Raw genomic sequence first — 57671 nt, forward strand, 5'->3', positions numbered from 1 at the left:
ACAGCTCGTTGCATTGCAACCAAAGAGGCTTGATGGATATTCAAAAATTCAATTTCCCGTGCAACGACCTTACCTACACCAATGACAGCAGTAGTTGCCTGCAGGGAAAAAAACAATTCTTCTCTTTGCGCAGAAGAGAGCATTTTCGAATCTTTATAAAAGGCAGATGGTCTTTCAGCGGGTAAGACAACGCACGAAGCAACCACTGGTCCGGCAAGAGGACCTCTGCCGGCCTCATCTACGCCGCCAATCGCAGACAATCCATGTGCATAAAGGGTAGTCTCGTAATGCCAGGGATCAATATCTTGAGGAGAACAACAAGAAGAGAGTGAAGGATATGAAGAGGGTACCATTTTTCCACTCCATGCGATTCACTGTTGAAAGGGACTATCAGGCTGACAACTGTACACTGTCAATTACACGCAAATAGTGTAAGCACGGTATACAAGCTGCCAGCCAAACAGGATAGTGCAAGAGGCTTCCAATTTTATGATCTTTCCGCAAGAAAGCGGGAAAAGAAAAGACCATACAGGCTGTGCCAAATAGCCACGCCTTTAGATAAGACCTCTTTCCCGAATACGAGCAGCTTTACCGCGGCGAGAGCGCAGGTAATACAGCCTGGAGCGACGAACACGTCCTAGTGTTACGACCTCAATTTTTTCAAGGCGTGGAGAATGTAGAGCAAATGTTTTTTCAACGCCAACACCATGGGATATTTTCCGCACCGTGAAACTGGCATTCATTTTCCCACGTTTGCGCTTGAGCACTACGCCCTGGAAAACCTGTACACGCTCTTTACTCCCTTCAACGATTCGAATGTGAACTTTCACAGTATCTCCTGGACGAAAATCCGGGATATCAAATCGCATCTGTTCCATATCAATTTTGTCTAATATATTCATTGCCATCTTTAACTATTTACGGGCACTTCTTGCAGCCTGCGGTGCTCTCCGACCCGAGGGATGCCTCCAAATCATCCTTTATAACACTGTCAATAGGCAACATACTCATTTGTATGATGCTTCCAGTTTCTAACTCCATAAAATACTATGTTTTCTCTACCCTTTGCTCAGCAATCGATCAAGAATAATCGAGACTGCAGAACGTACGGATAGATGGTTAAAGCTACTCTCACCCTTGATAGGGGGCAATGTTGCGTCTGCAATCTCCATAGCACTGGGTGCTAACCCCCATGCTGTGCCGAAAAGCAGCATTACCGGGACACCATTATAAATTTTATCCCTTACCGCCTTATAGTGCAATTGATTGCTTACGTCCTTGGCACAGGTGGTAAGAATAAAGGGTTTTTGTCCATTCTTTTGTGTAGAACCGGCAATTACCGAATCCAGATCTTCACTGACCTTAATAATTGATAATGCCTCGGCTCTGTCGCTGGCAACTTTACCACCATGTCCTGCCGTCCAATGGGAGGTGATTTGATTGACCAAATTTTGCTGCTCCTGATAAGGTGTGACTACCCAAAAGGTATCCACCCCAAACGTCTTCCCTGCCCGTGCAATGTCATGTAGGTCCAGATTGGTAACAGCCGACCCAATGGTTTCGCCTTTTTTATTGACAACCGGAGCATGGACAAGAACAACTTCGACGTGTATTGGTGTTGGCACAATCATGGTGCTTGGTTTATATCCTGAATAGCATCAAGCAAGCCTTCCTGCCTAAGCATTTTTTTTTCCGCTGAGGAAAATTGTGCCTCGGCAAGGAGGTCTGGACGATGTTTCAAGGTCAACCTCACCGACTCTGTCAATCTGAATTGCTCAATCGCAGCATGATTTCCAGAGAGCAGAGCTTGAGGAACTGTTTGCCCCTGGAACTCCCTTGGCCGGGTATATTGTGAGTGCTTCAGCAAGCCTCTACTAAAAGTATCATTGGTAGCTGAATCACAACATCCTAAAACCCCCGGCAATAACCTGGTAATCGAATCAACCATTATCATTGCTGCTAATTCTCCACCTGTAAGAACATAATCCCCGATGGAGATTTCTTGATCAACATATCTGTCGGTGAAACGTTGATCTATCCCTTCGTAGCGCCCGCAGACCAAAATCAATCGCGGTTCAGCAGCTAATTGTTGTGCTACTTGCTGCGTATACTGTTTGCCTCTTGGGGATAGAGCTATAACTTTATATGCCCTACCATCACTGACTATATCATCTATACACGCTGCAAGCGGCTCAGGTTTCATAACCATTCCTTCACCACCGCCAAATGGTCTGTCATCGGTCATTTTATGCCGATCAAGAGCATACTCACGTATATTACGTATGTTCACATCTATTTTTCCTGCGCCTAATGCTCTGCGGATAATACCCTCTTGCAAGGGAGACTCAAAAAAGTCGGGAAAAATAGTTAATATGTCGAAAATCATATACTACGAGTCTAACCGTTGATTTCCAACAGCCCTGGTGGTAGAGAAAAGATGATTTCATCGTCTTTATTTTCAACAACAAAATCAGCGACAAAGGGAATGAGATATTCCTTCCCGTCATCCTGAATACTGAGCAAATCTTGCCCTCTCCCTGTTATAACAGCAACAATCTTGCCAATATTTTGTCCTTCAACAGTCATAGCCTGCTTCCCTTGCAGAGAATGCAGATAGAATTCACCGTCATCGAGTTCCGGCAAATCATCCGCATCAACCCACACCCCCTGCCCTACCAGGATCTCGGCTTGATTGCGATTAACACACCCTTCAAACGCAGTAATAGCTACTCCACCCTGAGCACGCATTTTTTTAGCAGTGTATACAGTGTGAGTTTTACCATCATCAGCCGACAGATAAAATCTCGTGTAGTCGTAGAGGTTAGCTGCAGTTTCAGTGAAGGCATAAATCTTCACCTCACCACGAATTCCATGTGCTTTGACAATCTTGCCCAGCAGAACAAAGCTACCGGTCTGCCCTCCGGTATTATTCATAGCTACTCTAGTATCTCGAGTCGAGAACGCTTATTTTCTTTAGCAAGTGAGGCAGAAAGTACGGTGCGCATTGCCCGTACTGTTCTGCCTTGTTTGCCGATAACTTTGCCTAAGTCTTCTTGCGCTACCCGCAGTTCGACAACGACACTGTCATCTTCTTCCCGCAAAGAAACATTTACTTCATCAGGCTTATCAACAAGCCTTTGAGCAATAAATTCGATTATTTCTTTCATTTATGCAGCAGCAACAGGTTCAGCAGCATGCTTTTTGATAAGGCTTTTCACAGTGACTGTCGGCTTTGCACCCTTTTTAATCCATCCATCAAGCTTTTCACTGTCAATGGAGACAGCAGCCGGTTCCTGCATCGGATCATACGTTCCAACAATGTCTAAAAACTTACCATCACGGGGTGCCTGACTATCAGCCACGATTATTCTGTAAAATGGGCTCTTTTTGCGGCCTTTTCTTGTCAATCGAATATGTACTGCCATTGCTAGTTATCCTCCTGTGGATATAAAACGATCTCAACAGTTGTTCAGCAACGACTGTTGAAAAAAATATAAAAGTTGGTACCTACCGGGTTAACCCCTTCGGCATTTTGCGACGTTTTCCACCCCGCACTACCGATTTACCTTTGAGTTTTTTCATCATTTTCAACATCATGGTATAGCTCTTCAGCACCCTGTTCACCTCCGCAACGGAGGTGCCGGAACCCTTGGCTATTCTTTGCCTCCTGGAGGCATTGATGATCCGATGATTACGCCTTTCCTTCAATGTCATTGACCGAATAATGGCTTCGGTCTTACCGAGTTCCTTCTCATCAGGCTTAGGTGCGTCTTTCACCTGCTTTAACTTATTAATTCCTGGAATCATTCCCATAAGCTGTTCAAGATTACCCATTTTCTTGATCTGCTGAATTTGCTCTAGGAAATCTTCAAGGGTAAATTCGTTTTTCTGTATTTTCCTTGCCAGTTTCTGCGCTTTCTTTTGATCAACAACGGCCTCGGCCTTCTCAATAAGAGATAGAACATCTCCCATTCCAAGAATTCTTGAGGCAGTCCGATCTGGATGAAAAACTTCGAGCGCATCGACACCTTCGCCCACACCCACAAATTTAATGGGTTTACCTGTTACCTTTTTAACAGATAATGCAGCACCGCCGCGGGCGTCACCTTCCATTTTGGTGAGTATAACACCAGTGATTTCAAGATCACTGTTAAACTTAGCGGCAACGGTTACGGCATCCTGCCCTGTCATCGAATCAGCGACGAAAAGGGTCTCTGTAACATCTACAGCGTTACAGATGTCACGCAACTCGTTCATCAACGCTTCGTCGACATGGAGTCGACCGGCAGTATCGATAATAACGGTATCGCACTTGCTCTCCCGAGCACTGGCCAGGGCGGCTTCTGCTATATCCACCGGTTTTTGATCGGTAGATGAGTCAAACACAGGTACTTCCACCTGCTTACCAAGAACCTGTAACTGATCGATAGCTGCAGGACGGTAGACATCGGCAGGAACAAGCAGTGGTTTACGCCCGCCGGCCTTAAGTTGCTTAGCCAACTTGGCTGCAGTGGTGGTCTTACCCGACCCTTGCAGCCCAGCCATCATGATAACCACAGGTTGTCGGCCATCAAGCTGAAGAGGTTCTGCCTGACTGCCAAGCAACTCAACGAGTTCGTCATGGACTATTTTAACAACCTGTTGCCCAGGAGAAAGGCTAGTAAGGACCTCGTGCCCCACAGCCTTCTTGGTAACAGATGCAACAAACTCCTTAACAACCTTAAAGTTGACATCAGCCTCAAGAAGTGCTTTACGCACCTCTCCCATAGCTTCCTGAATATTTTCTTCAGTCAGCTTACCGTGGCCACGGAGTTTCTTAAATACACCTTCAAGTCGGTCTGTTAAATTTTCAAACATATCCTGTCTATAGAAAAACGGCTCTTTCGGCTTACAGCCGGAAAGAAGCCATTAAAATTTTGAAAACGGAAATTTTACACTATTACTCCATAGATCAACTCTTGTCAAGCAGGAAGAAAACCATGACGATCCAGGCTTTTATCACCCGGCAATAGTATCAACTACCTTTTGTAAACGTTCCGGGGTGTCGGCCTGCAGGCAAGTTACTCCTGACTTTCTCGGTAAAATTTTTCGCATCATACCTGTAAGTACATTTTTCGGACCTAGCTCAACAAAAACCTCAACCCCGTCGGCAACCATCTTGTCAACTATTTCAACCCAGCGTACAGGTGAAGCGATTTGCCGTGCCATTACAGATCGAATATCCTCAGGTTGCTCAATCGACTCTGCAGTCACGTTGAAAAAGACGGGTATAGAGGGGGACTGAAAAGAGACGGTCTCCATGAAATCAGCAAAATCAGCTACAGCACCGGCAACAAGCGGGCTGTGATTGGCAACACTCACCTGCAATGGAATAACTTTACCGCCCTCTTCCTGACAGAGAGCACTCACAGTATCCAATCCCTGCGCATCCCCGGAAATCACCACCTGTGCCGGCGTGTTATGATTGGCAATAACAGCAACACCCGGCCCTGTGGAATTGGTGAGCAATGCCTCAACTGTATCACGGGAAAGGCCTAAAACAGCGCGCATTCCACCTGGATTTGCAGCGCCTTCTCGCTCCATCAGCTCTCCACGTTTGGTCACCAGAGATAACGTGTCAGCTGCGGAAAGTACTCCTGCAGCATGCAAAGCGGAATACTCACCCAAACTATGACCAGCAAGGTAGTCAGGTTTAAAACCAGGCAGCATCTTAAGCAGTTGTTGCCAGCAAATAAGGTTAATAACCGTCAGTGCCGGCTGAAGGTGTAGGACTCTGGTTAACTCCTCAAGCGGTCCATCAAGACAGAGCTCTTTGAGCGGAAATCCTGATATTTCACCTCCCAACCGGAAGAGGTCAGCAGCGTCCTGATCCTGTTCGAGAAACTGCTGCCCCATGCCAATATATTGCGATCCCTGTCCTGGGAAAAAAATAGCTGTTTTTTTCATTACTACTTCTAATACTCACTACTTGGTGTGTTTCTTTGCCCGCTCAAGAATAACATTGGTAACAATAAACAGGATCACCCCTACTGTAATTGCAGAATCAGCAATATTAAATGCGGGCCAGTGTGAGGTTCCAACATACACATCGAGAAAATCAATCACATAACTCAACCGAACTCGATCAATGAGATTTCCAATCGCACCACCGGCAATAAGAGAGAGTGCAACACTATACCAGTTGCTTTCCCTTGAATAACTGCGATGAGCAATCACAATAATGACCATGGCGATGATAGTGGCACAGATAAAAAACAACTGCCTCCATAATGCCGGCTGACCAGCCAGCATACTAAAAGCAGCCCCATTGTTGGTGAGATAGGTCAGGTTAAAAAAACCCGGAACAATCTCCCGGGTTTCATACAAGTCAAAATGCTGCACTATCCAGATCTTGGTTGCCTGATCAAGGACGGCAACCAGCAGCACCACGATGAATGAACGCATGGCGTTTACGATCTTTCTAGGCAAGCGAACGCACAACAGCGGAACAGCGGGCACATATCGTTGGGTGTTCCGCATCTAAACCGACAGAGGGTGACACTATCCAACAACGCTCACATTTTTTTCCGGATGCAGGCTGTACGGCTATTTGCAGACCATTTAAATTTTCGGCGGCTACGAACTGCACTCCCACTTCTTGGTTATCCTCTTTCACCAGTCGCAGCGAAGAAACAATACAGAGTTCTTGTAACTGTTCTTGATGCTCTTCCAGAAAGGGGATCAGAGCATCATTCGCCTGCAGCACAACTTCTGCATCAAGAGAGAGTCCTATGATTTTTTCCCGACGGGCATTTTCAAGCACTCTGGTCACTGCGCTACGTAATTCCAACAAAGTATCCCACCGGGTGAGCAACTCCTTATCAGATTTAATATCCTGCACATCAGGAAATGCAGCAAAACTAATTGTCTCTTCAAGAGCACCGTTTTGAGGCAACGAATGGAACGAAGCCCATGCTTCATCTGCAGTGAAGCAGAGAATTGGTGCCATCAACCGGAGCAACCCATCCAGGATTCGTGATATCACAGCCTGCGCTGCACGACGTTCAGCAGCATCAGGAGTTGAACAATACAGCCTGTCTTTGAGAACATCCATGTAGATGCTGGAAATAACAGTACCACAAAAATTAAAAATGGAATGGTACACGGTGTGGAATTCATACCGCTCATAGGCAAGGGTGACCCGATCGGTCAAAGCTGCAAATTTTGCAAGGGCCCACCTATCAAGTTCTGTGTAGTGCTCAGGCGCTACTTGATGAATATCAGGGTTATAATCATATATATTGCTTAATAAAAAACGAATGGTATTGCGTATTTTCCGGTAAGCGTCAGACACCTGTTTCAAGATTTCATCGGAAACCTTAACATCATCCTGATAGTTTTCACTAGATACCCACAACCGTAAAACTTCTGCACCATATTTATCTATCACTTCTTGTGGAGCAACGACGTTACCCACTGACTTGGACATCTTTTTCCCTTGTCCATCTACTACGTAGCCGTGGGTTAACACCCCGTGATAAGGAGCTCGATTGCGGGTTCCAATAGAAGTGAGCAGAGAGGACTGAAACCAGCCCCGATGCTGATCACTGCCTTCCAAATAAAGATCGGCCGGCGAATGCAGCTCTTCACGCGTTTCCAACACAGCGGCATGACTGGTACCGGAATCAAACCAGACATCCAAGATATCTGATTCCTTGACAAAAATATTGCTACCACAGCTACAAGACGTTCCTTCAGGTACAAAATCTGCAGCCTCGTGCTTAAACCAGGCGTCTGCTCCTTCCTGGAAAAAAGCCTGTTCAATTTTTTCACATACACCGGGATCTTTTAATATTTCACCGCAGGCCTCACAGGTAAGCACGGTTACCGGCACTCCCCATGAGCGTTGACGAGACAGGCACCAGTCAGGCCGAGATTCAACCATACCGTAAATACGCTGCTCTCCCCAGCTAGGTGTCCACTTTACTTGCTGGATAGCTTTCAGTGCCTTTTCGCGCAATTCAAGTTTTTCCATGGAGATGAACCACTGTGCAGTGGCCCGGTACATGACGGGCTTTTTGCATCGCCAGCAATGGGGATAACTGTGATGAATAGATTTTTCATGGACCATAGAACCGTCTGCAAGCATATCATCAGCTATCTGCCTGTTGACATCCGGCACTAGCTGCCCGGCATATTTTCCTGCTTCTTCTGTAAAATGTCCATCATCAGTGACCGGAGACAAGATATCCAGTCCATAACGCAATCCGGTCAAATAGTCATCGGCACCATGGCCGGGAGCAGTATGCACGCAACCAGTTCCCGACTCGGTGGTGACATAATTTGCCAACACCATTAATGAATCACGCTCCAAAAACGGGTGACGACATCTTTTCCCCTCAAGCTCTTTGGCTGAAAATGTTGCAACCACTGCATAGTCATCGCGCCCAAACGATTCAAAACAAGGCTCGACCAATTCTTTGGCCATTATCCAAATCTCACCGTCAACAGCGACGGCCGCATAAACGAAATCAGGATGAAAGGCAACGGCCAGATTTGCAGGCAAGGTCCAGGGAGTGGTTGTCCAGATAAGGACATTCACCTTTTTGTTGCTTAACTCAGGTATAATTTCGCTCAAATCGTCAATAACTGGAAATTTAACGTAGACAGACGGAGATGTATGATCAGCGTAGTCTACCTCTGCTTCGGCGAGCGCTGTGCCGCACGAAGAACACCAGTACACAGGCTTTTTAGAACGAACCACAGCACCGGAAAGAAGAAATTTATTAAACTCGGCTGCTATCGCTGCCTCATAAGAATAATTCATGGTGAGGTAAGGCTCGTCCCAGTCGCCAAGAACCCCAAGACGTTTGAATTGTGCTTTCTGGGTCTTAATCCATTTCCCGGCATACTTGCGGCAGGCCCCCCTTTTACCGAGGGTGGATATTTCCTGTTTTTTTGCTCCCAATTCAAGATCCACATTATGCTCAATGGGCAGTCCATGACAGTCCCACCCTGGAATATAGGGAGCATTGAAGCCAGCCATTCTTTTGGAGCGAAGAATTATATCTTTTAGGACCTTGTTGAATGCGGTCCCTAGATGGATATTTCCATTAGCATAAGGAGGGCCGTCGTGCAGAATAAAAGATGGCTTTCCTTCGGCGTGCTGCTGCAATTTTTTATAAAGCTCTCCCTTTTCCCAACGCTTAAGCGCTATCGGTTCTTTCTGGGTAAGGTTGGCCTTCATCTTGAAGCTTGTTTTCGGCAGGTTAAGTGTGTCCCTGTATTCCATTTTTACTCTCAAAATAGGTAAATATTCGATACTCTATATGCTAAAACCAAAGGTGTAAATTCTACCAACAACGTTGCAAGATGCAAGAGAAAAACATCAGCACCCAGCAAAATAACCATCAACAGAAGAAAAAACGGATGGATAAACAAAAAAAATCAGGCTAAAATTCAATTAGATAAAAAGCCAACAAAATGCGCACCCCGGTCACTGGGCATTAACCGTTGTCATCATAAAAAGTTATCACTCCCTATCCTTTTCCTGCAATTCCTTGCACGTACCATGCTGACGGACATATTCATACATTGCCACGGAAGCGGCAACACTCGCATTGAGACTTTGGACATGCCCCCATTGTGGTATTGCCAGTGAACGAATGGCAGGGTACTGAGAAATATCAAAACTCACCCCGAACTCTTCATGCCCGACTATAAATGCTGTTTTCTCAGGAAATTGTTCACTCCCAAGCAAACGATCTGTTGCCGGCTCCAGGCAATAAAAGATAAACCCTTTATCGGAAATCGCCTCATAACAGGATTGAAAATCGGGATGCTGATGGAGCACCACCCAACGCATGGAACCTTTAGCCGGTTCAGGATCAAAAAAATCAACCCCGACAAGATGCACCTCTTGAAGACTAAAGGCATCTGCAGAACGAATGATCTTACCTATATTGAAATCCGGCTTCAGCCCGTCAATAATAATAATACAATTATGAACACCAGGTTTGGCATAGGCAAGGCCACGGCGTCTTGCCTTAATATACCTTGTTTGCATATCCTGGCGGCGATTAAATCGACTGCGCATGATTTCTTTCCTGTGACAATGTTATTTTTTCTTTTCTGATCGAAACAGGCAGGGTATAGAATCCATGAATACGTTGATCCAACCAAAAACAGGAGTGCAAACTTGAAGGATACCAACACCAAGATAATCTGTGACATCTGCGGTCTCGCTGAAAAAAAGCTCCAGCACGTTGAAGGACAAATGGCCTGCTCCAGATGCACCTTACTACTTGAAACCGTGCAGAACAATCCTGGGCTCATTAAAAATCTCTGGCGAAAATATCAGGACGAGCCTATCCTTCTAAAGCCACACCCACATACCATTGATTCAGAAGGCGAGCTTCCAGAAGTACTGGATGGTAAACGATACCGCACCGTTGATCGAGAGTTCAACAAATGGTATCTCTCGGTAAGCGAGATAAATGGAAACCCTGTGGAAATATTTGCATCCACAGCCTTTGAACGAGACCATCAGCTTCAATCAAGAATCTCGAACCTCACAACGATAACTCGCCTTATATCCCTGATTCTAAGACATGTTGTCCTAGGAGAGCGTATCACTCTTGAAAAATGTTTAGTGCAGATCAAGCGTAGTTCAAGACAGCAAGACGACTTGCCGGACATGCTGTATGGCGTATTAAATAAGTACAACACACCGGATAAAAAGCAATAAAGCAACTTTCTCCCTGCCTAGCCATAGAAGAAGGCAGGGAGAAAACTCCTTTCGCATATCCTCTGCGGCAAGCAATCAGCTGCAGGCACCCCCAAAAAAACACACGGGACAAAATTACAACTTCGCCATAAATTTTTCCGTATCAATAACAAAACGCTCGTGGAGCCCTCTACCTATTTCGCCGACCTCATCTCTGGCAACAACTTTAAATACGAGCCGCCGCCGGTCCACCTCAATTAACTCGGACTCACACACTACCTGCATTCCTACCGGCGTTGCTTTGCTGTGGGAGACATTGACTTTCACGCCAACCGTTCCATGCCCTGCCGGCAGAAACGGCAACACCGACTGAAGACATGTTTTCTCCATCAGGGCGACCATTGCCGGGGTAGCATACACCTCTACAAGACCACTCCCGTAACGTGCTGCGGTATCCTTTTGCTCAACAATCAGTTCTTCCCGCCCCTGAACGCCGGGCTCCAATTGCATATCCATAACCCCTCCATCAAATTTCACCCCGACTTTTGTGACGGGTACAACATAAGCTTTACAAAAAAAGCGGATATGCCGTTTCGGCATATCCGCTTTGTAAGACAGTTCTTACAGAACCGACTCCTTACATTTTCTTTTCCGTAAAGGACCTTTTACTGCTCTGCCGGGATATGGGAATCATCCGGACGCTTGAGCATAAGTGCAATTACAACTGACAGTACCAGCAGACTCGCTGACAGATAGAAGGCAGTAGTAAGACTACCTGTCTTATCTTCGATCATTCCTGCAAGCCTAGGCATAAATGCACCCAGTCCCCAACCGAAGAAGACCACTCCAAAGTTCATAGCAAGATTCTTTGGGCCATAAAAGTCTGCAATAAAAGACGGCATCAGTGACAGCAGACCACCGTATTGCCAGTATCCGACACCCGCTGCGACAAAGAGCAGGAGTACATTTCCAGAACCGATGATAAAAGGCATACTGGCAAGAGCGATACAAGCCATGAAGTTATTCAAGGCATAAGCTTTCATCCTGCTCCATTTATCAGCATAAATCCCTGTAAATGGTCGACCGGCAGCATTCATAATACCACCGAAAGATGCTAAAATCCAACCGTTGGCTGCCAAGAAAGGAATACTGGCACCTACTTTTTTCAGAACGCCTGCAGCGTTACCAATGATAAGAAGTCCGGACTGGGTAGCGCAGATAAACATAATAAGCAGCATCCAGTACTGAGGAGTCTTGACCATCTGTTGCCACTTCCAGTTTTTGGTGGTTGCAACAGCCCTTTTGGGTGCCGTTGCCCCTTCTTTTAAACGTTGTACCGGTGCAACATAGCCTTGTGGTGGAGTCAGAAGAAGTTGTCCCGCGATGATAACAATTACGGCAAAGAAAATACCAAGAGCAACAAAACTACCGGTAATACCATATTTACCGAGTAAAAATTTTGCCAGAGGCGAGATGTACAGCGCCGCGCCACCATAGCCCATTACAACAAGACCAGCGATCAAGCCGCGCATATGAGCTCCAAACCATACTAATGCAGCAGGAGTTGGAGAAGCATAACCGATACCCATTGCAGTACCGCCAAGCACACCAAAACCGATCATCAATCCCATGTAGCTTTTCATCATTCCTGCTACGATACAACCAACAGCAAGTAGAAGACCACCAAGAGTGGCGCCAAATTTAGGACCAAATGCATCTCGGATCTTTCCACCAGGAATCATTGTCAGTGCAAAGAAAATAATTGCAAGCGAGAAAGGAGTAGAAAGCTGAGCCGCAGATAAATAACTCCAACCTTCATTTAGGCCACCCATTGGCTGCCCAACCATGTCGACGGACGGGGCAATCATCGCCCCTTTCCAGACACTCCAAGCATAAAGAATACCCAGACAGGCGTTAATCGCCGTACCCGCGAATGTGGTAATCCAAGCTTGTACAGGCACTTTGTCTTGACTCATGAAACTTACCTCCCCCTTGTATGATTTACTATTGTAATAGATACGGAGTTGACTCCCCGTATCTATTGGTGGACAACGCAATCAATACAACCACTTCAGCAAGAAATATGAAAATGAAGCTAAGCTCTTATAACAATCCGCATTCTACGAGTCAAGAGATAAAAAACGTGAAAACAGGCCAAGATGTGGTGCTGGGGCGGAAACAGGATTACGGCACGAAAAGTGCAAGAAATTCAACGAGATGCAGTCATTAATTTTTCATATTAACAGATAATAATTATACTGGCAAGCTCCTGTTTATGTTTTTTGGCATCCCCTTTGCGCAATACTATTCACAATGAATGAACATTCAGCGATAATTCCCTTAAAAACAATTATTCTTTCATGCTTGCCCTTTCATTATTTTTTTACATTTTTTCCTAGGTCACCCCCCTTCTAATCCACATTTCATGCAGAAAAAAATTTTGCCAACCACGGGTCTCCACGCCAATTGTTGCAGTTTAAAACACGATTTTTTTTTCTATTTACCATTGTCGTGTCTAAGTGATTCTTCCTACTCACCATCTGCAATAAAAAAAGCAAAGGATGCATTCCTCAGCAAAACGCACTCAACCGATCATCATTACTGAGTAAATACTGATCAAGTCATTTTCCAGGAACATACATAATATGTATCCTCTTGCCTGTTATACAGACGGTCAATTGAACAAGAGACGGTTATTGTATAATAATGGATTATGTGCTACGTTGTGTGAACATGATCATTTTTACGATGTCATTCATATTACCTATACAGCAGCTATGATACGCTTTCTCACTCAGCCAAGGGCCTTGATACCTGGTCACAGAATGTTCACGTTAGTTTCTCTGTAATCTTCTTTCCTGTTAACTCCCACGATTATACTCCCACGCCATGCACAGCACCGAATCACAAGCTCCCAAACTGGAAACTGAACTTTCGACCGAGGCAAGTCTGCTCAGTGAAATTTATGGTTTTCTCGCTTTGGCTATGCGCTACCCAGACTCATCCTTTCTTGACGGGCAGTTTCTTGATGCATACGAAGCCTTATTACAATCTCTTGAGTGGAAAGAAGAATATGCGGATATGCAAAAGTGGCGGTCGCAAACAGGTGACTTCCTCAATGATCTCCAAATAGAATATACCCAGCTTTTTATAAATGCTTCACCAGGAACGACCATACCGCCCTACGCCTCTGTGTATATGGATGGTGACAGATCCATCCAGGGAAAAACTACAGAAAAAATCAAAGATTTTTATCGCAGTTGCGGGTATGAAGTCACATCATCCACCGAACCACCAGACCATATCCAGCATGAGCTCGAATTTTTAGCAGCACTTGCCGGCGAAAACAGACGGGAAGAGGAAACGCTTTTTTTGCACTCACTCTTTCGGCCATGGTTTATACGATTTTTAAAGCACAGTATACAGGAAGCTCGTCATCCATTTTACAGGGTGTCGATACAGTTAATTGATTTTTTCACCAAGGAGGAACAGTAAATGGCAATACATCTTTCCAGGCGGAATTTTTTAAAAACCGCCTCCATTGCCGCTGCGTCCGTGCCGCTATCAAAAGTAGTGGCAAAAGCAGAGACTGGAGTTGCAAAAGCACCACTGGTACCACCAGGAAGCTTTAAAGATACAGACACGGTTGTTGGCGGTGTCTGTGAAATGTGTTTCTGGAGATGCCAGCTGGTTGGAAAAGTTCGTGATGGCCGCCTGGTAAAGATTGAAGGCAACCCCAAATCCATCGACAATGGCGCCTCCATCTGTGCCCGCGGGAATGCCGGCGTAAAGCTGCTATACGATCCAGACCGCCTGAAGTACCCCATGAAAAATGTTGGCAAAAGGGGAGCTCCAAAATGGCAACGCATCACCTGGGATGAAGCGCTTGACACCTGTGCCACCAAGCTGAAAAACGTGATCGACGAACACGGGCCGGAAAGTCTTGCAATATTCCCCCATGGAGCATCTGCCAGTTATCCCTTCCATTTCTTTGAGCACACGGTAGGCACACCTAACGTGTCTGAAGCATCCTTCTTCCAGTGCCGCGGCATCAGGGATATGGCCTATATGGCCACCATCGAACAACCGCCTGGCGAAAACGTAGACATGCCTAATACCAAGGTGATCTTCCTTTTAGGCGGCCACTTTGGAGAGAATGTTCATGTCTCCCACCTTAAGCGTTATCTTAAGGGACTGGAAAATGGAGCCAAACTGGTTGTCGTTGACCCACGTTTTTCTGCATCAGCAGCAAAGGCTGACATTTGGGTACCCATCCGTCCGGGAACTGACACGGCCATGCTGCTGGCTATTATGAACTACCTCATCCAAAATGATAAATATGCAGCAGACTTTGTCGATGAATACGGTGAAGGATTTGAGGAATTTGCAGAAGGCATCAAAGAATGGACACTTGAAAAAGCTGCTGCTGAATGCGATATACCTGTTGCCCAGATAAAAGAGGTCGCCGACCTGTTGGCTGCCAACATGCCGAACGTGGCTATCCACCCTGGTCGCCATGTGTCCTGGTATGGAAACGACTTTCAGCGACAGCGTGCCCTTGCCTGCCTGACAGGCGTACTTGGTGCCTTTGGCGTTAAAGGCGCATTTGTTCCTCCCAAAGGACCAAAGGGGTTAAAAAAAGTGAGCTGGCCCCATGGTGACCATGACCCTGATCTGCTCAGTGACTATGCTGATAACTCGCATGATTTTTCCCCTCCGGGAACTCCGACGGATTTGATTCGCGATGCTGCCATCACCGGCAAGCCTTACCCCATTAAAGGATGTGTGATCTGGGGACAAAATCCGATTCAAACTATTCCCAATCAGGAAAAAACCATTAAAATGCTCGAACAGATGGATTTTGTCATGTGTACCGATGTCATGCCTACAGACATCACCATGTATGCTGACATACTCCTGCCCGAATGCTCCTACCTCGAGCGATACGACTACATAAAAACCGGCACCCAGTGGAACTTTGCGGACGAACACCAGCAGTATATCGCCCCTCGCATGCCGCTTGTGGATCCTGAATTTGAACGTAAAGACGGTATCTGGATTACCAATGAACTGGCTAAACGGATGGGATACGGCGAATTCATTCCCACCAAAGATCAGGTTGAGATGGTCAATACCCGTCTAGCCGGCGTCGGTCTCAGTATAGATAAAATTCGTGCTGAAGATGGAATCCATATCCAACCTGGTAAAGATCCATATGGTATTTCCGAGGACATGACTGTTATTTTCTACAATGAAGATCTGGAAGATGCGGGTTACCCACCGATCCCTACCTATATTCCAGTGGAAAGGGCTCCTCAAGGATACATGCGCCTTTTATACGGTCGCTCGCCGGTACACACCTTCAACCGTACCCAAAACAATGCATGGTTGATGGCTGCCATGGACAGCACCCCTGTATGGCTCAACGACAAAGTTGCTTCCAAGCTGGGCTTTAAAGAAGGCGATACAGTCTCCTTGGAAAACCAAGACGGGGTCAAGTCACGTACGACGGCAACCGTCAAGGTAACACCGGGTATCCGTGAAGATGCGGTTTACATCTACCACGGCTTCGGCTCCATAAACCCGGAACTGACAATAGGGCATAACAAAGGCATCGATGACACGAGCCTTATTACCAAACTGGCTGTTGATCCTGAAACAGGTTGCCATGGTATGCGCAATAACTTTGTCAAACTTGTAAAAGTCAGTTGATGGCTGCATATAATCACACGCTCGCAACCATCAAGTAAGATATTCTCTGGAGGAATGAGAAATGCAATATGGCATGATTATCGATATCGACAAATGTGTTGGCTGTCACGCCTGCACAATTGCCTGTAAAGCTGAGTGGGAGGTACCCGCCGAGTTTGGGCGCAATTGGGTATATCGACTAGGACCGGCAAATACATCAGCCGGCATGTCCTACACGTATTATCCGGGACTTTGCAACCACTGCGATGAGCCCCCATGTGTAGACGTCTGCCCTGCTGATACAGTCAATATGACCATGAAGGATGCAAAGACTGGCAAAACCGTCACCATGGAAGTTGCTGCTACCTGGAAAGACCCATTCAACGGTACCGTCCAGATTGACAAGGAACGTTGTATAGGCTGTGGCGCCTGCCGTGATGCCTGCCCTTATGGTGCCAGATACATCAATGAAGATCTCGCCGACGACGAAAGTGACGGTAAAGCGGACAAATGCACCTACTGTATGCCAAGAGTCGCCGAAGGACTTGCTCCATCTTGTGTACAGACCTGCCTTGCAGGGGCCAGAATTTTCGGCGACCTTGATGACCCTGAATCAGAGGTTTCGCAATATGTCAAAAAAGGAGCTGTAGCCCTCACGTCACCAGCCGTGCAGATTGGCTCCAACGGCCGCTATTACAGTAGCAAAAAGGCTGACATGGAACTGCTGATGCAGAGCGCACCTCAGGAGATGCCTGAAGCTTCACTCAGGCGCATTATGCTTGCGAAAATGTCACAACCCGCACTGAAGCAGATAAAGGAATTGGGACTCATAGGGTTGGCCGGCGGTCTTTTTGTCAAGTCGCTCAAACAGGATAAAGAGTAACGCTTCCTTTCGTTCTATTGATTATAACCCGCCACTTCAGTGTGGCGGGTTCTTCCTTTTATGACGCCATTACCAGATCTCAAAAAATACAAGCATCTCACCCGTGCCTGCTTTATAAACGCACCATTTGATCGTCTTTGTCCCGACGACCTGCTTCCTTTTTTTTTAGACAACAAGCTTCAACCCGAAATAGGCCTTGAGGGGAATTTTCTATGGACCGAACCAGATAAAAACTTCCAGGAAATGGCTGACAAGCTCAGGGACCACGGACTCTCCTGTACTCTACACGCCCCTTTTCACGACCTCGTCCCAGGTGGATTTGATTCTCAAATCATATCTTTATCACGGCAAAAACTTCATCGGGCCTTTTCGCTGCTCCCTGTTTTCAAACCCAAAAGCATTGTCTGTCACCTTGGTTTCGAATCGCATAAACATGCTCATAATCTCGACCGTTGGTTGGATGTAAGCACAGAAACATGGAGCCGGTTGCTGCCACTTGCAGCAAGGGAAAACATACCGGTTATGTTTGAAAACACCTATGAGCTTGATCCATCTGTTCACCTGGCTCTTTTTTCCAGGCTCAAATCGTTTCCATTTGGATTCTGTCTCGATACAGGTCATGTACTGGCTTTTTCCAACACCACGTGGCAAGATTGGGTCAAAGCTCTTCGTCCTTGGCTGGGGCAGGTGCATTTACACGACAACGACGGCACCAGAGATGCTCATCTCGCAATTGGTGCTGGTTGTTTTGATTTTGCCGGCTTTTTCAAAAGCATACATAACAAGCCTTTACTTTGCACCCTTGAGCAACGCTCGGCAAAAGATGTTGCTGCAAGTTTAGAAAAACTCGAGTGGTTGAAAGCCTCCTTCCTCACGTCTGACCTTTGCCCACAAAAATAACCACCAGGAAGATCTCCCCCCCTTGGCCCGCACTCTTCCCGCCGGCACTAAAAAAAAAGCTGGAGTAAATGCTCGTCTATGATGGTAACATGGTACTATCTGATCGATATTCTTGTGACTAATGAAAATTCTACTTTTGTTTAATAACAAAGTTGTCGATAAAAAGGCATGGAAGATAACAAAGTTCCCCCTCCGTCAAAACATTTGCCACCAGTGGATGAAACAAAAAAAGCAGACAGCGTCGAAGGTATATCCAGGCCACCTGTTGATTGGCACAAGGCGACAACGCAGCCTACTTTTGTTGTAGAGGATTCTTTTTTTCGTTCCCGTACTCCGCGACCTGTTCACTGGTCTATCGCATGGGCGGACCTGATGATGACGATGTTTATCCTCTTTCTCACCCTTTTTATCTATCAACTTGCCAACCGTGAGTTTCTTAACCAAGAAAGCGTTGAAGTAGTAGCAGGCGAGATCATTTCCCGACCGCCGTTGTCGCCCGAGACAACTCTTCCGTTTCATCCGATCTCTCCCCAAATCTCAAAACATCGCGCCGATAAGCTCAAATCAGTAGAGCGCGTATCTGAAGATGAAATCATAGTAGACGACACATTGGCAGAAAAAGAAATTCCAATAAATGCTATCGAATTGGATTTATCCGAACCAGTCCCCATAGAGCCTGTTTCGCCGCCCCTCTCGACTGCGCCTACCGACACAGTGATCCCCCGTGAACTGATAGTGAAAGAGAGCTTGCAGATTGAACAAGGGATAATCAAAGAGCAAACTGAACAAACAACTGTCGATGACAATATTTTCACTGAAATTTACGACCTTTCTCAGACTACCCTTACCGATGAAAAAATGGCCGATTTTGCTTCGGTGGAATTAGTTCCAGATAAAACGGTACGTATCATCATTGCCGGCGACCTTCTTTTTGCGTCAGGCAAAGCAGAACTCTCGCCTCAGTCTTTAGAATCTCTGCGCAGCCTATCTGTCATCATCGCACAGACACCCTATATGATAAACATAGTAGGCCATACCGATTCCGTACCCATGCATTCGCAGCTTTTCCCCAGCAACTGGGAGTTATCAGTTGCACGGGCAAGCCGGGTTGCACGTTTCCTTATAGAGGATATAGGGGTCCCCGGTAAACAGATAGTGGTATCAGGATTTAGTTATTTTCGACCAGTTCGACCAAACACCAATGAAAAAAATAGAAGTAAAAATAGAAGAGTAGAAATCATCCTCTCCAAAGAACCACCACCTGCAATCGACAGGACCAAGCCCGCTCAATAAAAGAATAGGACTATCATGAGAAGAAAAAACCTGATCGGATTTATTCTGTGTGTTGTTATTTTTGTTACCGGTTTTTTGATCAAAGGCAACCTCGCACTCTATTTTAATATTGCCGGGCTCTCAATCGTTCTTGGCGGAAGTGCTGCTGCAGCTCTGTTAAGTTTCCAGGTCAGCAGGCTAAGAATCGTGTATATGGTTGTCCGCGCTTCGTACACCCAAAGAAACATCTCTGAAGACGATATTGTCAATATCCTGATTAACCTCGCCATAAAATCCCGCATGGAAGGTGTTTTGTCGCTGCAGGAGGAAGAAAACGAAACATCTATCTTGTTTCTCCGCCGGGGGCTTGGATGCCTGGTTGATAACTACGAACCGCATCAAATTCGTGATATTTTAAACACAGAAATGTATTTTTTTAAGCTACGCAGAGAAGACAGTGAAAGAATCCTCCGTACCATAGGCGACTTTTTCCCTGCGTTTGGCATCATAGGCTCTGTTGTCGGCCTGATCTCCATGCTCGCAGGAATCGGCGACACTTCTGTGATTCTTAAAACAGTACCGGTTGCCCTTACCTCAACCCTCTATGGGCTCATTTTTGCTAATTTCTTTTTTGTACCCTTTGCTGCCAATCTCCGGGAAAGGACCAATCATGAGCTGCTGCTCCAAAAAATTATAATGGAAGGTATCATTGCTATTCAAAGCGAACTCAATCCCACCATTTTAAAAACAAAATTACTTTCATTCCTTACTCCCTCCGCCCGAAAAGCAGACTTGGTACCGCTGGCAAAAATCAGAAAAAGATTTAATATCGACGATTCCCTTATGCCTGCAGCAGATCCTGACCGGGAGTAGTTCAACCAAGAAGAGGATGGCAAAATTTTACAGGTATGTGTATTATATCACCTGCCAGATACGACTCCCTGTAAATGCGTGCTTGCTGCTTACGCGAAACCTGCCTGCCGGAACCATGTACCAGTTCATCTTCTTTGCCTGCTCTCTTTTATTGCTGTTAGGCTGTTCCCCTGCAACGGTCAGCACCATTACCGACCAGCCCGGAACCAAAGAATTACCACCTGCAGAAATACTGGAACTGGTAGAAGGGAACACCCTCTACATTCAGTCTTCAGAAGAGGATAGCTATCTTTTTTTCGATCCTTCAAGCCGTTTATTCGGCAAAGATCTCTACGCTAACCAGGACACAGGGAGATGGGACGTTAGTGAAGACGGACAGGTGTGCTTGAAAATGAAAAGTTGGTGGTATGGCGACTTGAAATGTTATCGGATTTTCATGAGGGGCGACCGTGAGAAAATTTTTCTGGCCAACAGTGCCGATGTGGTCGAATATTCTGCAGTATATTTTGCAGGGGACAGCAAGCACCTTTTCGTTGCTCCTGCTGCCAAGAAAAAAAGCTTCCGTAAATCTGCTCGACAACGACAGCAACAACCCACGACCTCTTCTTCTGAGGAGCAGAACAATAGTCGTCAACAACAAAAAACTGAGCAATACGCGGTTACGGAGCCGACAACTACCGATCATGCATCAAAAGATACGCAAGCCACTGTCAAATGGGTGGCAAAGAACTGCCCAGGATGCAATATGGACGGCGCTGATCTGAATAAAGCCAACCTGGTTGAGGCTAATTTGGCTGGTACCAACCTGGCGAATGCTGACTTACAGATGGCAAACCTGCGTCGGGCGAACCTCCGGGGGGCGAACCTCAGAAATGCTGTCCTTAAGTATGCCAATCTCCCTGGGGCGAACCTCCAAAACGCCGACCTTAGAGGTGCCGATCTCCAAGGTGCTAATCTTATTCGCGCCAACCTCACAGGAGCAAAACTAGATGGAGCCAACTTGCAGGAAGCACATATAGACGGCACCATAGGCCTTAACTGACCTGTTCCTTATAGAAACAAAAAGTATACCCACCCTTTCAATCACCCAATCTTTACACTTTCTTTGCCGCCTATGTCTGCACCATTTGTTCACCTTCACGTCCATACACAATACTCCATGCTCGACGGAGCTATCCGCCTCAAAGACCTTATTGACCGGACCCGCGAGCTCGACATGTCCGCGGTAGCGGTTACAGACCACGGCGCCATGTACGGGGCTCTTGAATTTCACGAAAAAGCAACCAAAGCCGGAGTAAAACCGATTGTGGGTTGCGAGTTTTACATGGCTGAAAACGGGATGCATATCCATGACCGTTCTGCTGGTCACAACTTTCATCTGGTCGCTCTTGCAACCAATGCCGTTGGCTATGCCAACCTAATGAAATTGGCGTCCATAGCTCAACGGCATGGATTTTACTATAAGCCCCGTATCGATTTTCCGACCCTGTACAAACACCAGGAAGGCCTGATAATCCTTACCGCCTGCCTTCACGGGGAAATCCCCTGGAGAATTACCCACAATGATATTAACGGAGCCAGGGCCAAGGCGATAGAAATCCAACAGGTCTTTGGAGATCGGCTCTACTTTGAAATGCAGGAAAACGGCATTGTCGAACAGACCATTGCCAACAAAGGCATAATGGAGCTTGCCGAGGAACTCGGCGTCAAACTTGTTGCGACCAATGATTGCCACTACCTGAGCAAAGAAGAGTCTTATGCTCATGAGGTCCTTCTCTCCATTCAGACCGGGAAAACTATTACAGATCCCAACAGATTCCGATTTCCCACCCAGGAACTGTATTTCAAAACAGCGGAGGAAATTGCCAAGCAATTTCATTACTGCCCTGAGGCAGTTACCAACACCCTGGAAGTCGCTGAACGCTGTAACCTTGAATTGGAATTTGGTGCCCACTATTTTCCCATTTTCCCCATACCTGAAAATGATACCCTGGAAAATGTCTTTGAAACATCCTGCTGGGAAGGATTACAGAAAAGGCTTGATCACCTTCGAGAGTTGCAAGAGGTTCCACCGGAACTTGAAGAAACCTACAAAGACCGGCTAACCATGGAGATAGGGGTCATTAAAACAATGGGATTTTCAGGTTACTTCCTTATTGTTGCCGACTTTATCACCTGGGCAAAGGCGCATCAGATTCCGGTCGGACCAGGTCGTGGTTCCGGAGCCGGAAGCCTCGCAGCTTTTTGCATGTTTATCACGGACATTGACCCCATTCCCTATGGACTTATTTTTGAACGGTTCCTCAATGTGGAACGTATGTCCATGCCCGATTTTGATGTAGATTTCTGCAAAGATCGAAGAGATGAGGTTATTGACTACGTGCGCAGTAAGTATGGTGGTGATGATTATGTCGCCCAGATTGTTGCATACGGTTCAATGAAAGCAAGGGCGGTGCTGCGTGATGTTGGCCGGGTACTCGAAATTCCCCTGCCGGTTGTAGACCGGATTGCCAAACTGGTACCGGATGAGCTGAAAATTACCTTGAAAAAGGCGATCGACAAAGAGCCACGCCTCAGGGACGCGATGAAGGATGAAGACGTCCGTGAATTGCTCACGGTGGCACAAACCCTTGAGGGGCTCTCTCGGCATAAGTCTACCCATGCTGCCGGGGTTGTTGTATCTCCCACGCCGCTGGTCGATTATCTACCGGTATGTATCGGGCCAAACAAGGAAATTCTGACCCAGTACGACATGAAGTATACCGAAAAAACCGGACTCATCAAGTTCGATTTTCTCGGTTTGAAGACCCTTACCGTCATTGACCGAGCCTTAAAACTCATCGCCTTTGATGTTGGTAAAGAAGTTGAGCTCAGCAAAATCCCCATGGATGATGCCAAGAGTTACGACCTGCTTTGCCGAGGAGACAGCCTGGGGGTTTTCCAGCTGGAAAGTGACGGCATGCGCGAACTGCTGATCAAGATGCATCCCGAGCAGTTCACCGACCTCATCGCCCTGGTTGCTCTCTATCGTCCGGGACCACTTGACTCCGGCATGGTTGACACCTTTGTCGAAACCAAGCATGGTCGCCAGCTGCCAGACTACCCGTTACCACAGATCAAACCTGTCCTGGAAGAAACATACGGCGTTATTGTTTATCAGGAACAGGTCATGAAAATTTCCAACATTCTTGCAGGCTACAGTCTGGGAGATGCTGACATTCTTCGTCGGGCAATGGGGAAAAAGATACCCGAGGTCATGGAAGAGGAACGGGAAAAATTCATGGCCGGTGCCAAGAAACTCGATGTCCCTGAAGATAAAGCCAAGTACATTTTTGACCTCATGGCTAAGTTTGCCGGGTATGGTTTCAACAAATCCCATTCGGCAGCCTATGCTCTTATTGCTTACCAGACAGCCTACCTTAAAGCCCACTACCCCGCCCAGTTCCTGGCAGCTCTTCTTTCTTGCGATGTTGACAACACCGATAAGGTGGTCAAATATATTTCGGAATGCAAGCAGAATAATATTGATGTACTCCCCCCGGATATAAACGAATCCTATCATGACTTTACGGTTATCAAAGACCGAATCAGATTTGGGCTGGCAGCCGTCAAGAATGTCGGTGGAGCTGCCCTTGATTCTATTTTGGACGAACGTAAAGAAAATGGACCATTTGCCTCTCTGGGTGATTTCTGTAATCGCATTGATGGAAGCCGGGTGAACCGAAAAGTCATAGAAAGCCTCATCAAAGCCGGGGCCTTTGATTCCATGAAAGGAAAACGCTCCCAGTTTATGGAAGTTCTGGACCACGCACTTGAACAGGCTAAAGCGATTCAACGAGATCGCATGAGCGGTCAGATGAGCCTCTTTGCCCTAGGTAATCAGGCTGAAACCACCAGTTCAACTGAAATTACCCTCCCTGCAATAGACGAATGGCCTGAATTAAAAAAACTTGCTTACGAAAAGGACACTGTCGGTTTCTTCCTCACCGGCCACCCACTGGAAGGCATTAAAGAAGAAATGAGCATGATCACCGATGCTGATGTTGAAAACGCCGGCACGTGGCGAGATGGGCAGCCAATTCGAATAGGTGGCCTCATCTCCAGTTACAAGGAACACAAATCCAAAAAAGGCGACCGAATGGCCTTTACTTCCATTGAAGACATGACAGGCGAGATAGAAGTCATTGTCTTTCCATCCACCTTTGCCGAGTGTTCAGAAATTCTTCGAAGTGATCTACCACTGGTTGTCCTCGGAACAATACAGCAAGGGGAGCGTGGGGCAAAAGTAATAGCACAGGAAATCAGCTTGGTTCAACAGGCCATGGAAAAATATACAGAAAAAGCTGTAATAACCTTGCAAGCTGAGGCTACCTCACGGCAGCATCTAAGCCGGCTCAAGGAAATTTTATACCGATACCATGGTCTCACTCCGCTGCATCTCACTCTTCATTTTGATGGAAGAGGAGAGGTGGATATCGATATTCTCAAAGACCTGACCATAAAATCCTGCCCCGATTTTATCCGTGACGTAGTAGGGTTATGCGGTAACCGGACACTTTCTCTGCGTATGAAGACGCCTGAAGTGAAGCGACGAGGGAATGGAAATGGAAGATCCGGCTTCAATAAAAAAAACCATGCATAAAACGAACTGTACTATCAGATAACCTTAGGCTTCCACTGAGACCTGTTGAGGTAATCATAACCGCAAAGAATGCTCTGTTTGAAAAAGCTCTTTAATGCATGAGCACCACATCAAATCCATAGCTACCTGGCATTATAGGTGGCCATGGCTGCAATAATTGCCACTCTTTACTACCTTAGGCCGGCTCGTTTACCTGAAACCTGTAAAAAAGGCTTGCTTTATAATCAATATAGAGTATTAATATCAGGTGAAGTAGGGTATTAGCTTTTCATGTTGAGAGATTACTTTCTTGACCGTCCAATGCTCTTTAGAGGAGCACCGGACGGTTTTTTTATATCATGAGAGTAAATATATAATATCCTCGATCAATGAATTGGCCGTCTCAAAGGCCAGCAGAAAGGAAACAAAAGAATTGAACAACGGTATTGTAAAGTGGTTTAACGCGTCAAAGGGTTTTGGTTTTATTGAACAGGAAAATGGTTCTGACATATTTGTCCATTATTCCGCGATCCAATCAGATAGTTACAAAACACTTGATGAAGGCGCTCAAGTACAGTTTGAAGTAGTAGACGGCCAGAAAGGACCGGCAGCAGCTAATGTAGTACAGCTGTAAACTCTTTCTAAAACATACGACCCTCAAATGCCCTGCTTTCAGAGCAGGGCATTTTTTTTGGAGAAACAGCGGTGTTTCCCCAAATCACCTTACTACCAAACACCATCCATTTCCTTTTTATATATCTCATGACAACATTCTCAGATCTCGGCATTAAAGACGAAATTATACAGGGACTTGATTCCCTGGGAATCGTCACCCCTACCCAAATTCAAACTGAAGTCATTCCCTTGCTGCTCGGCAAGCAAGGCGACCTCATAAGTCTCGCCCAGACCGGAACAGGAAAAACGGCAGCTTTTGGCCTCCCCTTGATCCAGTTAACAGAATACAGCAACAGAAGTACACAAATACTGATCCTCTGTCCGACAAGAGAATTATGTGTCCAAGTCGCTAGGGATTTACAGGATTATGCTAAAAATATTCGAAAATTAAAAATTCTGTCCATCTACGGTGGTGCCCGCATTGAACAACAAATGCAAGCTCTTCGAAAAGGAGCGCAAATTATTGTTGCAACTCCAGGGCGCCTCAATGATCTGATCCGGAGAGGAAAAGTCGATATATCCCATATCCGTTACGTTGTGTTTGATGAAGCCGACGAAATGCTGCAAATGGGCTTTCAAGATGAGATTAACGCCATTTTGGAACAAACCCCTGCACAAAAAAACACCCTGCTTTTTTCCGCGACCATGCCAAGAGAGGTCGCTGCAATTGCCGGCAAGTACATGACGGATCCTGCCGAAGTAACCGTGGGCAAGCGTAATGCTGGAGCAGAAAACGTACTCCATGAATATTACACTGTACATCATCACAACCGTTACCCGACTTTAAAGCGTCTCCTTGACAATGCACCGGGCAACTATTCCATAGTATTTTGCCGGACCAGACTGGAAACCCAGGAAGTTGCGAACAAATTAATCCAGGACAACTACAATGCAGACGCACTGCATGGGGACCTGTCCCAGGCACAGAGAGATCTGGTCATGGGCAAATTTCGCTCTAAACATCTTCAGATTCTTGTTGCCACAGACGTTGCCGCCCGTGGCTTAGACGTTAACGACCTCACCCATGTGGTCAACTACAATCTCCCTGATGACTTTGCCAACTATACCCACCGTAGCGGCCGTACAGGCAGAGCCGGACGCAAAGGAATTTCCGTTGCCATCATCAACCCAAGAGAGCGGTATAAGATACGGGAAATTGAGAAAAAAATTAAAAAGAAATTTATCCAATGCCAAGTGCCTTCCGGCACGGTGATCTGTCAGAAGCAACTCCTCAACCTTGTCGACACGGTGAGCAAGGTCGAAGTAGATAGCGCACAAATCGATCCACTCTACACAGAGGTTGCAGAGTTACTTGCATCCTATGACCGGGAAGAACTTATCAAAAAATTCCTCTCCCTTGAATTCAACCAATTGCTTGAATATTACCGCAATGCACCTGATCTCAATGCAAAAGACAGGGACAGAGGCAAAGGTGAACATGAAAAAAGGGATGGCAGGCGTAAGCTTCAAACTCGACATACGGATCGCAATCAACAGTTCACCCGCTTTTTTCTCAATGTCGGCCGCCGTGATGGGATCATGCCGCAAAGACTTATAGGCACCATCAATGGTGCTCCAGGTGGAGGGCGTATCAAGGTCGGGAAAATAGAAATAATGAGAAATTCTGCTCTTATTGAGGCAGATAGTAAATATATCCCCCAGGTTCTCAGCGCCTTTCAAGCTATTACCATAAACGGAAAACCGGTTTCCATTGAGGTGGCCTCAAAAAAACGAGCCCCGAAATCAGCTGCAAAGGGAAATCCTCGTTTTTTTAAAGGCAACAATAAGGCCGGGAGGAAATAATATCCATCAACTTACACAAAAGGCAAAAAACAGGGGGTCCCTGTTCTGCCTAATCCAGTGCCAGCGTACACGTGCACGATAAAGCTCATCTGAGGAGAGTGATTATGAATATTTATGTGGGTCAATTACCCTTTGATGTAAACGAAAATGACCTTGAGGTTCTCTTTTCAGAGTTTGGTGAAGTTGCCAGCGCTCGCTTGATAATGGATCGGTATTCAGGCAGACCTAAGGGATTTGCTTTTGTAGAGATGCCAAACAACTCAGAAGCCGATGCGGCCATTAAATCGTTAAACAAGAGTATGTTTAAAGGGCGAGAAATAAAAGTCAATCAGGTACAGCCCCAAAAACGTAACAAACGTTCCAAGCGCCGTCCGCGCTACTAAAAGCCTTCCCAAGTTACAGCCCTGTTATGCAACAGAACAAAAACGATTTGTTGACGGGTTTTTCTCCTTTTGCATAACAGATATTCCTCCTTTACGAGCCCCAAGGATCAGGCAGCAATCGGGACAGGCCGTATACTCTCTGTTGAAAAATAATATCCATCAAGACAGGTAGTCTGCTTAAGGCTGGTATCATTACAGCAGGAGTATGGGGTGGGGGCAAAATCTTCCAGGTCTTGCTTTCTCAATATTCCTATTTAAGAATAATCATACCGCCTTCAATACCCTCATCTCTACCTGAAGCACAGCACCACCACACCTTTACCAATGTGTCGTCCTTGCTCGTAAATAAAAAGGGATCCAACAAATCGCTCTGATCGATAACCCACAATTATTTTACCAGCAGGATCGTCTCGCCACACTCACCTGGTATAATTTTCAGGAGCGTTCTTGATGTCTCATCTGGTGTTGCGCTATGTATTTCTCTGCCCGAGTCCAGTCAACAAGCTGTTTTCCACAATTTGTACATACATTTACTTCATACCGATACTCTTGTTACCGCACTCAAGGCACTATCTCGGGATAGGCACCCAATTTGCTGCAACATAGTTCTCTTAGCCCTGGGCTGAGAAATCCTACAGAGCCGCCTGGTTCCATATCAAAAAAAAAAAGGGGCCATATTTTGATGCTGCCCCTGCCCCTTTTTTATTTTTGATTACCTACAATAAGGCTAACGCTTCATTTACAAAATATAGCGGCTCAGATCCTCATTGTCAGCTATATCCGTCAGCTGATTTCGTACATACTCAGCAGTAACAGTAAAAGTAAGGTCTTCTCGTTCAGAAGCGTCAAAAGACACCTCATCAAGCACCCGTTCCATTATGGTATGCAGCCTCCGCGCACCAATATCTTCGGTCTTCTGATTGACATGAACAGCTATCCTGGCCATTTCATGGATAGCCTCTTCTTCGAAAACCATATGGATATCTTCTGTGGCAAGGAGCGCTTTATATTGTTTGACCAGAGCGCCCTGCGGCTCTGTTAAAATACGAAAAAACTCTTCCTCGCCAAGAGCATTGAGATTGACCCGTATGGGAAAACGTCCCTGCAATTCGGGCACAAGGTCAGAAGGTTTGCACACGTGAAACGCTCCACTTGCGATAAAGAGAATATGATCTGTTTTTACAGGACCATACTTGGTGGTAACGGTTGCCCCTTCAACAATGGGCAGCAAATCTCGTTGCACCCCTTCTCTTGAAACTTCAGGAGAACCGGAGCCGCTTCCTCCCCTGGAAGCAATTTTATCAATTTCGTCAAGAAAAATTATCCCTGACTGTTCAGTGCGGCGGACAGCTTTTTCGGCAATACTCTCGTTATCAACCAGCCTTTCAGCTTCTTCCTTGTTCAAACACTCAAGTGCCTCAGGCACTTTCATTTTTCTACTTTGCTTCTTTTTCGGGAAAAATTTAGAAAAAGCATCCTGAAGGGAACTCTGCATGTCCTCCATTCCAGAAGCTGAAAAAACCTCAACCATGGGGGTACCGGTCTGGTTGCTTGCAACATCCAGTTCCACCATACGGTCATTGAGTTCCCCATTTCTCAACATCTGACGAAATCGTTCTCTGGTTGAACCTGATCCTTGCTTGTGGCCGGATGCGGCCGCATCATCACCATCATAGCCAAGAGAAACGACTCCGGAATCCTCCCCTTGTGCTGGGGGAGAGACGGGCCTCTGCGGTACGCGAGGCAGCAGCAGGTCGAGCAAACGTTCTTCTGCTTGCCTTTCTGCCTGTTCTTGAACCCCACCCTCTTCCTCCTTGGTCACCATATTCACAGCCAACTGGGTGAGGTCTCTGACCATTGACTCCACATCCCGGCCGACATAACCGACTTCAGTGAACTTGGAAGCTTCTACTTTAAGGAACGGACTTTGGGCCAAATGAGCAAGACGCCGTGCAATCTCCGTTTTGCCAACCCCGGTGGGACCGATCATAATAATATTTTTAGGAGCTATTTCCTCCCGCAGGGGCGAGTCTACCTGCTGTCGTCTCCACCGGTTACGAAGTGCAATTGCAACCGATCGTTTAGCATCAGCCTGGCCTATAATATAGCGATCAAGCTCTGCTACTGTCTGTTTAGGGGTGAGTGAGTTCAGTCCTTTCATCATTTATTTTTTCAACAACAATATTGGAGTTAGTATAAACACAGATGGAGCCTGCAATTTCAAGTGCGCTCCTGGCAATTGCAGGTGCATCAAGATCTGAATGCTCAATAAGTGCGGTGGCTGCAGCTTGCGCATATGGACCACCAGAGCCTATGGCAATGATCCCGTCATCAGCTTCGATCACGTCCCCATTGCCGGACAGCAGCAGTGAATATTTACTATCGACAGCCACCAGCATAGCTTCAAGACGGCGCAACATTTTATCTGTTCGCCAATCCTTTGCAAGCTCCACCGCCGCTCTCATCAAGTTGCCGTTAAACTGCTCAAGCTTCTGTTCCAGCCGATCATAAAGGGTAAATGCGTCAGCTGTTGCTCCGGCAAACCCGGTAATAACTTTGTCGTGATAGAGCCGGCGCACCTTTTTTGCCTGATGCTTAATCACCGTGGCGCCCAGGGTAACCTGACCGTCCCCGGCAACCACGACTTCTCCTTTATGGCGTATGGCAACTATAGTTGTAGATCGAATTTTTTTCATATTTTTCTAAAAAGATAGAATCAACATTGGTAACAAATCACAGTGCTGGGCAATATTAAGCACTCACCCTCCAAGAGTCAATCCCTGTTCATTTTTCAATGAGTCGCAAATTGCTGCAAGATCCCGATGGACTGCTTACTCAGTACCATCTCCCCCAAGCTTTGAAAGCTGTGCTTTGGGATGGGCCTTATCGTACACAAGGGTAAGATGGTCTATGTTGACATGGGTATATTTCTGAGTGGTCGACAGACTGACATGGCCAAGTAATTCCTGAACCATGCGTAAATCCGCCCCCATTTCCAGTAAATGAGTTGCAAAAGAATGCCGAAGCCCGTGCGGAGTAACCGGTACTTCGATACTTGCTCGCTCGCCATACATACGTATTGCTCGTTCGATACTTCTAACACTTAGACGGGTTCCACGACTGTTGAGAAACATTGCTGCTCGTTCCGCCTCATAGCCGCGACTCACCCTTGCAACGATGAGGGCCTGACGCTCAGCCTGATAATACCCTAGAGCCTCGGCTGCGGTCCTCCCGTAAGGGACTACTCGCTCTTTTTGACCTTTTCCCTTGACCCGGACCACCTCTGCTGCACGTTCATAATCGGCCACATTGGTTGCAACCAGTTCAGATACTCGCATCCCAGTCGCATACAACATCTCCATAATGGCTTTGTCCCGGAGGTGAAAAGTATCTTTAGGTTTAGGTGCTTCAAGCAAGGCAAACACCTCATCCACGGTAAGGAAATGAGGAATGTGCTTTCCCGTTTTAGGATTTGCAATCCCCGCAAGTGGATCAGCATTTAACACGCCTTCTCTTGACAGATAACGAAAAAATGTACGCAGCGCTGACAACTTTCTCGCAATCGTAGCACCACTGTTGACTCTGTATAAAGAAGCGGTGAATCTTTTCACAACCGCACTGTCCATGGCATCGACGTGAGCTGGTGCTTCACAAAAACGATAAAATTCTTCTACATCTCGCCTGTAACCATCGATAGTATGCGGGGAATACCCCTTTTCTAGGCATAGCCAGGAAACAAATTGATCAATATAGTGTATCATTGCCAAACAGGTATTGAAAGGAAGGGATATTATGTTTAAGCTATAAGATTAACCCTGTACGCTTTGCAAGGCAAGCACCAAACCGACAGCCTTTTCGACAGAGAAAAGCATGGAGCCGAGTTATGGCCAAAAAAACATTCGAGAGTGCACTCACCAAATTAGAAAAAATCACCGTGGAACTGGAAGCCGGCGAATTACCCTTGGAAACGAGCTTAAAAAAATTTGACGAAGGCATGCAGCTGGTCAACTTCTGCAACACTACCCTTGAAGAAGCCAAGAGCAGGGTAGAGATACTCATGAAAAAAAACAATACCTATGAAAATGTCCCCTTTGAGGAGAACTCAATTGGAGATTAAGGCATACCTGAACAAACAACGCAGCATTGTTGAAGCGTACCTTGAAGAAGCAATAGCCAAACCTGTTGGCGACTTTGCCGGCCACATTGAGACAATGCGCTATAGCCTTTTTGTCGGCGGGAAACGTGTTCGTCCCATTCTCTGCCTTGCGGGGGCGGAAGCAGTCAGTTGCGGCAAGTGCGATATACAAGAAATACTCCCCATCGCCGGTGCCATGGAATGTATTCACACGTATTCCCTCATCCATGACGACCTGCCGGCAATGGACGATGATGATCTTCGCCGAGGAAAACCGACCAATCATACCATCTATGGCGAGGCAGCCGCTATACTTGCAGGTGACGGACTTCTGACCTATGCATTTGAACTACTCAGCAACGGGAGTTCACAACGTGACCCGGCTGTTACATTGCAAGTCATACACCTAATCGCCCAGGCAGCCGGAACGTTCGGCATGGTCGGCGGCCAATCACTTGATATGATTTATGAGGGAAAACAAGTTGCCTATGAGACCCTAAAAACGATCCATAAAAGCAAAACAGGGGCACTGATTACCGCCTCTGTCGTAGGCGGTGGTCTAGCCGCAGGTGCTGCAAAAGAACACCAACAGGCGTTGACAAGCTATGGCAACAACATTGGCCTTGCTTTTCAAATAATTGACGACCTGCTGGATGTAGTATCAACTACGGAGGAACTGGGTAAGCCGGTAGGTAGCGACGAGGAAGCCGACAAGGTCACCTACCCTTCCCTCTTCGGGATCGACCAGTCAAAAAAAATGGCCGAACAAGCAGTTGCCGATGCTCTGGAATCCCTTGCCATTTTTGATCACCATGCTGACCCGCTCAGGGGCATAGCATCCTATATCATTGAACGGAAGTATTAACATGCTCATCATGAACAACCCGGTGGATCAGCACCACAAAGTCTTAGATTATGTAAATTCACCCAAAGATCTGCGCAGCCTCACCCCTGATGAATTGCCGGCCCTAGCGCACGAACTCAGAGAGACTATTATATCAACGGTTGCAGAGACTGGCGGTCACCTCGCGCCCAGCCTCGGTGTCGTAGAACTCACCATGGCACTGCATTACGTCTTTAACACGCCTGAAGATAAACTCATCTGGGATGTCGGCCACCAGGCATATGCGCATAAGCTGTTAACCGGTAGAAAAGACGTATTCCATACCCTTCGCCAATATAAAGGGCTTAGCGGTTTTCCCAAACGCTCGGAAAGCATTTACGACCCTGTTGAAACCGGGCACAGCTCCACTTCTATCTCCTATAGTTTAGGTATGGCAGTAGGCAAGGAATTGCGACAGGATAACAACAGGGTCATCGCTATTATCGGTGACGGTTCCATGACTGCAGGTATGGCCTTTGAGGCGCTTAATCATGCAGGCGACCTTGATAAAAACCTGATCGTGATCCTCAACGATAACGAGATGTCCATCTCGCCAAACGTAGGTGCTTTTTCCAGCTTTCTCAGCAGAAAGATGACAGGAAAAACTATTCGCAGGGTTCGCGATCACATCGAAGAACGACTAATGGCCTTGTCTTCTGTGGGGGAAAACATTCTCTCCATCCTCCGCAAGAGCGAAGAAAGTCTGAAGGCGTTCCTGACTCCGGGAATCCTCTTCGAAGCACTGAAATTTAAATATGTCGGCCCCATACCAGGTCATGACCTTGATAACCTGATAGCAACGCTTGCCAATGTCCGAGACAACAGCCACGGTCCGGTTCTCATTCATGTCGTAACGACCAAAGGCAAGGGCTACAAACCGGCTGAAGAGAACCCAGGTGCGTATCATGGAGTCGGCCCTTTTGATATCATTTCAGGCAAACCGAAAAAATCAGGAAGTTCCACTCCCTCCTACACCAAGGTTTTCGGGAACACTCTTTGTAAACTTGGCCGTAGCAATAACAAAATAGCTGCAATCACGGCAGCCATGCCCGGTGGTACAGGACTCCAACCATTTTGCGCAGAATTTCCTGAACGTTTTTTCGACGTTGGAATCGCCGAACAACACGCCATTACCTTTGCAGCAGGTTTGGCACTTGAAGGCATGCGTCCTTTTTTTGCGGTCTATTCCACCTTTATGCAGCGCTCTCTGGACCAGTTGGTACATGATGTATGCCTGCCCAACCTTCCGGTAACCATTGCCTTGGATCGAAGCGGAGTCGTTGGTGCGGACGGCCCCACCCATCACGGAATCTTTGATCTATCCTTTCTTTCCTTTGTGCCCAATTTAACCATGATGGCACCCAAAGATGAAAATGAATTACAACACATGATGTATACAGCCTCGCTCCACGATGGGCCGGTTGTAATTCGATATCCACGTGGCAATGGAGAGGGGATCCCCTTTGATCTTAATTTCACGGCACTGCCTCATGGAAAGGGGGAGTTGCTTACATCCGGCCAAGACGTTCTCCTCCTCCCGGTGGGCAATCGGGTCTACCCGGCCTTAGAAGCTGCAAAAGAACTTGCGGCACTTGGTATTTCCGCGGCAGTGATTAACCCTAGATTCGTCAAACCCCTTGACCGAGAGCTCATAAGTAAATGGGCGGTAACAACCCGGTATGTAATCACAGTGGAGGATAATTGTACCCAAGGGGGCTTTGGCAGCATGGTGCTGCAAATGCTCAACGAGCAAGGCCTTCATATACCTTTGCAAATGCTTGGTTACCCAAGTACCTTTGTCGAACATGGACCACAGAAAATCTTATGGGAAAATGCAGGAATAGACAGCAAGGGCATTATTGCTGCAACGCGCAAACTGCTTAACAGATAACAATATATTTGTAAAAAAACAGGTCAACGATCCTGACCAGTCGAAGAAAAGCCCTACAGGGGGATAGAGGTAAATCCCCCTTTCCCCCTTGTAGTCAGTTCGATATTCTTTCAATAATTACGCAACAACAGCCCCAAACAAATAGAGTCATTGCTTAAATGCGGTAATATTCTCTATACCATTGCACAAAGCGTTCAATCCCATCTTCAATACTGGTGGAGGGTTTAAAGTCAATTTCCCTCACCAGGTCATCAACATTAGCGTAGGTGGCAGGAACGTCCCCATTCTGCATCGGTAGAAAATTTTTCTCAGCTTTTCGACCAATACACCGCTCAAGCACCTCTATATAACGCATTAACTTTTCTTTGTTATTATTGCCGATGTTAAAAACTCTCCATGGGCAATAGCTGGTTGCAGGATCCGGCGCATCGCCCCGCCACTCTTTATTGGGCTGAGGCACATGATCGATAACCCGCAAAACGCCTTCAACAATATCGTCAATATAGGTAAAATCCCTTTCCATCTCCCCATTGTTAAAGACATCAATGGGTCTACCTTCCAAAATAGCCTTGGTAAAAAGAAACAGCGCCATATCAGGCCGTCCCCAAGGGCCATAAACCGTAAAAAAGCGGAGGCCGGTTGTTGCCAGGTTAAAGAGGTGGCTATAGGAATGAGCCATCAGCTCATTGGCTTTTTTTGATGCCGCATACAAGGAAACCGGATGATCCACATTGTCATGCACGGAAAAAGGCATCTTGGTATTGGCACCATAGACCGAACTTGAAGAGGCATATACCAAATGCTTGACACCACTTTGGCGACACCCTTCCAAAACATTAACAAAACCGACCAGGTTGGTATCCACATACGAATGAGGATTAATAAGCGAATAGCGTACTCCTGCCTGAGCGGCTAAATTTACAACCGCATCAAAGCTCGATTCTGCAAACAATTTTTCCATTTCCTGACGATCAGCCATGTTAAACTCAGCATGCGAAAACGTCTTGAAAGGTTGTAACTGTGCCAATCGATCCCGCTTCAATTGCGGGTCGTAGTAATCATTTATATTATCAAGGCCAACAACAGTCCTGCCCTGTTCCAACAGACGTTTTGCCAGTCCATGGCCGATAAATCCAGCAGCACCGGTTATAAGAATTGTTTCCATAGTATATTCTATTCACGACAGCGTTTGAAAAACCTAACCATCTTTTAGAGTGTAACAGACTTACTAGAAGTCTGTTGTTCAAAAAAATCCTATTTAACCCAAGAGGCAGGTTAATCGTCAAAATCACCTTCCGGTCCTTTATCGGTGTCAAGGGCTGCAGCTCGTCTGCGGATCTCAGGCTCACTCCATTCTTCCACAGGCTCAATACGTCCGGTTTTAGGACCGAGATCATAGCTTCCGGCATCAAGTAAAGCTTCCACGCCATATCTGGCAGTATCAGCAGCGTTGAAGACTTCAACCAACAAGGTGTAGACAAAATCTTCAACCCTTCTTGCCATCCTCTCGCGAATGGCTCTTGGCTGGCCCATAATTTTATTTTCAAAAGGCAGATTGAGCTTTTTGTAATCTCCTTTTTTCCAGCCCTGAGTTTCCGCGTACTGTTGGATATCCTGCCACAATTCTTCGCCAACCCCTTCACCGGGTACTTTGATAAACTCACCTTCAGCATCAAGGGCTGCATTGCCGTAATCATTGACGGCAAGTCCCCAGGAAATCATCTGCAAGGCCGTTGCCACATTGGCCTTTGTTGACTGTGTCTTGCTAGCAATCTCTCGCAGTCGATCGGAATTGTTTCCCGAGGTCCCGTGCTGGGCTCCGGAAACAGCATATTTAGCCAAGGCATCATGAATCTCTGCTGTCAACTCAACCTGGATCCCCTGGGCGGAGGCCTCTATCCCATGGGTTGTCCCGTTATTTAAAGCAATCCAATCGGGAAAAATATTATGTGCATTAAGCCCCCGGATCAGGAACAACGCCTCTTCAGAAGATGAAAGCCCTTGAGTCCCTTTTATCTCGCCGACTTCGGTCTCAAACCCAGCCCATGAAGGCACATATTTAGCCAACTCTATACTTGCCAGCAAATTATCATCATCGGGCATGTGTGAAGCATCAATGGCAATTGAAGTAATTCCTGCATCAAAGAGTGAAGGAATTTCAACACTTGCAGGGGCAATATCAGCTGTGTTTTTAATGCCGTAATGATCTGCATGAATAGCAACGGGAACAGTAATTCCCATTTCATTGCACAATGCGTCAACTTGACGGGCAATATTCCAGTAATTGACCGCACAATATGCATTTGCACCGCCTTCAGAACGGGCGATCTCGATGATAATAGCTGAACGTGCCCTTTGAGCAGCTTTGAGAGCACCACGGATCACTACATTACTCCTACCGTTGGCTGCTATGGTCATAGCACCGCCCTTGGCCATCATTGCACGATCAATAACCTTGCCACTCACAATCAGTGCCCGCGAATGCGGAAAAAGCGTTGTAATATTAGGTGGTCGCCCAATCTCAAGAGCCTTCTCAAAATCAGCAATATATGCCATTGTAAACCTCCTCAAGGTTCTTTTTATCACTTAAGATGCTATAATTTACAACAATTCTACACTATCAGACGATAACATCTCGGCACCAGGATTATCAAACATATCGATTATTCCCTCAAGCCTCCTTTGCTGCCCATCCTCATACCCTGAAAATCCACTTATTCAAGAATCCTTCTTTTCCGGAAACCCTATAAATGTGGACTTAACCAGCAAAGATACAGCGATGATACTCACCTCATACAATACTATCAGTGGACCAGCCATAAGCAGCTGATTGACGATATCCGGCGTGGGCGTTAATATCGCAGCAACAATAAAAGCGATCAGTAGTGCATACTTTCGATTTTTCTGTAAAAATTGTTTATTGACCACACCTATTTTTGCTAAAAAGACCATAAACACAGGCAACTCAAAAACAACCCCAAAAGCCAAAAGCAACCGCAAGGCAAGAGAGAAGTATTCGCTCACAGCCGGCATAGGTTCCAAAAAAGAGCTTGAGTATCCGATCAAAAAGGAAAAAGCCGGAGGAAAAACAACAAAGTATCCAAATGCTGCTCCACCTAAAAAACACAAAGAAGAAATAAACGTGAAAGGAAGCAACACCTTTTTTTCATGGTGATACAACCCTGGTGCAATAAAGCGCCACAACTGGTGAAAAAGGACAGGGCTTGCTATTAACAGTCCGCACACCAGGGCTAGTTTTAGATAAAAAAAAACCCTTCCTGATAAGAGATAAATATCAAACTCTGCTTGTCTGGCAGCACCCGGACCAGTGGACGAAAAAACCAATCGGCTATGGGTCGTATGCACGTATAGGCTATGGCAAAGCCGGCACCAATGGCAGCCATTGAAATAATCAGGCAAGAGCGAAGCTCTGTCAAATGTTCCGTTAATGTTTGTTTGTCAAAATTCTCTTGATTACCCACAACCTGTACCCGTAATTATATTAATAAACTGTGGAAATCTACCGCATCTCGGCTGTAATGTAAACCGGATAAAAGCACCTAATCGCCGCTGCGGTGCCCTGCACCCTCCTCCTGACTCATCGCTGATATCCGGATAACAATTGACTCCTGCAGCTGTTACGGCTAAACTGCCGGTATATTACAATCAGCTGAAATAGTGGATATTTTATAGGTATTTTATGGCATCCCTGCTCGTTGTTGACGATGAACTGAGCATGCGCGAATTTCTCAAAATTCTGCTTGAAAAAGAAGGATACAAGGTTTTCACTGCTCCGAACGGAAAGACGGCAATAGATAGCATACGCAAACATCCTGTTGACCTGGTTATTTCAGATATTCGCATGCCTGGCATGAGTGGTCTGGACCTGCTTGCTGCAGTCAAAGAGATCGACAGCGATATCGGGGTGATAATGATCACCGCCTTTGCCAGTCCTGACGATGCCGTCACTGCCATGAAAAACGGAGCATTTGATTACATCACCAAACCCTTCAATGTGGATGAAATAAAAAATGTCATCCGTTCCGGCCTGTCCAAAAAAAGTACCGTCAGTGACCAGGAACAAGATAACAGTTTTCCTGAAATCATTGGTCAAAGTCAGGAAATGGTGAAAATTTTTGATCTCATCAAAAAAATTGCTCCAACGCCGGCCAATGTTTTAATTTACGGAGAATCAGGGACAGGAAAAGAACTCGTTGCCCAAGCCATTCACAATCGTTCCAGGGTTGCCGACCGACCGTTTGTTCCCATTACCTGCAGCGCCATTCCCGAAAGCCTGCTTGAAAGCGAACTATTTGGACATGTTAAAGGTTCCTTTACAGGTGCCATTGCCGACAAAGCCGGACTCTTCCAATTGGCCGACCAAGGTACTGCCTTTCTCGATGAAATAGGTGAACTCACCCCAATTATTCAAACGAAACTGTTGCGAGTACTTCAGGAAAGAGAATTCATGCCTGTTGGCTCCACCAAGACACGCAGTGTTAACGTTAGAATTATCGCAGCAACCAATCGAATTTTAGAGGAAGAAATTATTTCCGGAAAATTCAGAGAAGATCTCTATTACAGATTAGCCGTTGTGCCCATTCGGGTGCCGCCACTCAGAGAACGCATAGGTGACGTTCCCCTCTTGGTAGATCATTTTTTAAAGAAATACGCTAATATACTAGGCAAGGGTGTACAGACCATCTCCTCGTATGGTCTTAAAGTTCTCATGGAGTACGACTTTCCAGGTAATGTTCGGGAACTGGAAAATATCATTGAACGAGGAGTGGCGCTGGAATCATCAAACATTATTCTTCCTGAAAACCTGATGCTTTCCATACATCGTCGTAATCAGCAGCAACCTTTAGAAAAATTCGAGCAGCCGCTTTTTGTCGCTGCAATGAATGAAAATGAACTCTTTGAGCGTGGCATGGAAGATATCTTGTACCAATTAGAAAAGGAAATGATTCTTCATGCACTTGATAAGGCTGGTAACTCAAAGATGCGCGCAGCAGATCTTCTGAAAATCAGTTTTCGCAGCTTACGTTATAAAACAAAAAAATATGAAATAGACTGACGTGTTCCCTTACATTAGCGAGCAACAGGTCAGTTTTTCGCATGCAGTTTTCCTTCTTTCTTTAATCGATACTCATATACAGTGAACGCCATCCATAACTGGCTCAACAATTTTATACCTGTTGAGGATAGTGACCAGCAGCTTAAGCAGCATATTCTTTCATTTATTTTTGTACGAGTATGCCTTTTCACATTACTGGTTACAGTACCATCGATCTTTCATATCCAGGCCCATAATCTTATCCTGCCTAACCTGCACATATCTATTGCATTTCTGGTTGTCGTTGTCTTTTTTTCGGTATGCTCGGTACTTATTGTACGCCGCACCGCTCTATCATTGAAACGTTTCGGGGTCATTCAGCTCTTGGCCGACATTGGATTCACAGCACTGCTTGTCTACGCGAGCGGTTGCAGCCACTCCATCTTCACGCCGCTTTTCATTCTCCCTATTATAGTCGGTGGTTTAATCCTCTACAAATTAGGGGGCCTCATTCCGGCTGCAGCGGCAACAATTTCCTACGCTATCGTGCTGGGGGTGGAATACGTCGGCGCTGTCCCGCGTTATTTCCAAAATACCGCTTATGAACCACCACTTGATCCTTTCACTGTTTTAAATCTCTTTGCTGTTTACGGTATTACTTTTTTTGTAATAGCGATCATCAGTGGACAGCTGGCCGGTCGTTTACGACGTACGGAAAAAGAACTTTCCAAAACAGTTCTTGAATTTGATCGCCTTTCTCTTCTGTATAAACAAATTTTTGACGATATCACCACAGGCATCATTACCACCGATGAAAAAAACATTATAACTTCCTATAATAATGCAGCAGAACGCATCACCGGCTGTCCGACAAAACGTGTTATGGGCATTGATCTTCATACCTGTTTTCCAGAAATACAACTTACTGGTGACAAAGAACGTAATGTCTGCCACATGGAAAGAAGTGACGGAACGGTCATTCGGGTTGGCTATTCTTTTTCCCAATTAGGCGTTCCCGCAGCATCTGAAAACGATGATGGTCATTCCTACTGCAAAGTGGTAACGCTTCAGGATATCAGCAAAATTGAGCTCATGGAAAAACAGATGCGGGAGGCAGAAAAAATGGCCGCAATAGGGGAACTCAGTGCTTCGATTGCCCACGATTTCCGCAACCCCCTGGCAGCCATTTCCGGCTCAGCTCAGATCTTAGCAATGGACTACGATGAAGACGACATAGCCAAGACAGGTACCGGCAAGACGCTGGTTGGAATCATTCTACGGGAATCAAAAAGGATGGCTACAACCATCACGGATTTTCTTCAGTTTGCAAGACCAGAAGCTGCAGTTCAGAAGTGGTTTGACCTAGACCGCCTGATAACTGAGGTAACCGAAAAAACTATGCCTCTTTACGAACAGTTTGAGCTGGGAAACGTGGTGAAAGACATAGAAATCCACTTGAACTGTTGGGGCGATCAGCAACAGATTCAAACCATACTGACGCACCTGATTGATAACACTCGTTCTATTTCGGACGCAGAACAGGCAGTCAAGGTCGCAATCCGTGCCTTTGAAACCAACAGAAAAAACATAAATTACACCTGTATAGAAGTTTGTGATACAGGACCAGGCATTCCAACGATGTTACAGAAGAAGGTTTTCACCCCTTTTTTTTCCACCCGTGAAGACGGTACAGGCTTAGGATTGGCCATTGTCAAGCAGCTTATTGATAACCATAACGGGATCATTGAAATTGACAGTGACAATGACTATGGATGCATCATACGGCTTTTTCTACCGCACCCAGAGGTGATTACTCACTGATGCGATGAATATCAGCACCAAGATCGGCCAGCTTTTTCACCATATTTTCATACCCTCTCTCCAAGTGGTATATTCTGGAAATCTCGGTTTCCCCTTCTGCTGCCAGTCCTGCGACAACCAAGGAAGCAGATGCCCGAAGATCCGTTGCCATCACCTGAGCGCCACTCAATCCCCGGCGTCCGACACCACGAACAATGGCACTTGCCCCATCGATCTTGATATCCGCGCCCATCCTTTCCAGTTCAGCGACATGCATGAACCTATTTTCAAAAATGGTTTCATGGATCACAGCAGTACCGTTGCCCAAGGCCATCAGCGCCATAAATTGCGCTTGCAGGTCGGTGGGGAAACCAGGGTAGGGCAAGGTTGTAACATCGACACTCTTTAATTGGCAGCGATTTTCGCTCCTGCTTATAGGGCAACATACCTTGAGACTGCTTTCTCCAACCTCTATATCAACCCCACAGCGCAATAATTTTTCTGTTAATGCCGGCAGGTGAGCAGGCACACAGTCTTGAATTTCAACCTTTCCTCCTGCTGCAGCAACAGCAATCATGTAGGTTCCGGTTTCAATACGGTCTGGGATAATTGACGAGACAGTCGCCTTAAGTCGAGTCACCCCGTTAATGGTTAACCGGTCGCTCCCCTTTCCTTCAATCTCAGCTCCCATTGCTGTCAACATATCAATCAAATTGGCAATTTCCGGTTCCCTGGCAGCATTTTTTATAATTGTCTGTCCTTGGGCGAAGACAGAGGCCATCAGAATGTTTTCCGTGCCGGTGACCGAAGGTTTATCGAAATAGACGCTGCCACCCTGTAATCTGTTTTCGACTTTAGCTTCAACATATCCTTCGTTGAGACTGGTTGTAATACCCAGTTGCTCAAACCCCTGGAGATGATAATTAATCGGTCGCGCACCAATTGCACATCCACCGGGCAAGGAAACCCGAGCTGTGCCCAAGCGGGCAAGCAGCGGTCCTAGTACTAATACTGAGGCACGCATGGTTTTCACCAATTCATAAGGAGCTTCGGTACCGGATAAATTGTCGGTATTGATCCTTACCCTTTTCCCTTCCCTTTCCCACTCGGCGCCAAGAATCTCTAATAACTTGAGCATGGTTCTGGTATCTCTGAGATCCGGGACGTTTTCAAGGGTATGCCAACCAGGCGCAAGCAATGTGGCGGCTATAAGCGGCAAGGCAGCATTTTTCGCACCGCTGACAGCCACCGTACCATAGAGGGAGTTGCCACCACTTAATCTAATTCTATCCATATATCCTCGTTATAGTAGTCACCGGCACCCCAATGCCATAGCAACAAAAAAATCAGCCACAAAAACACGCCTTGGCAATTCTATCGCGTCCTGACCAGTCAGGAACAATGGCGATTTCTTTGTAATCACCAGCGGCCCTAAAAAGCTCAATCACATGTTGGCCTTGATCGGCACCTATCTCAAAAAAAATACATCCACCGTGGGTCAAGTGTTTTTTTGCCTGGTATATAACCTGTTTAATACAATCAAGCCCGGTTGATCCTCCTGCAAGGGCGAGCATCGGTTCAAACTGACTCACTTCCGGCTGGAGCGCGGGAATATCATTATCAGGTATGTAAGGTGGGTTACAGACGATGAGATCAAATCTTGCCGAATGTTGCAGAGCAGAAAAAAAATCGCTTGCTGCGAGCTGCACAAGATGCTCACAATTATGGCGGGCGATATTTTGGGCAGCCACGGTCAACGCTAAAGGTGAAATATCAATTGCAGTTACAGTGCAACCAAGCTCCAAGGCCAACACCACGGCAATGACCCCGCTACCTGTACACATGTCCATTGCTCTGAACGTACCCTGCCTGATCTCCAGACTTGCCAGGACGTGGTCCAGCAAAAATTCTGTTTCCGACCTGGGAACAAGTACTGATGGCGAGACATGAAAATCAAGAGACCAAAATTCACGAACTCCGGTAATATAATGGAGTGGAATACGCTGACAACGTTGATCAATCAACGACAAAAATTCGTCACATGTTGCCGGTTCAATTGTTTTATCACAGGCTAAGAACAATTCACTGCGCGACCAATGAGTGACAAATTGCAAAAGCAGGCGGGCATCAAGCGTATATTCTTCAATGCCGGCCTTTTGTAACCGATGGGTTGCCTCATCAAGGAGGCTTGTTATTTTCATAGAGCGCGGAAGACTACTGCGCAATGTTAAGAGCTTCTGACTGGAAATGAGTAATAACAGGAATAATAACCTCATCCAGATTGCCGGAAATAATCTGATCCAATTTATAGACGGTGAGGTTGATTCGGTGGTCTGTTACTCGTCCTTGGGGAAAATTGTAGGTGCGAATTCGTTCGCTCCTGTCACCGCTCCCGACTTGACTCTTTCGCTCCTCGGAAATCAAGCTCTGTCTTTCAAGTTCTAATTTATCAGAAAGGCGAGCCCTGAGAACTTGCAATGCCTTGGCCTTATTCTTGTGCTGGGATTTTTCATCTTGACAGGTGACGACTAATCCCGTCGGAAGATGGGTGACTCGCACGGCAGAATCTGTTGTATTAACAGATTGTCCACCTGGTCCGGAAGAACGGTAGACATCAAACTTTAACTCATTGGGTTCAATGTGTAGATCAACCTCTTCTACTTCAGCTATAATAGCAACGGTCACAGCAGAAGTATGTATTCTACCTTGGGTCTCGGTGTCGGGCACTCTCTGTACACGGTGGACACCGGACTCATATTTTAAACGGGAATACACATTATTGCCTTTTACCAGAGCAATAATTTCCTTAAACCCGCCGATACCAATAGGATTGGAACTCATTACCTCTACTCGCCACCCCTGAGCTTCAGCATACCGGCTGTACATCCTGAAAAGATCAGCAGCAAACAGGGCTGCTTCATCACCACCTGTACCGGCCCTGATTTCAAGAAAGATATTTTTTTCGTCGTTAGGATCTTTAGGCAACAGCAGAACTCGAATAGCTGCTTCAAGCTCGGTTATCCGCTTCCCCCCTTCCTCCAATTCTGCTTTGGCAAGCTCAACCATGTCTGGATCTTCGTCTTCATCCCGAATCATTGCTTTATGTTCGCCCTGCTCTTCTACAAGACGACTATATTCACCGTAAAGACCTGCCAGTTTGGATACGGTAGAATGCTCACGCACGACCTCCTGGTATGCTTTTTGGTTATTAGCCAACTGCGGATCAGACAGTTGATGTTCAAGAACACTCAGTCTTTCGTCAATGTCGCGGAGATTTTCAAACATGGTCAGTGGTGTCCCAAATAAAAAAAATCCACATGTCCCCTATCAGGAGTCATGTGGATATGAAGTAGAAATTGCTTTCTTACTTTTTCAAATGTCCAGCATACTTCTTCTTGAATTTCTCGATTCGTCCGGCGGTATCAACCAACTTCTGTTTTCCGGTAAAAAACGGATGACAGGCTGAACAAATTTCCACCTTCATTTCCTTTTCTACAGAACCAAGTTCAAATTCGTTACCACAGGCACAAACTGCCTTTATCTTATGGTATTCTGGATGTGTATCGGGTTTCATAGGTTTTCACTCCTTCTAAGAGTATAGCGCATAATTTGAAAATAAAGCAAAAGATTAGCAATATACACCTTTTGCTGTTTTTTTAAAGCACTTTTTACCTGTTCATAGAGGCAAAAAATTCTTCATTATTTTTTGTTTGTCTCATTCTATCCAAGAGAAACTCCATGGCATCTGCAGGATTCATTGAGGACAGTAACTTACGTAATATCCAAATTCGGTTAAGATCATCTGGTGGTAGAAGCAGGTCTTCTTTACGAGTTCCTGATTTGAGGATATCAATGGCAGGGTAAATACGACGATTAGCCATTTTCCGATCCAAAACAATTTCCATATTGCCGGTTCCCTTGAACTCTTCGAAAATGACCTCGTCCATCCTGCTACCGGTATCTATAAGTGCTGTAGCTAGGATAGTCAAGCTACCGCCCTCTTCTACGTTACGAGCTGCCCCGAAGAATTTTTTCGGTCGCTGAAGCGCATTGGCCTCAACCCCGCCGGAAAGAATTTTTCCAGAAGCTGGGGTAACCGTATTGTATGCTCTGGCAAGACGCGTAATGGAATCAAGCAAAATAACAACATCTTTTTTATGTTCAACCAATCGCTTTGCCTTTTGGATGACCATCTCCGCAACCTGAATATGACGTTGAGGAGGCTCATCAAAAGTTGAGCTGACAACTTCTGCATCAACAAAGCGCTTCATATCAGTAACTTCTTCAGGCCTTTCATCAATGAGCAGCACAATAAGATGGGCGTCTTTATGCTTCCGCACTATGGAAGAGGCTATTTTCTGCATCAAAACGGTCTTGCCTGTCCTTGGAGGAGCCACGATAAGCCCTCTCTGCCCTTTACCAAGCGGAGCGGTTATATTAAGAACCCGCATGGATAATTCATCCTGCTCGGTTTCAAGGTCTATCAACTCATCGGGATGCAGTGGAGTAAGATTGACAAAAGCTGTTTTATTTTTAGCTGCTTCCGGCTTTTCATAATTGATCCGATCGACCTTAAGCAGGGCAAAATAGCGCTCATTATCTTTGGGCGCCCTTACTTCACCTTCAATGGTATCGCCGGTCCTCAGGTTCAGCCTTCGAATCTGAGAGGGAGAGACATAGATATCATCCGGACCTGGGAGATAATTGTAATCCGGTGCACGAAGAAAACCGAACCCATCCTGTAAGACCTCAAGTACCCCGCTGCCTCTCAATTTACCATCCTCATCGGCCTGAGCTTTGAGGAGTGCAAAAATCAATTCCTGCTTTCTCATGGTACTATAGCCTTCGATACCTAGAGAAGCTGCAAGCGCAACAAGTTCCTTAATTTTTTTATTTTTCAACTCAGTGGGATTCATTGACCGGTCTTTCCTCCATGTGGTCATAAGATAATGCTGTTCATGCTTAAGTGCATAAAAGCAGCATTGCACGGGATACAAACAAAGATTCGTTTAAAAGCTACTGAACCGCCAAATCCGTATAAAATGCTAACACACCGAAAGCCTTAAAAAAGGTGATCGTTATTTATATAAATATAGATAGTATTCAGTTGAATAGCTGTGGCGGGAATAGACTTGGAATGGTGTTGTATAATCTAGATTAAATACCGGTTCAGTATTACTTTACCGACGGTATAATTATTATATTTGATTCTATGAAATATCTGAACAAGAAGTCAACAGACAACAAGCTGATTCGTCGAAATGTTCCTACGTAAATATTGGGTAATGGTACTACTGTCAAGTTATTTCTACAAATTTCATTACAAATAATGATCTTCAAGCTGCTCTGCAAGTACTAAGACAGCCTTACGGGTCGTAGTCCATGCTTCGCTGTTGTCAATAACATAGTCTGCTGCCTGCTTTTTCTGTGCAAGGTCTATTTGCGAGGCAATGGAAGCAGTTGCCTGTTGCCTACTGACGCCGTCTCTGAGCATTATCCGCTGGCACTGGAGTTCTGGTTGAACGTAAACAACCACAACGCAATCCATATCATCCTGCCAGCCTGCCTCATACAGGAGAGGGATTTCTACCAAAGCAAAAGAACTTTTCAGACTTGTAATTTCCTTTTGTAACCGAACTTGCACCAGCGGATGAAGCAGGCTATCCACTTTTTTTCGCAATACGTGGTTATTAAAAATCGCGTCACGAAGTACAGATCGGTTCAGTCGTCCCTTCTCATCAAAAAAGGTAGCATTCAAGTTGGCGTGAAGCGCTTGCCAACCAGGTGCCCCCTTTTCAAGCAGATCCTTGCAACGTTGATCAATATTGATCAACGGGATGTTACAATAACTGGCGAGCAAGCGACTTACACAGCTTTTACCGCTACCGATACCACCTGTTATCCCAACAATTCGAGTACTCAAACGTCAAGCCCCCTCAAAGTCTGCACAACCTCTTCCATATCAGGCCACAGAGGTGCCAGAAACTGCATAGGTTCAAGGGACACAGGATGATTGAATTGAATACAAGAAGCGTGGAGCATTTGCCTGCATGGCATACCAGGAGTGTGCACACCGATTTTACCTCCGTAAAGTTCGTCCCCGGCAACAGGCGCTTTCACAGAGGCCATATGGACCCGAATTTGATGGGTCCGTCCCGTTTCAATGGTAATTTCTGCTAGACACATCCCATTGCCATATCTTTCTATAATATGCCATTGAGAAACTGCATACCGACCTTTAATCGGCCTGATCGACATTTTTTTACGATTGGCAGGATGCCTGCCTATGGGAGCAATAATTCGTCCATCCTCGTCCCCAGGATAACGGAGCAAAACAGCGTAATAGATCTTGTGAATTTGCCGTTCTTTAAAACTTTCAGCCAGCCTACGTAATGACATTTCCGTTTTAGCAACCAGCATTACACCTGACGTATCTTTGTCTAGTCTATGGACAATCCCTGGCCTGCCGCCGTCTAATTGCGGCAGGTTTCGGTAACGGTATAACAACCCATTGACCAAGGTACCGCTGTGGTGCCCGGCTGCGGGGTGGACAACCAATCCCGGCGGCTTACTGATAACAAGCAGATGCTCATCCTCAAACAAGGTCTCAAAAGCAATATCCTCTGGCTGTAGCTCAGATTGCGCAAGTGGAGGAATATGAATATCAATCATTTCCCCGCTACGGACTTTATGCCCCGCTTTGACAGCTTTTCCACCAACAACAACATGGTGAGAAAGAATGAGTTTGTTTATATATGAGCGCGAGAAGTCAGGATATTTTCGAACTAGATAGTGGTCCAGACGTTGTTTTTCTTCAACGGGTTGAACAACATGCTGAAAGTTTCTTTGGTCCACGGGTCAATTCACTGTCCCGTGGACAGCCTGTAAAGAAAGGATAAGCAAAAAAGGACGGTCACTCAAACAAACAATTTTTCGATTTGTTTTTCAACCTGTTCTTCTTCGGTGTGTTTGGCTAGGGACAATTCTTTTACCAGTAAGCTTTTGGCGGTATCGAGCATTTTCCGTTCACCATAGGACAGTTCTTTGTCTTCTTTCAAGAGAAAAAGGTCACGTAAAACAACTGCTACCTCAAAGACAGAACCCGTTTTTATTTTTTCCATGTAATCGCGGTAACGACGGTTCCAAGTCTGTGCATTGATCTTGATATCACGTTCCTTGAGGATGCCGATGACCTCTGTTACCTCATCGTTTGAGATAATAGCACGAAGCCCAACATTATCACTGGTCGCGGTCGGAATCATGATAGTCATGTCATTATCTAAAATTTTCATGACGTAAAAACTCTGATCAACACCACCAATTGTCTGTGTTTCTATGGCCTGAATCAGCCCAACACCATGTGCAGGATATACAGCCATATCGCCTTCTGAAAACACGTTGATCCTCCAAATAAGATAGAATGCAGGATATGCACTAAGAATGAGTGTGTATCTTAATGAACATAAAATACTATATTACCATATTTTTCCTGAATAGGAAAGTACGGAGCTACGAATGTACTAATTAACCTACCGTCCACGAAAAGCTGGGAAAACTCGAAGGCATCATTCGTCAGGATTTATTCTTTTTTGGCTCTGCAATTAATCAAGTTCATACAGGGCCCAATACCCTGTTTCAGAAAAATATCAACCGCATCAACTACTATGGATGCTCTGTCATCTATTATTTTTTGCTCAGACTTGGAAAACCCAGATAAAACATATTTGTCCACAGGTTGTTTTTCAACACCACTTTCAATCGTCGGTCTGCCTACACCAAATTTTATACGACTTATTGCTGTGGATCCAAGATGTTGGGCAATAGATTTAATCCCATTATGTCCACCCGCACCACCTTTTGCAACCACTTTTATCCTGCCGCAAGGGAGATCTATATCGTCATGGATAACAAGCAAGTTTTGCAAAGGGACATTGAAATAATCGACAAATTGACGCACACATGCACCTGACAAATTCATATATGTCTGCGGCAGTAAAAATAAAACCTGGTTCGTTGCAATGCGATGTTTGCAATATCGCCCCTGCATTTTGGTTTTATCAATATGACAATTGTTCAACCGGGCAAGATGTTCCAACATCATAAACCCGATATTATGGCGGGTTGTTTGGTATTTGGGACCTGGATTACCTAGTCCGACAAGCAGGTAAGGAGAAGCCATGAAGAAGGCAAATAGAAGAGAGCCGGTAGGTTCCTACCGGCTCAGCTATACGAAGAGTTCGCTGTCAGCAAAAAAAACTAATAAACAACGACACAGGTTACATTAGGTTTTTCAAGCATGGTCAATTTCTCGGAAACCGGCAAATCACCATAGGTGACACCCGCGCCACCCTGCTCTAAAGGTGTAATATCAACCTCAATGGTATCCGGTACATCAAGGGGGCAACCACGGAGCTTAACATTACTCCTAAAAACATTAAGTTCACCGCCCAAATCAACACCCTTGGCTGTACCCACATAATCAATAGGCACAACAAACTCAAGTTGCTGATCCAGCTCAATCTCTAGAAAATCAACGTGTACGATGCTGCCGGACACCGGTTCCTTTTGAATCTCTTGCACGATTACATAGCGTTTATCTTTACTATCGCCATCTATCACAAGGGTGACGACTGCGTTACGTCCTTGGACGAAAAGTAATTTTTTAAAGAGTTCACCGGCGTCAACCTGCAAAGAAACAGCCTCGCCGCCACCACTATATAAATTTGCCGGTGTCGTATTATTCATCCGCAACTGGCGCATAGGTCCTTTGCCAAAAACCGTGCGTATCGCCGCTGCCATATCGACTTGTAACATGGAAAGCCTCCCCCTTACTTCCGGGTTGATATAAAAAAATATTTACGTTTAACTATACAAAAAGATAGCTGACGGAGTCTTCATTATGAATCCTTTTGATTGCTTCGCCAAGCAATGCACCAACCGACAGCACTGTAATTTTTTCACACTCCTGCGCTTCCTGTCTCAAAGGGATGGAATTAGTCACCAACAGAGACTTAAGACTTGAGGCATTTATGCGATCTATGGCAGGACCGGACAAAAGAGCATGGGAACAACAGGCGTGCACTTCTTTTGCCCCTTTTGCCTTTAAAATCTCGGCACCGCCGCAAAGTGTTCCTGCTGTATCCACCATATCATCAAGCATAATGGCCGTCTTACCGGCGACATCGCCAATAACATGCAATGCTTCACATTCGTTAGCTTTCTCTCTTCTCTTATCCACTATTGCCAACGAAGCATCAAGTCTTTTCGCAAAAGCTCTTGTGCGCTCTACGCCTCCAGCATCGGGAGAGACAAGCACAACATTTTCAAATTTATCTCTGATATACTTCAACAAGATGGGTGCAGCATACAGATGATCTACAGGTATATTGAAAAACCCTTGAATCTGACCGGCATGGAGATCCATACTTAAAACTCGCCTGGTTCCTACCGCCGTCAGCATCTCTGCAACAACTTTAGCTGTAATAGGTACCCTTGGCCTCACTTTACGATCCTGCCTTGCATATCCGTAATAGGGCAAAACAGCAGTAATCCGTCTAGCAGAAGCACGACGGAGCGCGTCAACCATAATGACGAGTTCCATCAGGTTATCATTGACAGGCGGACATGTGGGCTGAATCACAAAAACATCCGCTCCACGAACATTTTCACCTATTTCAACAGAAGTCTCACCATCAGAGAATTGCTTCACTTCTGCTGCCCCTAGGGGCATGTCAAGATAGTTACAAATTTCTTCAGCAATAGCCGGATTGGCATTCCCTGTAAATATTTTCATTATATTGGGCATAATGTATTTCTCGCGCGAAGCTACCGGACACCAATCCGGCGAGAGGAAAATATGGTGGCAAGCACCTAGGGATACTCAGAAAAATAGACTGGCTGGGGCGGAGGGATTCGAACCCCCGAATGCAAGGATCAAAACCTTGTGTCTTACCGCTTGACGACGCCCCAACCTTTTTGCATTATTTTTCTCAATACCAAACTTAGGCGAATGGAGAGGTAACAAAGACCGAACCATATTGTTTATTAAAAAAGTGACAACATTCCTGCGCCCGCTGACGGTCTCCAAATACTGCAAAAACCGTTGGCCCGGAACCAGACATCATCGCAACCAGTGCTCCGTGAGCTACCAAGCCTTCTTTAATGCCCTCTAATTCGGGATGCATGCGAATTGTCACTTGCTCTAAATCATTCAGTAACGAAGCGTATGGAAACACCTGGCGAGCAACACTCTCTTGCCATGCGTGCCTCCACAACTCGATACGCGAGTCGGCAACAATAAGACTTTTTCTATCACTTGTCAATATAAAATTTTCATAGACTTGCTTAGTCGACACAGAAAAACCTGGATTCACCAAAACAATGGAAAGATCTTTAAAGCTGGCAATAGGGTCTAAGAGCTCGCCAATCCCTTCCGCCCAACATGCGGCACTGCGGTCAACAAAAAAAGGTACGTCCGCACCTAATTGCAGCCCCATGCCTGCAAGTTCCCGTTCGGAGAATAAATCCGCAAAAAGCGAATTAAGCCCCAAAAGGACAGCAGCGGCATCACTGCTCCCCCCTCCTAGACCTGCTGCAATGGGAATTTTCTTCACAAGAGTGATATCTACCCCACACACAAAAGTGCTGAGTCGCGCTTGTGCTGACTGCAAAAAAATCTGTGCTGCTCGGTAGGCAAGATTTGTATCATCTGCAGGTAGCACATTATCGGGGCAATGCAGGATAATTCCGCTGGAATCGACTAGACGCAGCTCCAGATGATCATACAAAGTCACCTTTTGCATTAAAGAAGCAATGGTATGATACCCATCCGCTCTTTTGCCGGTCACCTTGAGAAAAAAATTTATCTTTGCCGGCGCCTTTATTTGAATAGATGCGGAGCACTCCATACTTTACCCTATTGCCACCTTTACGGACGGGGAAGACTCACAAATTTCATTTTTAAATCATACAGCACTCTGGTCAACAGCTCCTGTTCGTCGACTTCAAGGTTACCTTTTGTTTTTTCTGCAAGCAGACCAAGAGTATCTATGGTGTGTTTAGCTAAATCGCTGTCAACAACCTTCTCACCGCTCTCCGGGTGGGGCAACTCTCCCATGTGAAACAAGGCTGACGTGTTTAACGAGAGTATAAACGAGGTAAACGTAACCTGTGGCATGACACAACGCCCGGCTTCATTCTTTACCATCCCTTCGGGACATTCATCGCAACTAGAAAGATTTTCAATCATATTTCACTCTTCACTCTTTTTTCCTTGTATCAGCCGGCAAGAAACACGTCCCCCCAGCGTCATCCACCTTTACAGCAACAACATCACAGTATAATGCCATTACCGGCCTCTCACAACATATAAAATATATTGACAGGACTAACACAGCTTCAACCTGCTCTTGCCTGGCAGCCAGTCACCGCTCTTATTGCTCAGGTCACGTTTATCGATAAAAGCTAACAATACGCTGAAATACTTTTGCATAATCACTAAAATTCCACGCCGACCGGCTCCCTTTTTACCGGCGATAGAATCCCAACAAAACACAAAAATAAAAATCCTTGTACCTTCCCCTTGAAGATTCACCGGTGAAGAGCTATATGTTAAGTTTTTTATTTGTCGCCGAGTATAGATAAAGAAACTCTTTTGATTGAAAATCAGACAATCAAAGCATTGCATGCAATAATAATTCTTCAGAACACAAACGATTCCATGCATCACATGTTATTTTTACTTGCGCCTCATCCTTTTTCACCTATACCCATTTAACATAATCAGGAGTCCCCCCATGGTAGATGTTCGCGTTCGTTTTCCCCCAAGCCCAACTGGTTACCTGCATATTGGCGGAGCCCGAACAGCTTTAATCAACTGGCTTTTTGCCAAAAAACACAATGGGAAACTCATCCTTCGCATTGAAGACACAGACACGGAACGTTCGACTCAAGAATCCATCGACGGCATTCTTGAAGGACTACGCTGGCTCGACCTGGATTGGGACGAAGGCCCTTATTTTCAAACAGAATTCGCCAACGACCATGTACAGGCCGCTCAGAATCTCCTTGCCGGCGGGAACGCCTATAAATGCTTTTGCACAAAAGAAGAGCTTGATGAAAAACGAGAACAAGCCCTTGCCCAAAAAACAACCGTCGGCTACGACGGTACCTGCCGAAACCTCACTCCGGAGCAAGTTACCGCCAAAGAACAACAAGGCATTCCCTACGTGATTCGCTTCAAGGTACCGAAACGAAAAGGAACCCTCGTTTACCACGATAAAGTACTTGGAACTATTGAAAGGGCATACAGTGAAATTGAAGACTTTGTTATTGTCCGCTCCAACGGGAAACCTCTTTACTTGCTGTGCAATGTTGTAGATGATATTCGTGACCGAATTTCGCATGTTATAAGAGGGCAGGACCACATGACCAATACCACCCGTCAAATTCTTTTATATGAAGCGCTTGGTTCGCCCCTGCCCGTTTTTGCACACATGCCGTTAACCCTTGATCTCCAGAAACGGAAAATCTCTAAACGGAGCCATGGTGAAGTGGTCGCCGTTCAATTTTACAGAGACAAAGGTTTTCTCCCCTGGGCCTTGTGCAATTTCCTCTGCCTGCTTGGCTGGAATCCAGGAACCGAACAGGAGTTCTTTTCCCGTGAAGAGCTTATAGAGGTCTTTACTTTAGAAAGAATGAGTAAGGTCAATTCGGTTTTTAACTACCGTCCCGGTGATCAAAAATTTTTCACTGACCCAAAACTTATCGCAATAAACGAGCATTACCTGCGAACCATCGACACAGAGGTCCTTGGGCAACTGGTTGAAGAAAAATTGAAAGCTTACGAACTCTGGGACGATTCCTATGCAGTAGAAAGGCGTGACTGGTACCTGGCCACCCTGGACTTGATCAAAGACCGCTTTCATACGCTTAACGACTTTGCGTCTCTGGGCAGAGCATATTTTTCAGACAGCTATGATATCGAAGAAAAACCATTGAAAAAAAATGTCCTTAAACACCCTGACCTGGTCCAATGGTTCAAAGAGTTAAGCAAAAGATTTGCCGACCTTTCCACATTTAATCAAGAGACCGCCGAACAGACCACAAGAGAACTAGCAGACGAGCTAGCTATTAAACCAGGAATCCTTATCAACGGGATGCGTACGGTACTTACCGGCCAGTTAGCTGGTCCTTCCATGTTCGACATACTCACCACCCTTGGCCAAGATAAGGTTGTAATGAGGTTGAGTGACATCAGCCGTCTCTATCCATCTACCTGAAAAAAAGGCTCTCATTTACACATGAACACAGAAACGCCCAAAACCGACAAGCCGCTGGACTTTATCCGTCAAATCATTGCTGAAGACATAGCCACTAAAAAACACGAGGAAATCACCACCCGCTTTCCACCAGAGCCCAACGGTTTCCTGCATATTGGCCACGCCAAATCCATATGCCTTAATTTTGGAGTTGCCGCCGAAAACAACGGTACCTGCCATCTCCGTTTTGACGACACCAATCCGGACAAAGAATCCACCGAATATGTTGAAGCAATAAAAAGAGATGTCCACTGGCTTGGTTATGACTGGGGAGAACACCTCTATTATGCATCAGATTACTTTACCCAACTCTACAACTTTGCAGTTAAGCTGATAGAAATGGGAAAAGCCTATGTCTGCCACTTAAGCGGTGAGGAAATGCGAACGTATCGGGGCAATCTTACCGAGCCAGGTAAAAAAAGTCCTTACCGGGACCGGAGCATTGCCGAAAACCTGCAACTGTTTGAGCAGATGCGCAACGGTGAATTTGATGAAGGAACCTGTGTGCTTCGTGCCAAAATCGATATGGCATCGCCTAATTTCTTAATGCGCGATCCAGTTCTGTACAGGATCATGAAAACCAGCCACCATCGAACCGGCGACAAGTGGTGTATCTATCCAATGTATGATTTCACCCATTGCCTGTCGGATATGCTTGAGAATATCACTCACTCCCTGTGTACTCTGGAGTTTGAAAACAACCGTCCACTCTACGACTGGGTGCTGGACACTCTACAAACACCCTGCCACCCCCAGCAGATTGAATTTGCTCGACTCAACATCAACTACACGGTTACCAGCAAACGAAAACTACTTGAATTAGTTGAGGATTCGCTGGTGTCAGGATGGGATGACCCCAGGATGCTCACCCTGTCAGGACTTCGCCGTCGGGGGTACACCCCTGCCTCTATCCGCGCTTTTTGTGAAGGTATAGGGGTTGGAAAAAGAGAATCCTGGATAGACATGGGCATACTGGAAAATGCGATCCGTGACGATCTTAATACTAACGCCCCTCGAGTTCTGGGCGTTCTTGACCCATTAAAAGTCGTTATTACCAACTATCCGGAAGACTCAACGGAAACACTGGAAGCATTAAATCATCCCCAAAATAATCAAATGGGCAAACGCATGCTCCCATTTTCCAGGGAACTGTTCATCGAACGTTCCGACTTTATGGAGAATGCACCTAAGAAATTCTTTCGCCTTTCAGAGGGCAGAGAAGTTCGGTTGCGGTATGCTTATTTGATTACCTGCGCAAAGGTTATAAAAGACGAGAACGGAGAAGTCGTAGAATTACATTGCACCTATGACCCAGAGAGCCGCGGGGGAAATGCGCCTGATGGTCGTAAGGTAAAGGGTACCATTCACTGGGTATCTGCAGCCCACTCCCTGCAGGCTGAGGTGCGGCTGTACGACAGACTTTTTACCGAGGAATTCCCGGACGCTGACAAAGAAATACCATTCAAGAATTTTTTAAACCCCGACTCACTGCAAGTACTGACCGATTGCCGCCTTGAGCCCAATCTTGCGAATGCGTCAGCCAGCGACAGGTTCCAATTCGAACGTCAAGGGTATTTTTGCATAGACAGTGAAGACAGTTCGGCGCAACACCTGGTGTTTAATCGCATTGTCACATTACGCGACAGCTGGGCTAAGCTTGCCGGAAAAAAATAACAGCTGAAATAAAGCCACATTTTCTTTTTGCTAACCAAATAATCACTACTCACACAAGATCCTCGCCATGACCATCGTCAATCTTAGAAAAATGTCGATAAACCAAAGCGGTACCATTTCTGCAGTTCGAGCGGGCGGTGAGTTAGGCCGCCGGATTAGAGAAATGGGCTTAGTACCTGGTAGCAAAATTACCATAAAACAACGGGCACCACTCAACGACCCCGTCGCCTTACGGGTGATGGGCAGCACCTTGACCCTCCGCAATAATGAAGCGGATTTTATTGAAGTCGAGATTTAACTCGCCTCGTGCTTTCCGGAGGCCGGCTCCGTCTAGAGTCCAGCGTCCACAATCCAATCCCAATCGACCGGATATAGTTCCTCTATCCGGTCACTCTCCAAAGGGAGGGGGAAATATCCGGTGTGACTTCTACAACAAGCACCTCCACCTACCCAAAAGTGTTCTGCTCACAGTAAACCCTTTCCCACTTTTTCACGATAGCCTTCTTCTGTGAAATACGATTAGCTATTCGCACGCGATAAAGACATGCTCAAAAGTAGCATCACAGGCATACCATCACCTTCACAACCTATACGCATGTCCAAAGATTTACTTAAGCATGCCTTGGCCGGCTCCAGACTCGTGGCGATTGGACGAAAAGATAATGATAGCAGATGAGCTTTAATATCGCTCATCAACAATTTTACCATTGGCAAAGTTGTTGACAGTGACCAATGTTTGGTGTACCTAACACATGTATTTTTTACTGAAAGCATAGTTGCAGGATATAAAAAATCAGGTGAAACAGTTCACTGCCTGCATACTTCTTTTAAAGCACAACCTTGTAGAATATACAGCGCATGAAAAACAACCGCTTCCAAAAAACATGCTGTTTTTTTAACGGTGTTAAAAAGCGATGCATGAAGGGAAAGAAAAGAGGTCATTGTTCCACTTCTTACCCGCTGCATGAAGCATGCTCATGTAGCAAGCTGAAAGTATGCTCAATCAGCGGTGATCGACAAACATGTGCCCAAATGGCCAACCTTGGCCTCACCCCTGGTAAAGAAATAGAATTATTATGCAAAGGCGGCGGCAACCAATGCATGGTA

General features: G+C 45.9%; 55 protein-coding genes and 1 tRNA gene (2 of these 56 cut by a window edge). 21 read left to right on the plus strand and 35 right to left on the minus strand.

The window, feature by feature from the left end; genetic code table 11:
• The 12 genes from rnhB to JWH17_RS00280 all read right to left on the minus strand — a co-directional run.
• Positions 1-353: the 5' end (the start) of a ribonuclease HII gene (gene rnhB, locus JWH17_RS00225; RefSeq protein WP_205220539.1), read on the minus strand. 361 nt of this gene lie to the left of the window's left edge; 353 of the gene's 714 nt are visible here — the first part of the coding sequence; the start codon lies at positions 351-353; its stop codon lies beyond the left edge, outside the window.
• 201 nt (positions 354-554) lie between these two features.
• A complete protein-coding gene (gene rplS, locus JWH17_RS00230; RefSeq protein WP_205220540.1) occupies positions 555-902 on the minus strand; it encodes a 50S ribosomal protein L19 in 348 nt (115 codons plus the stop codon).
• Between the two features lie 156 nt (positions 903-1058).
• Entirely contained in the window at positions 1059-1631 is a 573-nt protein-coding gene (locus JWH17_RS00235) for an RNA methyltransferase (RefSeq protein ID WP_205220541.1), read from the minus strand.
• A complete protein-coding gene (gene trmD, locus JWH17_RS00240) occupies positions 1628-2386 on the minus strand; it encodes a tRNA (guanosine(37)-N1)-methyltransferase TrmD (protein ID WP_205220542.1) in 759 nt (252 codons plus the stop codon). The genes JWH17_RS00235 and trmD overlap by 4 nt, the downstream gene beginning before the upstream one ends.
• Positions 2387-2397: 11 nt before the next feature.
• Positions 2398-2934 (minus strand): ribosome maturation factor RimM, encoded by a 537-nt coding sequence (gene rimM, locus JWH17_RS00245; protein ID WP_205220543.1) that lies wholly within the window; start codon positions 2932-2934, stop codon positions 2398-2400.
• A 2-nt stretch (positions 2935-2936) separates the two neighbouring features.
• Positions 2937-3167, minus strand: a complete 231-nt coding sequence (locus JWH17_RS00250; protein WP_205220544.1) for a KH domain-containing protein — start codon at positions 3165-3167, stop codon at positions 2937-2939.
• Positions 3168-3425 carry a 30S ribosomal protein S16 gene (rpsP, locus tag JWH17_RS00255; protein ID WP_205220545.1) on the minus strand — a complete coding sequence of 86 codons (258 nt, stop codon included), beginning with the start codon at positions 3423-3425 and terminating at the stop codon, positions 3168-3170.
• Positions 3426-3507: 82 nt separating this feature from the next.
• On the minus strand, positions 3508-4857 hold the full coding sequence (gene ffh, locus JWH17_RS00260; RefSeq protein WP_205220546.1) for a signal recognition particle protein: 1350 nt from the start codon (positions 4855-4857) through the stop codon (positions 3508-3510).
• A 141-nt stretch (positions 4858-4998) separates the two neighbouring features.
• On the minus strand, positions 4999-5946 hold the full coding sequence (gene fabD / locus JWH17_RS00265; protein ID WP_205220547.1) for an ACP S-malonyltransferase: 948 nt from the start codon (positions 5944-5946) through the stop codon (positions 4999-5001).
• Positions 5947-5964: 18 nt separating this feature from the next.
• Positions 5965-6444, minus strand: coding sequence for a signal peptidase II (gene lspA / locus JWH17_RS00270; RefSeq protein ID WP_205220548.1), 480 nt, complete (start codon positions 6442-6444; stop codon positions 5965-5967).
• 16 nt (positions 6445-6460) lie between these two features.
• The gene (gene ileS / locus JWH17_RS00275) at positions 6461-9271 is read right to left on the minus strand and encodes an isoleucine--tRNA ligase (RefSeq protein ID WP_205220549.1); all 2811 of its coding nucleotides are present in this window, start codon (positions 9269-9271) and stop codon (positions 6461-6463) included.
• Between the two features lie 240 nt (positions 9272-9511).
• The gene (locus tag JWH17_RS00280) at positions 9512-10075 is read right to left on the minus strand and encodes a TrmH family RNA methyltransferase (protein ID WP_205220550.1); all 564 of its coding nucleotides are present in this window, start codon (positions 10073-10075) and stop codon (positions 9512-9514) included.
• A gap of 102 nt (positions 10076-10177) precedes the next feature.
• Here JWH17_RS00280 and JWH17_RS00285 point away from each other — a divergent pair, with 102 nt between their 5' ends.
• On the plus strand, positions 10178-10726 hold the full coding sequence (locus JWH17_RS00285) for a TSCPD domain-containing protein (protein WP_205220551.1): 549 nt from the start codon (positions 10178-10180) through the stop codon (positions 10724-10726).
• A 114-nt stretch (positions 10727-10840) separates the two neighbouring features.
• On the opposite strand, the gene JWH17_RS00290 is transcribed toward JWH17_RS00285, so the two are convergent.
• Entirely contained in the window at positions 10841-11215 is a 375-nt protein-coding gene (locus JWH17_RS00290; protein ID WP_394713345.1) for a thioesterase family protein, read from the minus strand.
• Positions 11216-11370: 155 nt separating this feature from the next.
• Positions 11371-12681: an L-lactate MFS transporter gene (locus JWH17_RS00295; protein WP_205220553.1), complete on the minus strand. Its 1311-nt coding sequence runs from the start codon at positions 12679-12681 to the stop codon at positions 11371-11373.
• A gap of 913 nt (positions 12682-13594) precedes the next feature.
• On the opposite strand from JWH17_RS00295, the gene JWH17_RS00300 reads away from it, so the two are divergent.
• The 11 genes from JWH17_RS00300 (at position 13595) to rbp (ending at position 27806) form a co-directional block, all read left to right on the plus strand.
• Positions 13595-14200 carry a TorD/DmsD family molecular chaperone gene (locus tag JWH17_RS00300; protein WP_205220554.1) on the plus strand — a complete coding sequence of 202 codons (606 nt, stop codon included), beginning with the start codon at positions 13595-13597 and terminating at the stop codon, positions 14198-14200.
• Complete coding sequence (locus tag JWH17_RS00305) at positions 14201-16417, plus strand: molybdopterin-containing oxidoreductase family protein (RefSeq protein WP_205220555.1); 2217 nt, start codon at positions 14201-14203, stop codon at positions 16415-16417. It begins immediately after the preceding gene.
• 61 nt (positions 16418-16478) lie between these two features.
• Entirely contained in the window at positions 16479-17279 is an 801-nt protein-coding gene (locus JWH17_RS00310; RefSeq protein WP_205220556.1) for a 4Fe-4S dicluster domain-containing protein, read from the plus strand.
• 60 nt (positions 17280-17339) lie between these two features.
• On the plus strand, positions 17340-18179 hold the full coding sequence (locus JWH17_RS00315) for a sugar phosphate isomerase/epimerase family protein (protein WP_205220557.1): 840 nt from the start codon (positions 17340-17342) through the stop codon (positions 18177-18179).
• A gap of 168 nt (positions 18180-18347) precedes the next feature.
• Positions 18348-19472: an OmpA/MotB family protein gene (locus JWH17_RS00320; protein ID WP_205220558.1), complete on the plus strand. Its 1125-nt coding sequence runs from the start codon at positions 18348-18350 to the stop codon at positions 19470-19472.
• A gap of 15 nt (positions 19473-19487) precedes the next feature.
• A complete protein-coding gene (locus tag JWH17_RS00325) occupies positions 19488-20324 on the plus strand; it encodes a motility protein A (RefSeq protein ID WP_205220559.1) in 837 nt (278 codons plus the stop codon).
• 16 nt (positions 20325-20340) lie between these two features.
• Positions 20341-21366, plus strand: coding sequence for a pentapeptide repeat-containing protein (locus JWH17_RS00330; RefSeq protein ID WP_205220560.1), 1026 nt, complete (start codon positions 20341-20343; stop codon positions 21364-21366).
• Between the two features lie 72 nt (positions 21367-21438).
• Positions 21439-24966: a DNA polymerase III subunit alpha gene (dnaE, locus tag JWH17_RS00335; RefSeq protein WP_205220561.1), complete on the plus strand. Its 3528-nt coding sequence runs from the start codon at positions 21439-21441 to the stop codon at positions 24964-24966.
• A gap of 412 nt (positions 24967-25378) precedes the next feature.
• Positions 25379-25579 (plus strand): cold-shock protein, encoded by a 201-nt coding sequence (locus JWH17_RS00340; protein ID WP_205220562.1) that lies wholly within the window; start codon positions 25379-25381, stop codon positions 25577-25579.
• 128 nt (positions 25580-25707) lie between these two features.
• Entirely contained in the window at positions 25708-27423 is a 1716-nt protein-coding gene (locus JWH17_RS00345) for a DEAD/DEAH box helicase (RefSeq protein WP_205220563.1), read from the plus strand.
• A gap of 104 nt (positions 27424-27527) precedes the next feature.
• A complete protein-coding gene (rbp, locus tag JWH17_RS00350; protein ID WP_205220564.1) occupies positions 27528-27806 on the plus strand; it encodes an RNA-binding regulator in 279 nt (92 codons plus the stop codon).
• Positions 27807-28545: 739 nt separating this feature from the next.
• On the opposite strand, the gene hslU is transcribed toward rbp, so the two are convergent.
• The 3 genes from hslU to JWH17_RS00365 all read right to left on the minus strand — a co-directional run bounded on the left by hslU (position 28546) and on the right by JWH17_RS00365 (position 31567).
• Complete coding sequence (hslU, locus tag JWH17_RS00355; RefSeq protein WP_205220839.1) at positions 28546-29967, minus strand: ATP-dependent protease ATPase subunit HslU; 1422 nt, start codon at positions 29965-29967, stop codon at positions 28546-28548.
• A complete protein-coding gene (gene hslV, locus JWH17_RS00360) occupies positions 29939-30502 on the minus strand; it encodes an ATP-dependent protease subunit HslV (protein WP_205220565.1) in 564 nt (187 codons plus the stop codon). The genes hslU and hslV overlap by 29 nt, the downstream gene beginning before the upstream one ends.
• A gap of 135 nt (positions 30503-30637) precedes the next feature.
• A complete protein-coding gene (locus JWH17_RS00365) occupies positions 30638-31567 on the minus strand; it encodes a tyrosine recombinase XerC (protein WP_205220566.1) in 930 nt (309 codons plus the stop codon).
• Positions 31568-31689: 122 nt separating this feature from the next.
• On the opposite strand from JWH17_RS00365, the gene xseB reads away from it, so the two are divergent.
• From xseB to dxs, 3 genes are read left to right on the plus strand one after another with little or no spacing between them, the layout of a single operon-like run.
• Entirely contained in the window at positions 31690-31923 is a 234-nt protein-coding gene (xseB, locus tag JWH17_RS00370; RefSeq protein WP_205220567.1) for an exodeoxyribonuclease VII small subunit, read from the plus strand.
• A complete protein-coding gene (locus tag JWH17_RS00375; protein WP_205220568.1) occupies positions 31913-32806 on the plus strand; it encodes a polyprenyl synthetase family protein in 894 nt (297 codons plus the stop codon). The genes xseB and JWH17_RS00375 overlap by 11 nt, the downstream gene beginning before the upstream one ends.
• 1 nt (position 32807) lies before the next feature.
• Positions 32808-34715, plus strand: a complete 1908-nt coding sequence (dxs, locus tag JWH17_RS00380; RefSeq protein WP_205220569.1) for a 1-deoxy-D-xylulose-5-phosphate synthase — start codon at positions 32808-32810, stop codon at positions 34713-34715.
• A 154-nt stretch (positions 34716-34869) separates the two neighbouring features.
• On the opposite strand, the gene JWH17_RS00385 is transcribed toward dxs, so the two are convergent.
• From JWH17_RS00385 to JWH17_RS24275, 4 genes are all read right to left on the minus strand, one after another.
• Positions 34870-35880, minus strand: coding sequence for an NAD-dependent epimerase (locus tag JWH17_RS00385; protein WP_205220570.1), 1011 nt, complete (start codon positions 35878-35880; stop codon positions 34870-34872).
• A gap of 110 nt (positions 35881-35990) precedes the next feature.
• Positions 35991-37271 (minus strand): class II fructose-bisphosphate aldolase, encoded by a 1281-nt coding sequence (locus JWH17_RS00390; protein ID WP_205220571.1) that lies wholly within the window; start codon positions 37269-37271, stop codon positions 35991-35993.
• Between the two features lie 162 nt (positions 37272-37433).
• Positions 37434-38081 carry a twin-arginine translocase subunit TatC gene (tatC, locus tag JWH17_RS00395; protein ID WP_319547449.1) on the minus strand — a complete coding sequence of 216 codons (648 nt, stop codon included), beginning with the start codon at positions 38079-38081 and terminating at the stop codon, positions 37434-37436.
• The gene (locus tag JWH17_RS24275; RefSeq protein WP_205220573.1) at positions 37973-38197 is read right to left on the minus strand and encodes a twin-arginine translocase subunit TatC; all 225 of its coding nucleotides are present in this window, start codon (positions 38195-38197) and stop codon (positions 37973-37975) included. Before JWH17_RS24275 ends, tatC begins: the two co-directional genes overlap by 109 nt.
• A 218-nt stretch (positions 38198-38415) precedes the next feature.
• Here JWH17_RS24275 and JWH17_RS00405 point away from each other — a divergent pair, with 218 nt between their 5' ends.
• Together JWH17_RS00405 and JWH17_RS00410 are read left to right on the plus strand one after the other, a co-directional pair.
• A complete protein-coding gene (locus JWH17_RS00405) occupies positions 38416-39792 on the plus strand; it encodes a sigma-54-dependent transcriptional regulator (protein ID WP_205220574.1) in 1377 nt (458 codons plus the stop codon).
• Between the two features lie 81 nt (positions 39793-39873).
• Positions 39874-41592 carry an ATP-binding protein gene (locus tag JWH17_RS00410; RefSeq protein ID WP_205220575.1) on the plus strand — a complete coding sequence of 573 codons (1719 nt, stop codon included), beginning with the start codon at positions 39874-39876 and terminating at the stop codon, positions 41590-41592.
• On the opposite strand, the gene murA is transcribed toward JWH17_RS00410, so the two are convergent.
• The 14 genes from murA to JWH17_RS00480 all read right to left on the minus strand — a co-directional run bounded on the left by murA (position 41582) and on the right by JWH17_RS00480 (position 52819).
• On the minus strand, positions 41582-42865 hold the full coding sequence (gene murA / locus JWH17_RS00415) for a UDP-N-acetylglucosamine 1-carboxyvinyltransferase (RefSeq protein ID WP_205220576.1): 1284 nt from the start codon (positions 42863-42865) through the stop codon (positions 41582-41584). The two genes, JWH17_RS00410 and murA, sit on opposite strands and share 11 nt — an antisense overlap.
• A 52-nt stretch (positions 42866-42917) precedes the next feature.
• Positions 42918-43772, minus strand: a complete 855-nt coding sequence (gene prmC / locus JWH17_RS00420) for a peptide chain release factor N(5)-glutamine methyltransferase (RefSeq protein ID WP_205220577.1) — start codon at positions 43770-43772, stop codon at positions 42918-42920.
• A 13-nt stretch (positions 43773-43785) separates the two neighbouring features.
• Entirely contained in the window at positions 43786-44856 is a 1071-nt protein-coding gene (gene prfA, locus JWH17_RS00425; protein ID WP_205220578.1) for a peptide chain release factor 1, read from the minus strand.
• A gap of 79 nt (positions 44857-44935) precedes the next feature.
• The gene (gene rpmE, locus JWH17_RS00430; protein WP_205220579.1) at positions 44936-45145 is read right to left on the minus strand and encodes a 50S ribosomal protein L31; all 210 of its coding nucleotides are present in this window, start codon (positions 45143-45145) and stop codon (positions 44936-44938) included.
• Positions 45146-45239: 94 nt separating this feature from the next.
• On the minus strand, positions 45240-46487 hold the full coding sequence (gene rho / locus JWH17_RS00435) for a transcription termination factor Rho (RefSeq protein ID WP_205220580.1): 1248 nt from the start codon (positions 46485-46487) through the stop codon (positions 45240-45242).
• Between the two features lie 404 nt (positions 46488-46891).
• Positions 46892-47494: a dephospho-CoA kinase gene (coaE, locus tag JWH17_RS00440; protein ID WP_205220581.1), complete on the minus strand. Its 603-nt coding sequence runs from the start codon at positions 47492-47494 to the stop codon at positions 46892-46894.
• Positions 47491-48426 carry an RluA family pseudouridine synthase gene (locus JWH17_RS00445; RefSeq protein WP_205220582.1) on the minus strand — a complete coding sequence of 312 codons (936 nt, stop codon included), beginning with the start codon at positions 48424-48426 and terminating at the stop codon, positions 47491-47493. Before JWH17_RS00445 ends, coaE begins: the two co-directional genes overlap by 4 nt.
• Before the next feature lie 62 nt (positions 48427-48488).
• The gene (locus tag JWH17_RS00450) at positions 48489-48968 is read right to left on the minus strand and encodes a CarD family transcriptional regulator (protein ID WP_319547454.1); all 480 of its coding nucleotides are present in this window, start codon (positions 48966-48968) and stop codon (positions 48489-48491) included.
• Positions 48969-49150: 182 nt separating this feature from the next.
• Entirely contained in the window at positions 49151-49750 is a 600-nt protein-coding gene (gene pth / locus JWH17_RS00455) for an aminoacyl-tRNA hydrolase (RefSeq protein ID WP_205220583.1), read from the minus strand.
• Positions 49751-49827: 77 nt separating this feature from the next.
• A complete protein-coding gene (locus tag JWH17_RS00460) occupies positions 49828-50385 on the minus strand; it encodes a 50S ribosomal protein L25 (protein WP_205220584.1) in 558 nt (185 codons plus the stop codon).
• 52 nt (positions 50386-50437) lie between these two features.
• Positions 50438-51376 carry a ribose-phosphate pyrophosphokinase gene (locus JWH17_RS00465; RefSeq protein WP_205220585.1) on the minus strand — a complete coding sequence of 313 codons (939 nt, stop codon included), beginning with the start codon at positions 51374-51376 and terminating at the stop codon, positions 50438-50440.
• 89 nt (positions 51377-51465) lie between these two features.
• Positions 51466-51540: transfer RNA gene (locus JWH17_RS00470), tRNA-Gln, on the minus strand.
• A gap of 32 nt (positions 51541-51572) precedes the next feature.
• Positions 51573-52478 (minus strand): 4-(cytidine 5'-diphospho)-2-C-methyl-D-erythritol kinase, encoded by a 906-nt coding sequence (gene ispE / locus JWH17_RS00475; RefSeq protein ID WP_205220586.1) that lies wholly within the window; start codon positions 52476-52478, stop codon positions 51573-51575.
• 20 nt (positions 52479-52498) lie between these two features.
• Positions 52499-52819 (minus strand): DUF1844 domain-containing protein, encoded by a 321-nt coding sequence (locus JWH17_RS00480; RefSeq protein ID WP_205220587.1) that lies wholly within the window; start codon positions 52817-52819, stop codon positions 52499-52501.
• Positions 52820-53366: 547 nt separating this feature from the next.
• On the opposite strand from JWH17_RS00480, the gene gltX reads away from it, so the two are divergent.
• From gltX to JWH17_RS00500, 4 genes are all read left to right on the plus strand, one after another.
• On the plus strand, positions 53367-54851 hold the full coding sequence (gene gltX / locus JWH17_RS00485; protein WP_205220588.1) for a glutamate--tRNA ligase: 1485 nt from the start codon (positions 53367-53369) through the stop codon (positions 54849-54851).
• 21 nt (positions 54852-54872) lie between these two features.
• Positions 54873-56564: a glutamine--tRNA ligase/YqeY domain fusion protein gene (locus tag JWH17_RS00490; RefSeq protein WP_205220589.1), complete on the plus strand. Its 1692-nt coding sequence runs from the start codon at positions 54873-54875 to the stop codon at positions 56562-56564.
• 67 nt (positions 56565-56631) lie between these two features.
• Positions 56632-56862: a FeoA family protein gene (locus JWH17_RS00495; protein WP_205220590.1), complete on the plus strand. Its 231-nt coding sequence runs from the start codon at positions 56632-56634 to the stop codon at positions 56860-56862.
• Between the two features lie 620 nt (positions 56863-57482).
• Positions 57483-57671: the 5' portion of a FeoA family protein gene (locus JWH17_RS00500; protein ID WP_205220591.1), read on the plus strand. 69 nt of this gene lie beyond the right edge of the window; only the first 189 of its 258 coding nucleotides appear in the window; the start codon lies at positions 57483-57485; the stop codon falls past the right edge of the window.

The sequence above is a fragment of the Desulfogranum marinum genome (assembly GCF_016918565.1).
GTDB lineage: Bacteria > Desulfobacterota > Desulfobulbia > Desulfobulbales > Desulfobulbaceae > Desulfogranum > Desulfogranum marinum.

What these genes read in the sequence shown, in the direction of transcription:
- rplS (WP_205220540.1), bottom strand. Translation starts at nt 902, where the DNA reads ATGAATATATTAGACAAAATTGATATGGAACAGATGCGATTTGATATC.
- JWH17_RS00235 (WP_205220541.1), bottom strand. Translation starts at nt 1,631, where the DNA reads ATGATTGTGCCAACACCAATACACGTCGAAGTTGTTCTTGTCCATGCT.
- trmD (WP_205220542.1), bottom strand. Translation starts at nt 2,386, where the DNA reads ATGATTTTCGACATATTAACTATTTTTCCCGACTTTTTTGAGTCTCCC.
- rimM (WP_205220543.1), bottom strand. Translation starts at nt 2,934, where the DNA reads ATGAATAATACCGGAGGGCAGACCGGTAGCTTTGTTCTGCTGGGCAAG.
- JWH17_RS00250 (WP_205220544.1), bottom strand. Translation starts at nt 3,167, where the DNA reads ATGAAAGAAATAATCGAATTTATTGCTCAAAGGCTTGTTGATAAGCCT.
- rpsP (WP_205220545.1), bottom strand. Translation starts at nt 3,425, where the DNA reads ATGGCAGTACATATTCGATTGACAAGAAAAGGCCGCAAAAAGAGCCCA.
- ffh (WP_205220546.1), bottom strand. Translation starts at nt 4,857, where the DNA reads ATGTTTGAAAATTTAACAGACCGACTTGAAGGTGTATTTAAGAAACTC.
- fabD (WP_205220547.1), bottom strand. Translation starts at nt 5,946, where the DNA reads ATGAAAAAAACAGCTATTTTTTTCCCAGGACAGGGATCGCAATATATT.
- lspA (WP_205220548.1), bottom strand. Translation starts at nt 6,444, where the DNA reads ATGCGTTCATTCATCGTGGTGCTGCTGGTTGCCGTCCTTGATCAGGCA.
- ileS (WP_205220549.1), bottom strand. Translation starts at nt 9,271, where the DNA reads ATGGAATACAGGGACACACTTAACCTGCCGAAAACAAGCTTCAAGATG.
- JWH17_RS00280 (WP_205220550.1), bottom strand. Translation starts at nt 10,075, where the DNA reads ATGCGCAGTCGATTTAATCGCCGCCAGGATATGCAAACAAGGTATATT.
- JWH17_RS00290 (WP_394713345.1), bottom strand. Translation starts at nt 11,215, where the DNA reads ATGCAATTGGAGCCCGGCGTTCAGGGGCGGGAAGAACTGATTGTTGAG.
- JWH17_RS00295 (WP_205220553.1), bottom strand. Translation starts at nt 12,681, where the DNA reads ATGAGTCAAGACAAAGTGCCTGTACAAGCTTGGATTACCACATTCGCG.
- JWH17_RS00300 (WP_205220554.1), top strand. Translation starts at nt 13,595, where the DNA reads ATGCACAGCACCGAATCACAAGCTCCCAAACTGGAAACTGAACTTTCG.
- JWH17_RS00305 (WP_205220555.1), top strand. Translation starts at nt 14,201, where the DNA reads ATGGCAATACATCTTTCCAGGCGGAATTTTTTAAAAACCGCCTCCATT.
- JWH17_RS00310 (WP_205220556.1), top strand. Translation starts at nt 16,479, where the DNA reads ATGCAATATGGCATGATTATCGATATCGACAAATGTGTTGGCTGTCAC.
- JWH17_RS00315 (WP_205220557.1), top strand. Translation starts at nt 17,340, where the DNA reads ATGACGCCATTACCAGATCTCAAAAAATACAAGCATCTCACCCGTGCC.
- JWH17_RS00320 (WP_205220558.1), top strand. Translation starts at nt 18,348, where the DNA reads ATGGAAGATAACAAAGTTCCCCCTCCGTCAAAACATTTGCCACCAGTG.
- JWH17_RS00325 (WP_205220559.1), top strand. Translation starts at nt 19,488, where the DNA reads ATGAGAAGAAAAAACCTGATCGGATTTATTCTGTGTGTTGTTATTTTT.
- JWH17_RS00330 (WP_205220560.1), top strand. Translation starts at nt 20,341, where the DNA reads ATGGCAAAATTTTACAGGTATGTGTATTATATCACCTGCCAGATACGA.
- dnaE (WP_205220561.1), top strand. Translation starts at nt 21,439, where the DNA reads ATGTCTGCACCATTTGTTCACCTTCACGTCCATACACAATACTCCATG.
- JWH17_RS00345 (WP_205220563.1), top strand. Translation starts at nt 25,708, where the DNA reads ATGACAACATTCTCAGATCTCGGCATTAAAGACGAAATTATACAGGGA.
- rbp (WP_205220564.1), top strand. Translation starts at nt 27,528, where the DNA reads ATGAATATTTATGTGGGTCAATTACCCTTTGATGTAAACGAAAATGAC.
- hslU (WP_205220839.1), bottom strand. Translation starts at nt 29,967, where the DNA reads ATGAAAGGACTGAACTCACTCACCCCTAAACAGACAGTAGCAGAGCTT.
- hslV (WP_205220565.1), bottom strand. Translation starts at nt 30,502, where the DNA reads ATGAAAAAAATTCGATCTACAACTATAGTTGCCATACGCCATAAAGGA.
- JWH17_RS00365 (WP_205220566.1), bottom strand. Translation starts at nt 31,567, where the DNA reads ATGATACACTATATTGATCAATTTGTTTCCTGGCTATGCCTAGAAAAG.
- xseB (WP_205220567.1), top strand. Translation starts at nt 31,690, where the DNA reads ATGGCCAAAAAAACATTCGAGAGTGCACTCACCAAATTAGAAAAAATC.
- dxs (WP_205220569.1), top strand. Translation starts at nt 32,808, where the DNA reads ATGCTCATCATGAACAACCCGGTGGATCAGCACCACAAAGTCTTAGAT.
- JWH17_RS00385 (WP_205220570.1), bottom strand. Translation starts at nt 35,880, where the DNA reads ATGGAAACAATTCTTATAACCGGTGCTGCTGGATTTATCGGCCATGGA.
- JWH17_RS00390 (WP_205220571.1), bottom strand. Translation starts at nt 37,271, where the DNA reads ATGGCATATATTGCTGATTTTGAGAAGGCTCTTGAGATTGGGCGACCA.
- JWH17_RS00405 (WP_205220574.1), top strand. Translation starts at nt 38,416, where the DNA reads ATGGCATCCCTGCTCGTTGTTGACGATGAACTGAGCATGCGCGAATTT.
- murA (WP_205220576.1), bottom strand. Translation starts at nt 42,865, where the DNA reads ATGGATAGAATTAGATTAAGTGGTGGCAACTCCCTCTATGGTACGGTG.
- prmC (WP_205220577.1), bottom strand. Translation starts at nt 43,772, where the DNA reads ATGAAAATAACAAGCCTCCTTGATGAGGCAACCCATCGGTTACAAAAG.
- prfA (WP_205220578.1), bottom strand. Translation starts at nt 44,856, where the DNA reads ATGTTTGAAAATCTCCGCGACATTGACGAAAGACTGAGTGTTCTTGAA.
- rpmE (WP_205220579.1), bottom strand. Translation starts at nt 45,145, where the DNA reads ATGAAACCCGATACACATCCAGAATACCATAAGATAAAGGCAGTTTGT.
- rho (WP_205220580.1), bottom strand. Translation starts at nt 46,487, where the DNA reads ATGAATCCCACTGAGTTGAAAAATAAAAAAATTAAGGAACTTGTTGCG.
- pth (WP_205220583.1), bottom strand. Translation starts at nt 49,750, where the DNA reads ATGGCTTCTCCTTACCTGCTTGTCGGACTAGGTAATCCAGGTCCCAAA.
- JWH17_RS00460 (WP_205220584.1), bottom strand. Translation starts at nt 50,385, where the DNA reads ATGTTACAAGTCGATATGGCAGCGGCGATACGCACGGTTTTTGGCAAA.
- JWH17_RS00465 (WP_205220585.1), bottom strand. Translation starts at nt 51,376, where the DNA reads ATGCCCAATATAATGAAAATATTTACAGGGAATGCCAATCCGGCTATT.
- ispE (WP_205220586.1), bottom strand. Translation starts at nt 52,478, where the DNA reads ATGGAGTGCTCCGCATCTATTCAAATAAAGGCGCCGGCAAAGATAAAT.
- JWH17_RS00480 (WP_205220587.1), bottom strand. Translation starts at nt 52,819, where the DNA reads ATGATTGAAAATCTTTCTAGTTGCGATGAATGTCCCGAAGGGATGGTA.
- gltX (WP_205220588.1), top strand. Translation starts at nt 53,367, where the DNA reads ATGGTAGATGTTCGCGTTCGTTTTCCCCCAAGCCCAACTGGTTACCTG.
- JWH17_RS00490 (WP_205220589.1), top strand. Translation starts at nt 54,873, where the DNA reads ATGAACACAGAAACGCCCAAAACCGACAAGCCGCTGGACTTTATCCGT.
- JWH17_RS00495 (WP_205220590.1), top strand. Translation starts at nt 56,632, where the DNA reads ATGACCATCGTCAATCTTAGAAAAATGTCGATAAACCAAAGCGGTACC.